General features: G+C 46.5%; 35 protein-coding genes and 2 pseudogenes (2 of these 37 cut by a window edge). 16 read left to right on the forward strand and 21 right to left on the reverse strand.

All coding sequences use genetic code 11. The features are described from left to right. A protein-coding gene (locus K4039_RS01430) for an abortive infection protein (RefSeq protein WP_265233334.1) crosses the window boundary here: on the forward strand, positions 1-970 show its 3' end. The gene continues 1,109 nt to the left of window position 1, outside the view; 970 of the gene's 2,079 nt are visible here — the last part of the coding sequence; the start codon falls outside the window, past its left edge; its stop codon occupies positions 968-970. A 182-nt stretch (positions 971-1,152) separates the two neighbouring features. Here the strand turns inward: K4039_RS01430 and K4039_RS01435 are convergent, their stop codons facing one another. From K4039_RS01435 to K4039_RS01455, 5 genes are all read right to left on the reverse strand, one after another. Then, on the reverse strand, positions 1,153-2,358 hold the full coding sequence (locus tag K4039_RS01435; protein ID WP_265233335.1) for a DUF4335 domain-containing protein: 1,206 nt from the start codon (positions 2,356-2,358) through the stop codon (positions 1,153-1,155). Between the two features lie 2 nt (positions 2,359-2,360). Continuing rightward, positions 2,361-2,987 carry a DUF3038 domain-containing protein gene (locus tag K4039_RS01440; RefSeq protein WP_265233336.1) on the reverse strand — a complete coding sequence of 209 codons (627 nt, stop codon included), beginning with the start codon at positions 2,985-2,987 and terminating at the stop codon, positions 2,361-2,363. A gap of 105 nt (positions 2,988-3,092) precedes the next feature. Continuing rightward, positions 3,093-3,248 (reverse strand): hypothetical protein, encoded by a 156-nt coding sequence (locus K4039_RS01445; RefSeq protein WP_265233337.1) that lies wholly within the window; start codon positions 3,246-3,248, stop codon positions 3,093-3,095. Positions 3,249-3,278: 30 nt separating this feature from the next. Next, on the reverse strand, positions 3,279-3,860 hold the full coding sequence (locus K4039_RS01450) for a hypothetical protein (protein ID WP_265233338.1): 582 nt from the start codon (positions 3,858-3,860) through the stop codon (positions 3,279-3,281). Between the two features lie 131 nt (positions 3,861-3,991). Beyond that, positions 3,992-6,196 (reverse strand): cation:proton antiporter, encoded by a 2,205-nt coding sequence (locus tag K4039_RS01455; protein ID WP_265233339.1) that lies wholly within the window; start codon positions 6,194-6,196, stop codon positions 3,992-3,994. Between the two features lie 607 nt (positions 6,197-6,803). Between K4039_RS01455 and rpsB the strand changes: the two genes are divergently transcribed. From rpsB to K4039_RS01490, 7 genes are all read left to right on the forward strand, one after another. Further along, positions 6,804-7,634: a 30S ribosomal protein S2 gene (gene rpsB / locus K4039_RS01460; protein ID WP_265233340.1), complete on the forward strand. Its 831-nt coding sequence runs from the start codon at positions 6,804-6,806 to the stop codon at positions 7,632-7,634. A gap of 327 nt (positions 7,635-7,961) precedes the next feature. Beyond that, positions 7,962-8,624, forward strand: a complete 663-nt coding sequence (tsf, locus tag K4039_RS01465) for a translation elongation factor Ts (RefSeq protein ID WP_265233341.1) — start codon at positions 7,962-7,964, stop codon at positions 8,622-8,624. Positions 8,625-8,844: 220 nt separating this feature from the next. Beyond that, positions 8,845-9,828: a hypothetical protein gene (locus K4039_RS01470; protein ID WP_265233342.1), complete on the forward strand. Its 984-nt coding sequence runs from the start codon at positions 8,845-8,847 to the stop codon at positions 9,826-9,828. Positions 9,829-10,179: 351 nt separating this feature from the next. Then, positions 10,180-12,666 (forward strand): ATP-dependent DNA helicase RecG, encoded by a 2,487-nt coding sequence (recG, locus tag K4039_RS01475; protein ID WP_265233343.1) that lies wholly within the window; start codon positions 10,180-10,182, stop codon positions 12,664-12,666. Positions 12,667-13,078: 412 nt separating this feature from the next. Then, positions 13,079-15,163: an elongation factor G gene (fusA, locus tag K4039_RS01480; RefSeq protein ID WP_265233344.1), complete on the forward strand. Its 2,085-nt coding sequence runs from the start codon at positions 13,079-13,081 to the stop codon at positions 15,161-15,163. A 505-nt stretch (positions 15,164-15,668) separates the two neighbouring features. Then, a complete protein-coding gene (locus K4039_RS01485) occupies positions 15,669-16,313 on the forward strand; it encodes a Uma2 family endonuclease (protein WP_265233345.1) in 645 nt (214 codons plus the stop codon). A 259-nt stretch (positions 16,314-16,572) separates the two neighbouring features. Beyond that, positions 16,573-17,007: a hypothetical protein gene (locus tag K4039_RS01490; protein ID WP_265233346.1), complete on the forward strand. Its 435-nt coding sequence runs from the start codon at positions 16,573-16,575 to the stop codon at positions 17,005-17,007. 29 nt (positions 17,008-17,036) lie between these two features. On the opposite strand, the gene K4039_RS01495 is transcribed toward K4039_RS01490, so the two are convergent. The 3 genes from K4039_RS01495 to murF all read right to left on the reverse strand — a co-directional run bounded on the left by K4039_RS01495 (position 17,037) and on the right by murF (position 19,856). Continuing rightward, positions 17,037-17,666, reverse strand: coding sequence for a Uma2 family endonuclease (locus tag K4039_RS01495; protein WP_265233347.1), 630 nt, complete (start codon positions 17,664-17,666; stop codon positions 17,037-17,039). Between the two features lie 91 nt (positions 17,667-17,757). After that, positions 17,758-18,117, reverse strand: a complete 360-nt coding sequence (locus tag K4039_RS01500) for a hypothetical protein (RefSeq protein ID WP_265233348.1) — start codon at positions 18,115-18,117, stop codon at positions 17,758-17,760. A 356-nt stretch (positions 18,118-18,473) separates the two neighbouring features. Further along, complete coding sequence (gene murF, locus K4039_RS01505; protein ID WP_265233349.1) at positions 18,474-19,856, reverse strand: UDP-N-acetylmuramoyl-tripeptide--D-alanyl-D-alanine ligase; 1,383 nt, start codon at positions 19,854-19,856, stop codon at positions 18,474-18,476. Positions 19,857-20,352: 496 nt separating this feature from the next. On the opposite strand from murF, the gene K4039_RS01510 reads away from it, so the two are divergent. Both K4039_RS01510 and K4039_RS01515 read left to right on the forward strand, forming a co-directional pair. Further along, entirely contained in the window at positions 20,353-21,630 is a 1,278-nt protein-coding gene (locus tag K4039_RS01510; protein ID WP_265233350.1) for a hypothetical protein, read from the forward strand. A gap of 286 nt (positions 21,631-21,916) precedes the next feature. Continuing rightward, complete coding sequence (locus K4039_RS01515; protein ID WP_265233351.1) at positions 21,917-22,258, forward strand: RNA-binding protein; 342 nt, start codon at positions 21,917-21,919, stop codon at positions 22,256-22,258. A 252-nt stretch (positions 22,259-22,510) separates the two neighbouring features. On the opposite strand, the gene clpS is transcribed toward K4039_RS01515, so the two are convergent. Then, positions 22,511-22,792 (reverse strand): ATP-dependent Clp protease adapter ClpS, encoded by a 282-nt coding sequence (clpS, locus tag K4039_RS01520; protein WP_265233352.1) that lies wholly within the window; start codon positions 22,790-22,792, stop codon positions 22,511-22,513. Positions 22,793-23,642: 850 nt separating this feature from the next. Here clpS and K4039_RS01525 point away from each other — a divergent pair. After that, positions 23,643-24,242: a DUF3172 domain-containing protein gene (locus tag K4039_RS01525; protein WP_265233353.1), complete on the forward strand. Its 600-nt coding sequence runs from the start codon at positions 23,643-23,645 to the stop codon at positions 24,240-24,242. A 34-nt stretch (positions 24,243-24,276) separates the two neighbouring features. Here K4039_RS01525 and K4039_RS01530 read toward each other — a convergent pair whose 3' ends face one another. From K4039_RS01530 to ppsA, 4 genes are all read right to left on the reverse strand, one after another. Next, positions 24,277-25,086 (reverse strand): AMIN domain-containing protein, encoded by an 810-nt coding sequence (locus tag K4039_RS01530; RefSeq protein ID WP_265233354.1) that lies wholly within the window; start codon positions 25,084-25,086, stop codon positions 24,277-24,279. A gap of 374 nt (positions 25,087-25,460) precedes the next feature. After that, on the reverse strand, positions 25,461-32,048 hold the full coding sequence (locus K4039_RS01535) for a DUF4347 domain-containing protein (protein WP_265233355.1): 6,588 nt from the start codon (positions 32,046-32,048) through the stop codon (positions 25,461-25,463). 1,285 nt (positions 32,049-33,333) lie between these two features. Beyond that, a complete protein-coding gene (locus K4039_RS01540) occupies positions 33,334-33,654 on the reverse strand; it encodes a DUF6464 family protein (RefSeq protein ID WP_265233356.1) in 321 nt (106 codons plus the stop codon). A 384-nt stretch (positions 33,655-34,038) separates the two neighbouring features. Next, on the reverse strand, positions 34,039-36,516 hold the full coding sequence (ppsA, locus tag K4039_RS01545) for a phosphoenolpyruvate synthase (RefSeq protein WP_265233357.1): 2,478 nt from the start codon (positions 36,514-36,516) through the stop codon (positions 34,039-34,041). 668 nt (positions 36,517-37,184) lie between these two features. Between ppsA and K4039_RS01550 the strand changes: the two genes are divergently transcribed. The 3 genes and pseudogenes from K4039_RS01550 to K4039_RS01560 all read left to right on the forward strand — a co-directional run. Then, on the forward strand, positions 37,185-43,670 hold the full coding sequence (locus K4039_RS01550) for a PAS domain S-box protein (RefSeq protein WP_265233358.1): 6,486 nt from the start codon (positions 37,185-37,187) through the stop codon (positions 43,668-43,670). A gap of 107 nt (positions 43,671-43,777) precedes the next feature. Continuing rightward, on the forward strand, positions 43,778-45,016 hold the full coding sequence (locus tag K4039_RS01555) for a hybrid sensor histidine kinase/response regulator (protein WP_265233359.1): 1,239 nt from the start codon (positions 43,778-43,780) through the stop codon (positions 45,014-45,016). 273 nt (positions 45,017-45,289) lie between these two features. Then, a pseudogene (locus K4039_RS01560) lies at positions 45,290-45,520 on the forward strand (sensor histidine kinase); the annotation flags it as partial. A gap of 280 nt (positions 45,521-45,800) precedes the next feature. Here K4039_RS01560 and K4039_RS01565 read toward each other — a convergent pair. Further along, positions 45,801-47,462 carry a diguanylate cyclase domain-containing protein gene (locus K4039_RS01565; protein WP_265233360.1) on the reverse strand — a complete coding sequence of 554 codons (1,662 nt, stop codon included), beginning with the start codon at positions 47,460-47,462 and terminating at the stop codon, positions 45,801-45,803. Positions 47,463-48,081: 619 nt separating this feature from the next. Here K4039_RS01565 and K4039_RS01570 point away from each other — a divergent pair. Then, positions 48,082-48,243 carry a hypothetical protein gene (locus K4039_RS01570; RefSeq protein WP_265233361.1) on the forward strand — a complete coding sequence of 54 codons (162 nt, stop codon included), beginning with the start codon at positions 48,082-48,084 and terminating at the stop codon, positions 48,241-48,243. A gap of 3 nt (positions 48,244-48,246) precedes the next feature. Here K4039_RS01570 and K4039_RS01575 read toward each other — a convergent pair whose 3' ends face one another. The 4 genes and pseudogenes from K4039_RS01575 to K4039_RS01590 form a co-directional block, all read right to left on the reverse strand. Further along, positions 48,247-48,714 (reverse strand): response regulator, encoded by a 468-nt coding sequence (locus K4039_RS01575; protein ID WP_265233362.1) that lies wholly within the window; start codon positions 48,712-48,714, stop codon positions 48,247-48,249. After that, positions 48,698-48,988 carry a hypothetical protein gene (locus K4039_RS01580; RefSeq protein WP_265233363.1) on the reverse strand — a complete coding sequence of 97 codons (291 nt, stop codon included), beginning with the start codon at positions 48,986-48,988 and terminating at the stop codon, positions 48,698-48,700. Before K4039_RS01580 ends, K4039_RS01575 begins: the two co-directional genes overlap by 17 nt. Positions 48,989-49,495: 507 nt before the next feature. Beyond that, positions 49,496-50,104: pseudogene (locus tag K4039_RS01585) on the reverse strand (zinc ribbon domain-containing protein); the annotation flags it as partial. A gap of 123 nt (positions 50,105-50,227) precedes the next feature. Then, positions 50,228-52,177, reverse strand: a complete 1,950-nt coding sequence (locus K4039_RS01590) for a response regulator (RefSeq protein WP_265233364.1) — start codon at positions 52,175-52,177, stop codon at positions 50,228-50,230. 154 nt (positions 52,178-52,331) lie between these two features. Between K4039_RS01590 and K4039_RS01595 the strand changes: the two genes are divergently transcribed. Continuing rightward, the gene (locus K4039_RS01595; protein ID WP_265233365.1) at positions 52,332-52,475 is read left to right on the forward strand and encodes a hypothetical protein; all 144 of its coding nucleotides are present in this window, start codon (positions 52,332-52,334) and stop codon (positions 52,473-52,475) included. 55 nt (positions 52,476-52,530) lie between these two features. Here the strand turns inward: K4039_RS01595 and K4039_RS01600 are convergent, their stop codons facing one another. The 3 genes in view from K4039_RS01600 to K4039_RS01610 are tightly spaced (at most 49 nt apart) and all read right to left on the reverse strand, a layout consistent with a single transcriptional unit that may run on beyond the window. After that, positions 52,531-55,689 carry a PAS domain S-box protein gene (locus tag K4039_RS01600; protein WP_265233366.1) on the reverse strand — a complete coding sequence of 1,053 codons (3,159 nt, stop codon included), beginning with the start codon at positions 55,687-55,689 and terminating at the stop codon, positions 52,531-52,533. Continuing rightward, a complete protein-coding gene (locus tag K4039_RS01605; protein ID WP_265233367.1) occupies positions 55,686-56,084 on the reverse strand; it encodes a response regulator in 399 nt (132 codons plus the stop codon). Before K4039_RS01605 ends, K4039_RS01600 begins: the two co-directional genes overlap by 4 nt. Before the next feature lie 49 nt (positions 56,085-56,133). Continuing rightward, a protein-coding gene (locus K4039_RS01610; RefSeq protein WP_265233368.1) for an ATP-binding protein crosses the window boundary here: on the reverse strand, positions 56,134-57,671 show its 3' portion. It continues 688 nt past the right edge of the window; only the last 1,538 of its 2,226 coding nucleotides appear in the window; its start codon lies beyond the right edge, outside the window; its stop codon occupies positions 56,134-56,136.

The following is a 57,671-nucleotide window of genomic DNA, read 5'->3' on the forward strand; positions in this document are numbered from 1 at the left end:
TTATTTAAGTAGCGAAAACTGGCAAAATACCACCGCTGAAAAAGGACAAGCAAAAAGAGTATTGTTATCGCCAAATGACGCTACAGAAAACACTGCAATCTCGCCTTGGGAAGAAGGAGACATCGGCATCGTGATTCACAGTTTCGGCGGTATCGGTGGCAAAAAAGGCGAATCGGCACCGCTGGGAATTGTTACCGGACATTTTGCTTTTGGAGTAGCAAAAGTTGTGCGCGATCGCTTTACCAGCGAACTACGTTTTGACATAGAATACAAACAAGTTTATGCCCACAACCCCGATGGAATTGTGGCTGGTTCGAGCAAATGGCAAAGTTACATGGGAGACTTGCAGCGCGGCTGGTTGGGCGATCGCCCGGTGTGCGATATTATTTGTAAATTAGACTGCGTGTGTTACGACTACGATTTTGACGGCATCATTTTGTCGCCTTTAACCGAATTAAACCAGCAACTAGATATCATGATGGCGCGCTACCGCAGCGGAGACGGCACCGGTGCAACTTTAGTCACGCCAGCAACTTCTTGCGTCCAAGATTCCAGTCAGGCAATTTACGCGACAATTAAAAAAATTACTTCCGAAGTTGAGTCAAATTCTCAAATTCAAGACTGGCTAAAAACAAATCCTACCCACGCACAAACCGAAAGATTTCATCAGTTAGTAGCTTTGGGAGAGAGTTTAGAAAAAGTATTAATTCCCCTTGGTATTGTCCGTCCAGATTGGCGCAAAAATACGAGATTGGCGGGGATTGATTCGGAACTGAAAAAAACCTTTTTTGCTGGTATCATGAACTTGATCAAAGCTGCGATTAGTTACCGAACAATGCTACCCAAGCGAACTCAAGATGAAATTGCCAAAGTTTTATTGAAACAAGGAGCATTTTTGTGGATCATTCGCACCAATCAAGTCGGGGGATTTGATCCAGATATTGAGCCGATCGCACCGACAGGAATTTGAATCAGCAATCGGTTTGTAGATGATTCGGCGATTGAAATCGCTACTAGAAAAACCAAGTCTGCCTCCGCAGACTAAGAGATTGAGGGAGCATTTAAGCGGGATTTGGTATCAGTCAACAGTCAACCGTTAACAGTCAACCGTTAACAGTCAACAGTCAACAATCAACAGTCAACAATCAACCATTACCAAGGAGTGACTGCCACAGTGCCACCCGGTGCAAAAACTACTCGGAAATCAGCCAGCGGTTCCGCAGGTGGCCTGGTGCCAACCGGTTTGTAAAGCAACTCCGACAACGGCGCATCCGCGGATCTCGCGACTGCTGCGGAATTCTCCGACTTATAACCGACAATCGCGCCGTCTTTACCCACACTCACCCGATAAACCAACTCCGCATCAACAGCACGCTGATTCTTCAAAACTCCGTCAATTTGTTGGGAAAGTTTACCCTTCAACACCTCAATTTCTGCCGCATCTGTAATCGGCACGGCTGCTGCCCCAGGGCTGGGCGAACCTTCGGAAACAGGACTGGGCGTGCTTTCCGGTGAAATGCTCGACTGCGGTGTGGACAAGGGTGAAATGCTCGACTGCGGTGTGGCCAAGGGTGAAGTGTCCGACTGCGGCGAAGTGCTCGGAGTTGGTGAACTCGATTCAGCTTTCGGAGTTTTATCCCCAGGTAGCAAACCGTCAGCCGCAGGTGTGGGATTGGGATTCGGCGAACCTGAACCACCCGGATTGGGCGTTCCCAGATTCTGGCCGGCAGCATTGGGCTGTGGTACCGGATCTCTGGGGCGCTGGACTTCGGGGACTGGTACCAAGAAAAACGCCATTGCCGCTAAAGCCAAACTCGACACCCCCACCACCGCGGGCAAACTCCGCTGCGCCAAAGGTTCGGCAGACTTGATATAACGCTTGGAAATGGGGGTTAATTGCAGCGACAATTCCGGTAGCGTCTGAGTGTCGGCAAAAAATTGGTCGATCGCCTCTACCAAGTCAAATAGCTGTACCGTCGTCAAATCTACGACCGCCGACAGTTCTGTTTTTTGATCTATTTGGGTGGTGCTGCCTGTGGAGGCGGGTAGAACGGTCAAACGGTGCGAATTCCCATCAATTCTGTGGAACTGTACCATGCTCAAATTCGGGCCGTAGCGATCGGGATAATGGACTCCGCTCATAAATTCTTGAGCGTAGCTACTGACGGCCCTCACTAAGCTTTCAAAAAATTCTCGTCCCCCCGTCAGGGGCTCTCCGATCCCTGTCACATAGCATTCAGCACTCATTAGTATGGAAAGCACTGGCCGTGTCTCTAACTGGCTGGCTGCCGATCCATCGCTCAACCCTTCTAGAACTAGGGTGCAATTTGGCAGACTGTACTGACGCCTAATAGTCATTTTTACTCCACTTCTCCATCAAACAGGCTAACCCAGAAGCGCTGCATTCCGGCTGTTCCTGTACAAAATAGCAGTTTGCTCAACAAGTTTAAAGCTAGTTCGTCCAGCTTTTCGTCGGAATCATAAGCTACAACTACTGATCGCTTGGGGTTCATGCGCGATCGAAAGTGAGCTCGAAAACGTTCTAAATACTCGAAAAGCACCAAGTTCTGATTTAGGGGTATATTTCTCGATCGCAACTGCTGCGAATCTAGCAGCAACTGCCGAATTGTCGCAGTTAACTTGCGCGCCATATTACAGGCGATCGCCACCAGCGCCTTTGCCTCCACAACAGTCAGGGAGCGGCGCTGGGTATAGCGTCTCAGCGGGTTAGTATTGCGCATCAGCCAAAAGGCAACCCGATTTTTGATAATTGACTCCAATTCCAACTCCTTCGACACTGCCAGCATTTCTTCAGCACCTCCGAGATACAAGGCCTCGATCGCCAGCAACATCAAATCAATTTGCAATCTAGCCCGGCGGGGACACCCGCCATCGTTCGGCGACAAGTCTGGCAAACTGTCTAAAATCAACGGGTTTGACTCGGTAAGCGAAGTTTCTGACGGCATTAAGATCACGGCAACATCCATTCCAAACAAACTATACGGTTATGCGGGGTCTTTGGCATGACAAATTCTGAACCAAGGACTTCTCAGAGATACTTTATTTTTATCATTCACTTTTAAGTATATTTATCAATCTACCAGCAACCGACCGTCGCAGGCGAGTTCCGGTGGCGGGAGTTCGATCGTCCACTCCCCCGCCCCCGCCGCCGGAGCTTTTTGATTCCTTGCTTCGCCACGCCAGAAGCGGAGAGTCGGAGAGAGACAAAGAATTTGACAATTACCCATTCCCGATTCTCGATTCCCGATGGCGATCGATCAATGTTCCTGCTTCTGGGGTTTCGCCGCCACTTCTCTTTGAGCCGTAAAATCACTAGCCGCCGCCCGATCCGTCAGACTAATTTTTCCCTTGAGGCTTTCTCCGTCCACAATCCCTCGCAGTTTAACAGAACTGTTTTGACCGATCGCTGTGGAGTCGCTGCAACCCTCTAAATTAGGAACCGCACCCGACAAACTCAACCCTTGATTTTCCCATTTCCCAACTAGAGAAGGTTTCTCCTCGGCTATTTTTTCCCGATCGGCCTCGCTGTTACCCGATCGCAAATGACCGCTCAAATAAACACCCGATTGCTCAATTGTCAATACCAAAGCATCAGATTTCAGGCAATCGGGCAAATTTTTAGCATCAAAGCGATAACTTCCAGCAATTGCCGGAGGAGCCTTTAAATTTGTTTCTCCGTAAGCAGTTACTACCTTAAACAGCACGGCAACCAAGGCGATCGAAATACCATAAAATGATAACAACTTGACATTTAAATTAATCATAATTTGGGGAATGGGGAATTGGGAATTGGGAATTGGGCATTGGGCATTGGGAATTGGGAATTGGGCATTGGGCATTGGGCATTGGGGATTTGTAGCACCTCACAAATAACCAATAACAAATAACCAATAACAAATAACCAATAACCCTTCGACGCTTTGACTACGCACAGTCAACAGTCAACAGTCAACAGTCAACAGTCAACAAACTACCCTTGAGTGAGTACCGACGCTAAGTGCGATCGCACTTTAACGTAACACCGTGCAATCAGCAGCGAAGAATGACACTGCACCGCCAACTCATCAGTATACTGTCCCAAAGTTTGGCGTTCAATTCCCCACTCCCGACTCGTACCCGCAATCGTCAAATCAGCATTAGCAGAAGCAGCAATCACCGCTTGAATTGGCTCAGCAGCCTCCACAATCGGAGTTTCAATGCGCGATCGCACCTCAGCCGGCAACTGCTCCATCACTCGCTGAAACTCGTAACTCAGCTCATTTCCCTCTTCCCCCTCAACCGCCACCCGCAGCACCGTCAAACGGCGTTCTTCGCTATTAACTAACAGTCTCAGCGCCAATTCCAACCCCAAATCATCATGAATATTTGCCGCATAAGGCACTAACAAATTATTCAACTGTTCCCGGCCTCTGTCCACAAAAATTGCTACATCCACCTTAGCGCTGCTGAGAATTTGGCCGACACGTCCTCCCAAACGGTTGCTGCTAAAAGTAGGCCTGTGCCATCCTACCAAAATCAAATCCGCGCGATCGATTTCCGCGATTTGCGCCGTTTCCCGCGCCACATCCTTAGTAACCCGAATAATGGGATGCACGAATTTTCTCGCATCCGGCAATTCCAAACTCTCAATCAATTCTGATAATTTCGAGCGGCGTTCCTGGATAATGCGATCGGCTTCTGCGGGCGTACTTTGAAAGGCATAATCCTCATTTAATTCAATCAAACTCAGAGGATGAACCGCCGCCGACTGCAAATCACTACCACCCGTACCTGCCGCAGGCTGCGCCAGGGCGATCGCCAGTTGCAGCAAACCTTTCTGCGTACTAGGATTAGCAACAGGCACTAAAATTCGATAAGTTGGCAGCAATTTATTGTTGATTTCTGCGCTTTCTCCAGCCATTGGCGAATCTTTTAATTCTGAATCCTCCGAACTCACTTCTGAGATATCTAACCGAATTAATCGTTTTGGATAAGTCCACTCCAACAGTGGCGAAGTCATGAAAGTTGTGACTAAAGCCATAATCACCAACATCGTAAACAATAGCGGCGAAATTACACCCAGAGACAGACCGATATTCAGCACAATTAGTTCAGTCAAACCGCGAGTATTCATCATCCAACCAAGCGCCGAAGCTTCGCGATTGCTAATGCCACAAACTCTAGCAGCAACGTAAGTGCCGACATATTTTCCAATAATTGCTACTCCTAAAACTGCGGCGCACAGCAGCCACAATTCGGGACTGTTGAGCAGGCCGATTTGAGTACGCAAACCGCTGTAAGCAAAAAAGATTGGCAGCAGAAATATCAGGACAAAATCTTCGGTTTTTTCAGCTAATTCTCTGGTGAGTCCGGCATTTTTTGGCATAGCCACACCAAGCAAAAATGCACCGAAGATTAAATGAATGCCGATCAATTCAGTAATTAAGGCAGAAGCTACAACTCCCATGTAAATTCCCGCCAGCACTAACTGCGTTAATCTGCCCGTGCGGTTGTAGTGCTTGGAAAGCCGCTGCAAGAACCAGCGCACTACAGTCAACATAAAACCGATGTAAATTATAGATTCAATAATGGTCGGCAAAGCGCCGATCATCGAGTTAGTGCGCGTAACTGCGATCGCCACCGCTAACAAACACCACGCCGTCACATCGTCTACAGCAGCGCAAGTTAGGGCTAGCGTCCCTAATTTTGTATTTTGCAAGTTGTGTTCTGTAATAATTCTGGCCAGCACTGGAAAGGCAGTAATTGACATCGCAGCGCCTAAAAATAGGGCAAAGGCTGTAAATGAAACGCTATTATTTGAAACGATCGGATACAGCAGCAGTGCTAGGATGCTGCCCAGGGAAAACGGCACTAAAATGCTGACGTGGGAAGTTAATATCGCTATATCTAAATTGTTTTTGAGATACTTGGGATTCAGTTCTAAACCAATCAAGAACATGAAAAATATCAGCCCCACCTCAGACAGCACGTTGAGGAAGGGAACGGCTTCGGCTGGAAAAAGTGCTGTTGCTAAATCTGGTGCGACCAAACCGAAAAGAGAAGGCCCTAGCATAATTCCTGCTACAATTTCTCCAATGACTTGAGGTTGTTTGATCGCTCGAAATCCTAAGCCGACAAGTCGGGAAAGTGCGATCACAATTAGAACTTCCAGCAGGACGAGAATGGGGATGGGCATGGCGTTTTTAGCTTTAGGGTTTTTGCGGATCGAGAAGGGACGGCATTCAGTTGACAGTTGACAGTTGACAGTTGACAGTTGACAGCTTGCCCGCTCGCAAGGGATAAGGGTTGACAGCACTTGACAAAATAAGGAAGAGGATTGGGGTAATAAATAGTCTGCTTTTAATTTCTCCTTAGAAGGGTTCCGGCTTTAAACCAATTCTTTCTGGTAAAGCTGGCAGAATTACCGATCGAACAAAATGAATACAAGCTCGATCGAACTATAAGGCACAAGACACGCACCAACGCCATTGTCTCACAGGCTAACAAAGGCTTTGACAACCTCAAACCTGAATTTTGGGTTTATTAAGATGCGCTTGCTAGTCACTCTAACCGTAGCGTGCGCCCCCGCACCCAATCTACGCACCCGCATCTCACTCAAGCGGGCGCGCACCGGCAGCCCAACCCTACGGATCTAAGATAGTCAGAAAAAGTGGTAAGCCCTGTGATAGACTAGAAAAGTTGTTTAAATTCGCACATCCGGGTTTTCGGGTGTTTCAAGGGCGCAAACCCTCAGAAATACTACCGGGTGGAGGATTAACCCGAATACAGGAGTTAAAAATACAATGCCAGTAGTTAGTTTGGCTCAAATGTTAGAGTCAGGGGTTCACTTCGGACACCAAACCCGTCGGTGGAATCCGAAAATGGCTCCCTACATTTTTACAGAGCGCAACGGGGTTCACATCATCGACCTCGTGCAAACCGCTCAGCTTATGGAAGAAGCCTACGAGTACATGAGAGTGGCCTCGGAAAAAGGTAAAAAGTTTTTGTTCGTGGGTACAAAGCGCCAAGCTGCGGGGATTGTAGCCCAAGAAGCTCAACGCTGCGGTGCTTACTACGTCAACCAGCGCTGGCTGGGGGGAATGCTCACCAACTGGACGACGATTAAGTCCCGCGTGGAACGCCTCAAGGATTTGGAACGCCGCGAGGAAATCGGCGCTCTAGATTTGCTGCCGAAAAAAGAAGCTTCAGTGTTGCGCCGAGAAATGGCAAAACTCCAGAAGTATTTGGGCGGAATCAAAACTATGCGTAAGATTCCTGACGGAGTGGTGCTGGTAGACCAACGCCGCGAGTATAATGCTGTGTTGGAATGCCAAAAGCTGGGAATTCCGATCGTCTCTCTGTTGGATACCAACTGTGACCCAGATTTGGTTGACATTGCGATTCCAGCAAATGATGATGCTATTCGATCGATCAAACTGATTGTCGGCAAGTTGGCTGATGCCATCTACGAAGGTCGTCACGGTCAACAAGTCGGCGAAGGTGACGAAGACTACGACTATGAAGGTGGTTACGAAGGCGCTGAATACGATGTCGAAATCGAAGAATTGGATGACCCCAATTATGTAGATCCCGACGAAGCAGCCGACGCTGAAGGCGCAGAAACCGAAAGCTAGTATTGCGATCGGCATCTGACACCAGGCAATTAAAAATTAAAGATTGAAAATTAAAAATAATAATTTTTAATTGGACATTTTTAATTTTTAATTGTAAATGGCATTAGTCTCGGTCATTAGTAGATTTCTGACAAAAGCATTCCGCAGTGTTAGCGCCAAAATTAATTCAGGTGCTACAGGTACCAAATCCGCCAGAAGGCTGACTTGCTATTTCTTAACTCTTGTCTAATCATTAACATTAAGACTAATGACTAATGACTAATGACTAACGACTAATGACTAATGACTAATGACTAATAACTAATTTTGATTGGGAACTTAAAGAAGATGGCGGACATATCTGCAAAACTTGTTAAAGAACTGCGCGACAAAACTGGCGCGGGCATGATGGACTGCAAAAAAGCCCTCGTTGAAAACGATGGCGATGTCGAAATATCAATTGAGTGGCTGCGGAAAAAAGGTCTGGCTTCGGCAGGCAAAAAAGGTGGAAGAGTTGCCTCTGAAGGTATTGTAGGCAGCTACATTCACACTGGCGGCCGCGTCGGTGTCTTAGTGGAAGTTAACTGCGAAACCGATTTTGTCGCCCGCCGCGAAGATTTCCAAGCTTTGGTGCGGAATATTGCGATGCAAATTGCAGCTTGCCCAAATGTGGAATACGTGAAAGTTGAAGATATCCCCGCCGAAATTGTCGATCGCGAAAAGGCAATTGAAATGGGCAAGGATGACTTGGGCAACAAGCCAGAAAACATCAAAGAAAAGATTGTTCAAGGGCGGATTGATAAGCGTTTGAAAGAGTTATCTTTGATGGATCAGCCTTTTATTAGAGATCAGAATATCTCGGTGGAAGAGTTGGTGAAACAAACGATCGCCCAAATCGGCGAAAAGGTCGAAGTGCGCCGCTTCGTGCGTTTTGTGCTCGGCGAAGGCATTGAGAAAGTAGAAGCTAACTTTGCCGATGAAGTTGCAGCCCAAATCGGTGCTGTTAGCTAATCGGAAATTAAAATTTAGAACTAAAAATTAAAAATGTGAAAAGCTAATTTTTTGCATTTTTAATTTTTAATTTTTGCAGAACTCATACACTGCGTACTAAAAACCCGGTTTCTAACCAGAATTCACTCTTTGAGTCAGACAATTTGTGGCAGAAACCGGGTTTTTTGCCGATCGTTCTATTTTAATTTTATACGTCCTATTTTAATTTTATACGGGAGATATGGTGGGAGCAAGAGAGCGCATAGAGCAAGATTTGGCAGGACTCGAAGAGGCCTTAGCAGTCTTAAATTTAGAGTTTCGCAGTACCTACGAGGGTTATTTAACTGCGTTGGGACAAGCGGTGCGGCAGCAGTTAATTTTGGCTTGTTATCACCTTTGCACTCAAGCGGTGCCTGAGTCGTTTCTCAAGTTGTCCTTCGACGGGCGGCAGAAAATGCAGCAGTCTGTAAGGCTTTTGGCTGCGGCGTCGGAGGAAAAATTGCGATCGCTGGTGACTGCATCAGAAGCAGAGGAAGAGGAAGAGGACTTAGACAAACACGAAGAGGAAGAAGAGGAAGAAGAGGAAAAAGAGGAAAAAGAGGAAGAAGAAGAGGAAGAAGAGGAAGAAGAGGAAGAAGAGGAAGAAGAGGAAGAAGAGGAAGAAGAGGAAGAAGAGGAAGAAGAGGAAGAAGAGGAAAACAAACAACTTTCCGCCATTAAATATTTATTTTCAGTGGCAAATTACCAGGTGCCAACTGCCAATTCTCCCGAAAGTTTGGCGCGCTGGCAAAATAGTATTGAAAAGTCGATCGCCCAGATGATCAAACTGCTTTCTCGCGATACCAACCGCTTGCTGCAAAAGTCGGGAATCTTGCCCAGTCAATTGCCAGAACAGGTTCTAGAAGCTGCTTCTGGTGCTGAATTGTCCGGCGACAGCGTGGCGGGCCCACCTAACTTATTAAACTTAATCATTGAAACAGATAGCTCACCAGCACCGCCAAACTTGAAAAAAAGACCGGGTACTAATGCTTTGCACATTACAGCGATTAAACTGCGGTTGTCGGAAATAGAGTTTGCTGATGCGGGAACCTCGGCTTGGCGCCAGCAAATTCGCAACCTCTCTGTAAAATTGAACTCCCTCGGCCGCGATTACCAGAAAAAGCAGCGGGAAATGGCGGTGGTGGAGGCTGAGTCGGCTTGGCGATCGAGTTGGTTTGAAGATTAGTCAGTTGTCAGTTGACAGTTGACAGTTGTCAGTTGTCAGTTGTCAGTTGACATAAGGAAGAGCTTCGAGGGAAGAAGGAAGTTCGGCAACCAGCAATGTACGGGATTTAACGGATGCAGGTTCGAGGTTTGAGGGGAAAAACCTAAAGCTTTTAGGGTGTTGAGAAACCAGGTTTATTAGATAAACTGGGTTTCTCAGTTCTCGGTGCTATACTTTTTTTGGTAGGAGCTCTTTTAAACAAAAGTTATGACAACCGCCAAGACTGTAACAACCTTGTTAAATTCCTGAAACATAAGCTTTTATTCCTTCTTCCTTCTTTCTTCTTCCTTCTTCCTTCTTTTATAAATTGATATGACTATCGATCGACCAGAATGGCAGCGATTGCAAAAAGCTCTTTCAGTAGAAGCCGATCGCGGATTTAACGACCTTCAGGGCAGTCAATACCGCTTCAGCGAGTTTCTGGGCCTCAGCTTGAGACAGCTTGCAGGCGCTGTGGCGGGTTCTTCGCGCGATCGAGCTAGACAACTAGCTGCTGAATTTGACATCTACCCTCAGAAGGATCTCGAACAGCGCCAGCATTTGCTCTTGATTACGGTCAGTTTTCTCAGACAAATGGAGCAAGTTTGGGAAGAAAAAACCCAGCACCCGATCGAACAAAACGCTCTTCATACAAGCATCCCAGCCGTTTCTGTTCCCCGAACCGCACCCCTGAATACAGCACCCCCAGCAGCCAGCCTGACCCTTGACCAACCGTTAACGCGCGTGACCGGCATCGGCCCCGCCAACGGCAACCGCTTGCTAAAACTCGGTTTAGACACCGTATACGACTTGCTTTACTACTATCCCCGCAACCACATCGACTATGCAAAGCAAGTACGAATTCGCGAGTTAGTAGCTGGGGAAACAGTCACTTTAATCGCCGAAGTAAAGCGCTGCAATTGCTTTTCTAGCCCGAAAAATAAGAAATTAACGATATTAGAAGTAATTTTAAAAGACAGTACCGGAGAAATTAAAATTAGTCGCTTTTTTGCCGGACCTCGTTACAGTAATCGCGGCTGGCAAGAATTCAAAAAACGCGAATATTGTACTGGTGCGGTAGTCGCTGCTTCGGGGTTGGTGAAACAGGGTAAATATGGGATTACTTTAGAAAATCCTGAGTTAGAAGTATTAGACGATTCCGGCGGTGCGATCGAATCTATGAAAGTCGGCCGCCTGATACCAGTTTATCCGCTGACGGAAGGGGTGGATGCGGGTTCCGTGAGACGATCGATCTTAGCTGCAATTCCCGCCGCGAAACTGTTGTCGGAATCACTACCTGAGGATTTGCGCGATCGTTACGGCTTAATGGGTTTAGCCGATGCGGTGGCAAATATTCACTTCCCGCTCGATCGCGATTGTCTATCCGCCGCCCGCCGCCGCTTAGTTTTTGACGAATTTTTCTACCTACAATTAGGACTTTTAAAGCGTCGCCAAACCCAAAGAAAAGCTCAAGCTAGTGCAGTCATCCTTCCTAGTGGTAAATTAATCGCAGATTTTTACCAAATATTGCCTTTTGCGTTGACAAATGCTCAAGAAAGAGTAATTAACGACATCCTCAACGATTTAGCTTCGCCGCAACCGATGAACAGATTAGTACAAGGCGATGTCGGCGCGGGCAAAACCGTAGTCGCCGTAGTCGCAATGCTAGCAGCAATTCAATCCGGTTATCAAGCCGCTTTAATGGCACCAACAGAAGTTTTAGCAGAACAGCATTACCGCAAATTGGTAGGTTGGTTTAATTTGATGCACTTGTCTGTCGAACTGTTAACTGGTTCAACAAAGGTAGCAAAGCGCCGGGAAATTCACAGCCAGTTAGAAACCGGAGAATTACCTGTTTTAGTGGGAACTCACGCGCTGATTCAAGATACGGTAAATTTCCATAAATTGGGTTTGGCAGTAATTGATGAACAGCACAGATTCGGTGTGCAGCAGCGCGCTAAATTGCAGCAAAAAGGTGAATCTCCCCACGTTTTGACGATGACCGCAACTCCCATTCCCCGGACGCTGGCGCTGACGCTCCACGGCGATTTAGACGTGAGTCAAATTGATGAACTTCCCCCCGGCAGGCAGCCGATTCAAACGACTGTTCTATCTGCCAAAGAACGCATCCAAGCTTACGATCTGATTCGCCGGGAAGTGGCGAGCGGCCGTCAGGTTTATGTGGTGCTGCCTCTGGTGGAGGAGTCGGAAAAGTTGGATGTGCGATCGGCAATTGAGGAAAAAGAGAAACTCGAAAAAAGTATATTTCCTGAATTTAAGGTGGGTTTGCTCCACGGTAGGATGAGCAGTGCTGACAAAGATGAGGCAATTACTAAGTTTCGGGACAAAGAAACTGATATTTTAGTATCTACGACTGTGGTTGAAGTGGGAGTGGACGTGCCGAATGCAACGGTAATGATGATTGAAAATTCGGAGCGTTTTGGACTGTCGCAATTGCACCAGTTGCGGGGTCGAGTTGGTCGGGGCAAAAGCCGTTCTTATTGTTTGTTAATGCCCGGTTCCAAGACTGCGGAAGCTATGCAGAGAATGAAGGTTTTAGAACAATCTCAAGATGGCTTTTTCATTGCAGAAATGGATATGAGATTGCGCGGGCCTGGTCAGGTTTTGGGAATGCGGCAGTCGGGTTTACCGGATTTTGCTTTGGCGAGTTTGGTTGAGGATCAGGAGGTTTTGGAGTTGGCGAGGGCGGCGGCTCAAATGGTAATTGAGAGTGATGAAAGTTTGAATCAGTGGCCGGTGGTTCGGGATGAATTGGATCGGAGATATCGCCGGATGATGAGTGGCTCGATTTTGACTTAGACCTATGGTTTCAACCGCCCGGTCTTCTCTTCTATTAGACGGCGGTTGAAACCGCTTCTACAAAAACGAAGTCCGCCTCCGCGGACTGAATAAAATAACGCAATTTTAACTGCCCATTCTTCAACCTGCGGAGGCAGGTTTTGTTTGTGTAGACGCGGTTTCAACCGCCCGGTCTTCAACCTGCGGAGGCAGGTTTTGTTTGTGTAGACGCGGTTTCAACCGCCCGGTCTTCTTATTCACCCAAGAATCCTTCGCAGGAATGACGGAGAAGTGTCAAAATTAAGATAGTCCTGCCAAAAACAGGGAAAAGGAAATCCAGCCCGTACTCGCTGGTAAGGCAGAATTAATTCCTCGCTTGTCAAGCTTGCAGTTGGTCGCCGACGGTTCGTCGCATTTAATCTCAACGCTAATTATGAAAGATCTCACTCGTTATCGAAATATCGGCATCTTCGCCCACGTAGATGCTGGCAAGACCACCACAACTGAAAGAATCCTGAAACTGACAGGCAAAATCCACAAAATCGGTGAAGTTCACGAAGGCGCGGCGACGACTGACTTCATGGAACAGGAGCAAGAGCGCGGGATTACGATTCAATCCGCTGCTACTACCTGCTTCTGGAATGAGCATCAGCTCAACATCATTGATACTCCCGGACACGTCGATTTTACGATCGAGGTTTACCGTTCGCTGAAGGTTCTCGATGGTGGTATCGGTGTATTCTGCGGTTCCGGTGGAGTTGAACCGCAATCTGAAACTAACTGGCGCTACGCTAACGATTCTAAAGTTGCTCGTATTGTCTACATCAATAAGCTCGATCGCACGGGTGCAGATTTTTACCGAGTTGTCAAGCAAGTCGATAAAGTCCTCGCAGCTAAACCAATGGTAATGGTTTTGCCGATCGGCATTGAAGAAAAGTTTTGCGGCGCGGTAGATTTGCTGACCCGCAAAGCCTGGATCTGGGATGATTCTGGCGATCCGCTGAACTACGAAATTACCGATGTTCCAGCCGATATGGTGGATGATGTCGAGAAATACCGCGAACAGTTGATCGAACTTGCCGTCGAGCAGGACGATCACCTGATGGAACAGTACCTCGAAGGAAACGAGCCGAGTATCGAAGACCTCAAGCGGTGCATCCGCAAGGGTACTCGCGACATGGCATTTTTCCCGACTTACTGCGGCTCGTCGTTTAAGAACAAGTGCGTGCAGTTGGTGCTCAATGCAGTCGTTGACTACCTGCCGAATCCGATGGAAGTCTCGCCACAGCCAGAAGTTGATCTGGATGGCGAGGAAACAGGCAATTTCGCGATCGTCGATCCAGAAGGCCCATTGCGCGCCCTGGCATTTAAAATTATGGACGATCGCTTCGGAGCTTTAACCTTTACCCGCTTGTACTCCGGTAAGATATCCAAAGGCGACACCGTACTCAACACCGCCACAGGCAAGACCGAGCGCATCAGCCGTTTGGTAGAAATGCACGCCAACTCTCGCGAAGAAATTGACTCGGCTCAAGCAGGCGACATTATAGCGATTGTGGGCATGAAGAACGTCCGCACCGGACACACCATCTGCGACCCCAAAAATCCCGCAACCCTAGAGCCAATGGTTTTCCCAGAACCAGTCATCTCCATTTCGGTCAAACCGAAACTCAAAGGAGGCGAAGAAAAGATGGGAGCAGCGCTCACGAAAATGGTGCAAGAAGATCCATCCTTCCACATGGTGACAGACGAAGAAAGCGGCGAAACCATTCTCAAGGGCATGGGCGAACTGCACCTCGACATCAAAGTGGACATTCTCAGACGCACCCACGGTGTCGAGGTAGAAGTTGGCGAACCACAAGTAGCCTACCGCGAGTCGATCACCAAACGCCTCGAAGACAACTACGTCCACAAGAAACAATCTGGTGGTTCAGGTCAATTTGCGAAAATCGGCTATATCGTCGAACCCGGTGAAGTCGGTAGCGGCTTCGTGTTCGAGTCAAAAGTAACTGGCGGTAGCGTACCGAGAGAGTATTGGCCAGCGGTGCAAAAAGGCTTCCAAAGCTGCATCGATGTGGGCGTCTTGGCTGGTTTCCCTTGCTTAGACTTGAAATTCACCCTAGTTGATGGAGGTTTCCACCCGGTTGACTCTTCAGCAATGGCTTTTGAAATTGCAGCCAAAGCCGCCTACCGCCAATCGGTGCCGAAAGCTGGGCCTCAGTTGCTCGAACCGATCATGAATGTCGATGTCTTCACCCCAGACGATCACATGGGTGATGTCATCGGCGACCTCAACCGCCGCCGGGGGATGATGAAATCTCAGGAAACCGGACAAACAGGAGCGCGGATTAAGGCCGACGTGCCGTTGAGCGAAATGTTTGGCTACATTGGCGATTTGCGTACCATGACATCCGGGCGCGGTCAGTTTTCGATGTCTTTCTCGCACTATTCTCCTTGTCCGAGCAATATCGCTGAGGAAGTGATCAAGGAAGCGAAAGAGCGTCAAGCTGCTAAGTAGTGTGTTAAGTGCGATGGCTTCGCCCCGGCTTGCGCCTACGAATAGTGCGATGGCTTCGCCCCGGCTTGCGCCTACGTACTGCCTGAAAAGGTAGCCAGAAACCGGGTTTTTTCACGAAATCCTTCGCCGCAGCGATGAGATTAGGGAAAAAACCCGGTTTCTTTGATTTTGGTGCGTCCACGACTGTTAAAACCCACATTCCGCACCCTCAACTGTCACAATCGGTTTTTACTTATTTTTATCGATCAATTCAGCTACAAATTATACTCTCGTACCGTATGTTGACGGATAAAGATTTTGTGAAAGGCATAATTTATTACTTGAAAAATCGATTTCAATGAGTAATTATACTGTGTGACACCCTAGGGTGCGGAATGTGGGTTAAAATTATCTGCGTTGATTTGCATTTATTTGCGGTTTCGCGATCGATCGCAGATTTATGAAATAACTCAAATATCATATTTGCTAAAATACGATCAATAATCTACAACCCAGGTAGGTAGCCATGACAGCCACCCTAATCCAGAATCAAACTAGCGGAATTCTCCTAAAAAACATTAGCTGGAAAACCTACGAATCCCTAGTAAACGAGTTAGCACAACAGAGAGGAATTCGCCTGACTTACGATCGAGGTAAATTAGAAATTATGAGTCCATCAGCACCACATGAAAAGTCTGGAGAACTATTAGGGAATTTTGTGGAAGTTCTAACTGATGAATTAAATGTGGACATTTGCAGCATGGGTTCACTAACCTGCAAGCGCCAAGATTTGGAACGAGGGTTAGAACCTGATAAATGTTACTATATTCAGAATGAAGATGCTGTCTGGAATAAAGAACAAATCGATCTCAATGAAGATCCACCACCAGATTTAGCTATTGAAATTGACATTACCAGCAGTTCGATCGATCGTCTCGAACTTTACGCAAGTTTGGGTGTACCAGAAATTTGGCGCTACGATGGCAAGCGTTTAATCATTTATCAGTTAGAAGGCAATGAATACGCAGAGTGCGAGGTTTCTCCAACCTTTCCTTTTCTGTTAAAGTCTGAAATGCTGCGGTTTTTGGAATTGAGGAAGACTACAAAAGAAAAGGCTTTGCTGCGGTTATTCCGCGAGTGGGTGAGGAGTCAAATTCTGCAAGGGGAATAGATGGGCGATCGATTTGCGCGTTAGCGAAGCCCTCGTAGAGGATCGCTCTAATTTTTGCTAAGATTCGATTAATAATCGATCGCCCTTACTTCACAATTACTCCCCTAACTTTAGTATAATATAGAGGCAACAATCGAAAAATTATCCGAATCGAGCGTCAATAATCACCGCACTTTTAGGCTCGTGAGTATGTCAACGCCTTGATGTCATGTTCGCGCTCGCGTCGCAATCGCAAAGTCTATTTTCTAGGGAGGTTGAGATGACTGAAATCAAGCCCGATCGCACTGAGGGAACAATTTCCATCGCCGTTTTTCCTCAAGAAAACGAGCAGTATATTTGCCAAATTTCATCATCTTTGAGCGATCGTCCCGACGAGCAATCTAATTTTTACGGACAAACAAAAGAACACGCGCTCGCGATCGCCCTGGAACATTTAGCCGACGAGTATCGCGAGAAAGCCGAAGAATCTCAGAATATAGATTCGCTTGCCGTGGAAATTTCAGATTTTGGAGAACCAATTAATAAATATTATCATGTGATTGTACACTACGAAGAAATTTCGGAAGCCGAATCTAAGTTTGAGGCAGTACACAATACAATGATAGGAAATACGATAGTTGAGAATGCCAGAATTGCAGCCATTGAGATTGCTCCAGATATCGAAATCGAGCCGTTAGAGCGCTCTGGGGAGTAACTTTATTCATAGTTAAGATTATTTAGGTTTTAACTAATTTGTCCCTTTACCCAATTCCGAAATGCTTTAACTAATTCCAAATAATCCATTGTTTCCGCTTGTTCCAGAAAACTGACAATCTCTAAAATAGCCACACTCGGAAATGCTAAACTGCGATCGCACTCCACATACCCTTGACTCTCCAATCTGTTAATTCTGAGCCGCGAACCATTGTAAATCCACACTTCCGGCACTCCCAGCTCGGCATAAATTTGCAACGTACTGTCGGATCTGCTGGTAATATCAATTTCCACCACTAAATCCGGCGGCGGATCTTGACTCATATCGAGTCTTTTTTTGCCTTTAATTGCACTAACATTCTGGATATAAAAACATTTGTCTGGTTCTACACCAAGAAGTTCAGGACGTTTGAATGTAGTAGAACCAAGAGGCTCAATTCTCACATCTAATTCTTCTGCTAAGGTTTCAACAAATCGACCCAATACTTCTTTTAAATGTTCATGTTCAGGAGAAGGTGTCATAATTTCCAAATTTCCACGATTATATATTAGCCGGAGTCGCCTATGACTGAGTTCGGCAAGCAAAGTTTCGTAAGTTTGCCAACTGATATTCGATAGCTCAACTATTTGTTCGGGGGCACTGAGAGTTTTAGCAGTCATGGCACTACTTGGGTGAAGAGAGCGATCGCACTTTTAAAGTATATCATCAATCAAAGTGCGATGGCTACGCCCCAGCTTGCGCCTACGATCTCTAATTGACTTTGAGAGCAATACGTTCGCTACCTGCCCTTTTGATATAGTTATCGAAATCTTCTCCAACCTCGCCAACGTCAGGATCTGCATGATCCAATGCTTGTTTAGCAAGTCTTCCCGCCAGTTCTAAGTCAATTTTAATATATAGCTCTAACAGTCGTCTGTACTCTTCATCCGTTCCATTTTCCATAATTTTAGCGGTACTTGTTTCAATATTTTCTATAAGCCATGATTTAGGTAAAGCAAGAATAACTTGGCGGCAAAGTTCAATATCTGAGTGCGAAACGCTAGCTAAGTCAATTAAATCGTCGAACAAAAGCTGGCGTTCTTCTATTTTGAGATACTCTATAAGTCGCAATGCTGTACCTCTGTCGGCAGGGGTATGGGGTATGTAGAGCTTTATGAAAAATTGCTACCTTATTTGGACAATCTATGATAAAGTTTTGACGGCTTTCGATGTAAACAATCTCGCTCTCAACAAGTCGATGCCAAATTGCTGTATTATTTGCAGTGTTTTCTTGAAGCATTTATTTTACCTATTTTTCTTGTTAAACCTCTTGCACAAGTCACCAATCCTCTTGAAATTCTCTGCGTTTATCTGTGTTTATCTATCTTGAATCTGCGGTTAATTTATCAATCAAACATTTATGCAAGAGGTATATTTTAGATAAAAGGGCGGTTGAATGTGATTTCAAGCGCCGATTTTCCTTAATATTACTCACCGCCAAAATCAGCGCGAAACTTCTCCACAACTCGATTCAATTCCACCGAATGAGAAGCTTTAAATAAAATACGATCGCCCGCAGCGACAAAATCCATCAAATGCCTACCTAAATCTGCGTGAGAATCCTCCCCCGTAATATCTTCCACCTGCACAAAAGGCAAACCCGCCGCACCCGCAGCCATCGCCGCCGCTTCCTCAAAATCCGCAAAAATAAACAAAGCATCAAGGTTTAAATCTCGCGCCGCATTTCCCACTTGTCGATGAAATTCGATCGCCCTTTCGCCCAACTCCTTCATCGTGCCCAACACCGCAATCCGGCGCTTTCCCGGAGTATCCGCTAACAATCTCAGCGCCGCCAACATCGACTCCAAACCAGCATTATAAGTCTCATCCAGAACCACAACATCCTGCGGTAAATCGTAGCGGCGCGCCCGTCCATCCGGTAACTGCACAGACAAACCTTGCTGTAAAACTTCCCAATCAATACCTAAAACTTTGGCTACCGCCAAAGCCGCCAAATAATTTACAGCATTATGTCGTCCAGCCAAGGGCAGCGGCAATTCTATACCTTCTACAGACATGGTATCATTATTAATTAATTCTCCGCACAAATCCCCGCCTTCTAATCCGTAACTTAACGTTTTCCCCTGCCAAACTTTCGCCGCAGTTGTGATTAATCTGTCAGAATCGTAATTGATAATAGCAATGCTATTAGCAGGCATTTCAGATAACAATTCACACTTAGCTTGGGCGATCGCATCTTCCGAACCCAATCGCCCGATATGCGCCGTTCCTACGTTAGTAATTACCGCCACAGTAGGACGCGCAATTTGCGACAGCAGCGCAATTTCGCCTAGTCCGCGCATTCCCATTTCAATTACAGCATAATTGTGTGTCGGCGAAAGCTCTAACAGAGTTTTGGGGACTCCAATTTCATTGTTGTAGTTAAATTGAGTTTTAAGAACATTTCCACTGGTTGACAAAACCGCCGCAATTAATTCTTTGGCAGTAGTTTTACCGACAGAACCAGTAACCGCAATTATCGGTATACTGAATTGGTCGCGCCACCAACGGGCGATCGCCTGGTAAGCTTTTAAAGTATCCTCAACCCGCAACAGCGGAAAATCAGGCAATTCAAGCGGCCAATCGCGATCGACTATCGCCGCAATCGCCCCCAAATCACGGGCTTTAGCCACAAATTGATGCCCGTCAAAATTGTCTCCCCGCAGCGCTAAAAATACTTCGCCCCCCTGAATGGTGCGCGTATCTGTGGCAATACCTGTCCCTAAAGCTGTCAGAACGTCCTCAGACAAAGCAGGCAAAAGTACAGTTAAAATTTCAGCAAGTTGAGCGACACTTACGCGACAGACCATATTACCAGCACTCACATTTCAAATCATTATTTTCACAGCTAATCCTACCTCGCCCGACCTCCAATTTAACTGACACCAGTTCCAAAAAGAATGCAACTGCTTTCCCCGCGATCTAAACTCTGGGAGTCATCAGTCATTCCCATCCCCAATGGTATAAGTGCGCGCTACTGACTAGGATTGACCTTGATACTGGTAATAATAAATCCTCTGACCCCCCAGAAATTATTTAGAACACACCCACAATCTTTATCAAGAATTTACAAAGTTTGTGGTGATTTTAGGCCTTGCTAATTGCAAACAATTCATGTCATGCTGGTGTTGACAAATAGTTTAACTAAGTAAAAAAGATCGATCGGCTTAAGATGCTGACCGCTTCCACCCCTAAGCCTGGGGAGGCGAGAAGCTCGGTTGAGTCAATTCAGGCGCTTCATCTGCCAATTCCCATCTGCCAATGGCGCTTAAAGCTCCTGCCTAATCCTTGGAGGGTTAATCTAAAGTGAACGACTATAACAGACAAATCCAGGAAGAAGAACAGCTACTTTACAACCACTGGCTGGAGTTGGTACAAGTAGAACAGCCGATCGAACTCATCGACCGTTTTCGCACTTTGTTTATCCACGGTAACGGATATGGCGATCGCACCATCGCTGAAGCACTAGAAAAAATAGCAGCCTCACCATACGCCCAACAAGAATTCAAGTACATCCTCAACCGTTGCTGCCACATCCTGATCAACCGCTGGCAAACATACCCAAGCAAGCAAGCAGCCATCCCAGAATTGATCGCTCTGTTTGAAGAAGCCCCCAAAATATTGGGATACAGTCGATCGCGGGTGGCTCACTCCATCCCCAAATTAGTAAATCAATTTACCGAAAGCGAACAGTACCTCACCCTCCAACGCTTAGCCAAAGTCATCACTCACAGCAATGAAGATAGCAGCAACAGCAAAACCCCCGCCACCCTAGCCCTCGGAACCTTAATTCCCCGTTATCCTTACCTCTACAAACACTGCCTCCTCAGCGACGACAGCACCTACGAACAGCAAAAAATCATTAAAAAAATCCAAACTCAAAAGCAACAGCAATTTGAAATAGACCTCTCACAATACGTCGCTCACCAAGTGAGAAAAGCCCAAACAGCCCGCCGAGAAACCTCAATGTCCTTCGTTAGGAATATACAAACTATAAAAAACCCCACACTGTTGAGCGACCCGGAACTGTTCTTTGCCCTCAAGCAATTTGTCGGAAAAGTAGAAGGAGCCGATACCTACAGACAGCTAGCGGGCCGCTTCATGGCGAACACCAGCACAACTGTGTCCTACAGCTCCTTTAAAGACGACTTGTACGAATACCTAATTTCTTCCGTCACTGACGATCGCTACGGCAAACGTCAATTTAACGAAAAACTGTATAAAAAACTACAAAATACCTTTCCCCACAACGATGCTCAGAACTTCAACGAATTTTTAATGATCAGAACTTGCAGCCAGTTATTGAACTTTTTAGTAGTAGAGAGTCCTGCGCGGCCCAACCACTTCGTCTTCATCGACCTAATCTCAAACATCGGGCCCACCCAGACCACAGGTTTGCTGCTGAAAATCGTGCTAATTTGCAGCAAAGTCAAGGCCTACCTAGAAAAGCGGTTGGCAATTTTGTTCGGTCACTACGAATTTTCTACCAGAGAAGGCGTGGTGTGGTTAGTCAAAGCCCTGGAAAACCTGAATCTAGCTTTGAGTACCAATTTCGGCAATCTAGACGTATCTTTCCTGCGGTAGTCGGCCGGCGCCACAACTCTCTCAGATGCCACCTTGCCCCAAACATCACAGGTCAAAATCGGGTTTCTGAATACCCTAAAAAATGGAAATTGAATTAAAACGACTTAATTAACTGCTAAAAGCTACTCAAAAGACGCTATTCTGTGTTAAAATCCCAAGTGTATCAGATTCGGTTGCAGGCTTTGTTCATTGCTACAGAATTGTTTAAAAACTTGCCCTTCTGTATCGGCAGGGGACTCTCCGAAACTGAAATCTTTGCACTGTCTAATTTTTGGAGTTATTCCTCATGTCGATATACGTCGGTAACTTATCCTATCAAGTTACCCAAGAAGACATCACCGCCGTCTTCGCCGAATACGGAACCGTTAAGCGAGTACATCTACCTACCGACAGAGAAACCAGTCGCCCCCGCGGCTTTGGTTTTGTAGAAATGTCAACAGATGCCGAAGAAGATGCAGCAATTGCTGCTCTCGACGGAGCAGAGTGGATGGGTCGCGATCTCAAAGTTAACAAAGCCAAGCCCCGCGAAGATGAAGGCGGCCGGGGCGGCGGCAACCGGGGCGGCGGCGGCCCAGGCAAATTTGGTCGCAGCGGCGGTGGCGGCGGCGGCGGCGGCGGACGTTATTAATTTCCTAATTAATTCCCGAGGATCGAGATTTGAGATTGGAGAGCTGAAATTGGGGATCGAGGCCACCTAGCTTTGAACCACCGTCCGAAAGATTTCCGGCCCGGTTGCTCCCAACCTTTACTCTTTAAGTCTCGCGATCGACCGCATTAAATATACCAAAAAGCCAGGGGTTAGTCCCCTGGCTTTTTGGTATGAAGATGAGGTTTGAGTCAGAAACAATCTGGGCGAAGCCCTGGGAGTGCCTCTACTGTTTTAATCGTCAGGTTCGATGCTGCTGATCAATCCGTGATTGTTGAGCGTTTCAGCATAAAACTCAGCGTGTTCCAGAGCACAAACAATCACCAATCCCAGTCCATTAGTGTGGGCTTCCATCATCACATTCACAGCCTGTGGCTGAGTCAGACTCGGTACCGTCGCCATCAAAGTCTGCACCACGTACTCCATCGGATTGAAATCATCATTGTGCAGCAGCACGCGGTAGCGTGGTGCAAGCTTGCGGACTGTAGAAGGCTTTTGAATAATTTCGACAGACACTAATCTATACCTCCTGACTTGTAGGATGTTAAAATTTTTGACACTCCCCTACCGTTCGTGGGAGGGGATTCTTCGTTCATAGAGAGAACTTTCTCAGATAGGCTCGCACCTAAAACACTAGAAGTCGAACTGTCAGGAACCCAACTCTAAAGAGATTGGGCTTGCAAGAGAAATCAAGTAAGCCATTCTGACCAGCCGTATACCTTCGAGGTCTACGTTATTTGGGTCACGACACCCTGTGGATGCGACGCTAGTCCCCTGCCCTGTCGCTAGTGGTTAAACAGTTTCAAGGTCACGCTTTGCAGTGCTGCTAGCCTAACAAGCCCTGATAACATTGACCGACAAGCGAACATCACCCCGCTTTCGTAGGCTCTAATCGAGCAAACATTATGCGTACAGGGTTACAAGGTTTGAGACGATAACTGTCCCGTCGAAAGTGCATTACAAAAGTACACCAAACCAAGTAACTCCAAGGCGGTAATGGCAAGAAAGATTCAAGGCGGTTGAAACCGCCGAGTCGTTTTCTTCTCAGGTCTAAAGACTCTGAGTTTCCCACTTACCGAGTATTTTTTATGATAGGGCTTGTATCTCATTAATTTCGGTCAATAATCTTGAGCCGGGATTGCTCCGCTGTGCAAGAGTATCTCACTTTCAGTTATTTTATTGAAATCTTCAAATTCAAGCAAGGTTGTAGCCTGGTCGATCGCTCGCCGTGAACCACACCAAACGCAGATCGGCCGTCCTGGGCTCGTAGCCGCGACCTATCTAGCGCCATAATAATAGAAAGGCAAGATCGGTTAAAAATAAAAAACTACTACCTGTTAACTCCCCAGAACGGACTGAACATTATATGAAACGTAAACCTAACTCCTACAACGACAGAGACAAATTCGGTGGCGACCCATTCCGAGGAGACGAAGACTCCGGCTCATTTGGCGGACAATCGCGACGACAACCTCAGTCTAACAAACCCTCTTTCCTCAATTCCGCCACCCTAGGGATTTTAACAGCCGTGTTTATTCTGGGAATTGGGATTGGGATTGCCTTCAGTTCCACAGCGACAATTAGCCCAGAAAACGTAGCATCCAGGGAATTTATCGATCGCAGCGCCCCGAACCCGGAACTGTGCGTGCAGTTTGGAGCCAGTGCGATGGTGACTGATATGCGCCTCTTCGTCACCCTCAACCCCTTCAACGTCTACATCTCCCAGCCGAGTATGCGTCCCGGATGCGTCCTGCGAACCAATAACTGGGCAATTCTCGAACAAAGAAAACTGATCAACCAAAACCAAGTGCGCGAGTGCAAAAATCGCATGAACACCTTTGGCTTCACCGGCCCTCTGGAAGGTCAACCGGAAATTAACTGTATTTACCAAAACGACGGCGCTAAAAACTTGTTCCTCAACCAACCGGGTTCGACAGCTCCAGCGACAGAAGGTCAAAATTTCTAACGGCGAGGATCGGATTATCGACTGAAAGCAAGTTTTAGCGCAGCGGTTCACCAAAGTCGATAATCCGCTGTTCAGGCGCAGCAGGACGGCGTACAGGGGCAGAACCTACCCCCTTGGGTCGGTTAACCGGAACCCTGACTAAAGGCACATTTATCGGTCGGATTTGGTCGTTTGGAGTTGACTGCCGCAAAGAGTTTTGCTCGTAAGTTATCACCTCAGCCGAGGCAGGTTGGACAGGCGCGATCGCAGCAGTTGAGTTAGAATCTGTCAGAGGTTGATTAGGCGGTACTTGTATTGCAGGCTGTGCTGGCGTTTCGAGAGTTGCCTGATAGGAAGCAGGCTCGATCGATGGACGCAACACCCAGCGATTTTCTCCGACTCTTTGGAATTTAATTTGCTCACCGTTGAAAGCCACTCCTGGAGCCAAATTTACCAAAATTCTGGCGCTTCCTGATGGCAGTTGAGTCACCCCCACGGAATGCACATTGCCTTGCGGGTATAGTTGAGTGACATCAACGCCGATCGTAGTATTGGGCAAATCCACAGCAATTTGAGACGGGTTGAGTAGAGAATAGGTGGGAGTTGTTCCCTCTGGGAGAGTAATTTCTAGCTGATTTGTGGCGGGATCGAACTGCCAACTGGTGATTGTAGAAGCATTGGCTGGTTGCTGTGTGATTTGCACAGTCGCAACTGTGGTGGCTGCTGCTATGCTCAGGGCGATCGACACAGAGCCGAACCATGAGCGTAAAATACACTTAGCAGTCAATTTTTGTAAGTCTGCCCAAAATTTCGGCGGTAATTTTTGGTATTGCATGGGTGCTGGGTGAAAGTTGAGATTTAACATTAATTGTTCAGTTGACAGTTGACAGTTGACAGCACTTTACCTGGTAGGAAGAGGATTGAAGCAATGAATAGTCTTATTTTAATTTCTCCCTCAAAGGGAGAGGCTTTAAACCAATTCTTTCTGGTAATTTCGGAATTGTCAGTTAAAAAATTTTACCTAATGCCAACAGATACGCATTCATAATTATTTTTTTTCCTTCCCCTTAAACTAGCATAATTTCGCCACAAACACCCGAATTTAAACTGGTAGTAGTTGCCCGAAGCAGGAGTAATTAACATGAAAAAATCAACTAAATGGAAATTACTGGAATCGCGCAGTTAGTTGCGTAGTCAGAACTTTAGCCCGCATTCAGTAGAGGGCTAAAGTCCTTAATACTAACCTTTCTGAGATTTGTATTGCCGAGAAACAGTCACAAAATCCAGAGCAGTAATCGCATTGTTAGCCCCAAAAACATTAGCTAAAACCTCACCAGTAGAGGCTAATTGCAGGACGGTGCCGTTCGCCGTGGAGTTAATTTGCAACTGAGCAAAACTCAAGCCACCAGCTAAAGCAAACTTGTCGATTCCTACTTCAAAATTGAGGACAGTATCGATACCACTGTTGCTATCTAACACAAAACGATCGCTCCCACTAGCTCCAATTAAAGTATCCTCTCCGCCGTCGCCAAATAGCCAGTCATCCCCTGCACCCCCGTTGAGAATGTCGCTATCTTTCCCTCCGTAGAGAGTGTCGTTACCGTCATCACCGTTGAGAGTATCTTGGCCTTCATTGCCGTATAAAAGGTCGTCGCCGCTGCCACCGTTGATGCAGTCTTGCTGGCCGTTTGCGCCCACGGGGCCTCGCTCGTTTTCCCCGCGATCGCCAAAAATGGTATCATTGCCATCATCGCCGCACAAAATATCGCTGCCACCATCGCCGTACATCAAGTCATCGCCGGCATCTCCGTGCACCAAATCGTCATCCTTGCCGCCGTGAACAGTATCGTTACCAAAACCGCCGCCGAGAGAGTCGGAACTCTCACCGCCGTTGAGATAGTCGTTACCGTCGCCCCCAAACAGCAAGTCGCGGCCGTTGGCATCGCTGACTAACTCGTTTTGCAAGCCGCCGTAAAGCGAATCGTCTCCCTCGTCGCCGACAAGGGTGTCGGAACCGAGTTCGCCCCAAATCAAGTCATTGTCTTTGCCACCGTAAGCTAAATCATCGCCTTTGCCGGCAAAAATGCTGTCGTTACCGCTACCACCGCCGATGATGTCGCCACTATCATTGCCGAAAATTAAGTCGCCTTCAGATGTGGCAATTGTGGTCGCAACAGCAGTACCGTAGTCGCCGATGATGGTATCAAAACCTTGATTGCCGTAGAGAGTGTCGGAACCAGTTTCGCCAAAAATGCGATCGCCCCCTTTGCCTCCATAGGCCAAATCCCGGCCGTTACCACCGAGCAAAGTATCGTCGCCTTCTTGGCCGAATAGTAAGTCATTGCCATTGCCTCCAAACAGCAAATCTTGCCCGTCTGGGTCGCTATCTAGGGAGTTGAGGACGCCGCCGAACAGCGAATCGTCCCCGTTGTCGCCGTAGAGGCTGTCACGGCCCTTATCGCCGAAAATTACGTCTCCCTCTTTGCCCCCGTAGGCGATGTCTGGGCCTTTGCCGGCGAAAACAATGTCGTTGCCTTGATTACCAGCGATCGCATCCCCTGCTTCGCCACCGAAAATTACGTCGCCGTCATTGCCCGTGAGGTTGATGTCGTTGCCGTTGTCGCCGACGATCGTATCCTCACCGCGATCGCCCGACAATAAGTCCGCACCGCGATCGCCAAAAATGCGATCGTTTTGTTTCCCGCCGAACACCACATCATTTTCTTTGCCCGCGTAAACGATATCGTTGTCCTGATCGGCAGCGATGAAATCTGCCCCTTGGTCTCCGAAGACGATATCGGCGCCGCCTTCACCTAAAACAATGTCATCCCCAGCTTCGGCAAGAAACAGTTCGTTAGCGTCGTTCCCGCTTAAATAGTCATTTCCGGGAGTGCCGAGGATCGTGTTTTGGATGTCGGTGAGTTCTACGGCGTTGGAGTCGAAGTTGAGTATTTGCCCTGCCTGGGGTTGGATAAATGCGATCGGGGCCAGCAAGGGCAGTGGTTGGCAACCGCAGCCAGTATCCGGTTCGGGAACTCTGCCGAAAATAGGCGTCGTAGTCGGCGTCGTAGTCGGCGTCGTAGTCGGCGTCGTAGTCGGCGTCGTAGTCGGCGTTTCTGTTTGCTCGGGTGTCGGCAGAATACCGGACACAGTGGCAACCCCCAGACTTGTAATGCCGAGGTTGTCCGTAGCGCTATAGGTGAACTTGGCTCCTGTGAAACTGCTACTAGACTGAAAAAACAACTGGGTAATTTGATCCGGCGTCAAAACTTGACCGGGTGTAACCGGGACTCCGCCCTGGGTTGGGTCGCCCAAGAACAATGTACCTTCATTGGGTGGCAACAGGGTGTTGATGGTGAAGGAAACAACCGTGCCGTCGGGGTCTGTTCCTCCCAATCCGGTTATTTTGGCGTTGCTTTCCGGCAACAAAGTAACGCTGGAGTTGTTGGCTACTGGCGGTTGGTCAACTTTAGGCGGAAACAGGTTTACTGTCGCAGGGGCGGGACTGATGCCACCGCTGTTGTCCGTGGCGCTGTAGGTAAAGTTTGCCCCTGTGAAAGTGCCCGCCGACTGGAAGAACAACTGGCTGATTTGATCTGGCGTCAAGGCTTGACCGGACGTGACCGGCACTCCTCCTTGAGCCGGGTCGCCCAAGAACAGGACGCCTTGATTTGTTGGTGGCAGGGTGTTGATGGTGAAGGAAACCACAGTGCCGTCTGGGTCTGTTCCTTTGATTCCCTTGATGGGTATGGTGCTGTTGGGCGGTAATGTCGTGTTGCTGTTGTCCGCTACCGGAGGTAGGTTGGCGGGTTCAGTGGTCGAGCTGACGGTGGTGATGACAGTGGCATCGGGTTGGGAACCGTTGTTGTTGTTGGGGTTGGGGTCGGAAGTGGTCGATCGGCTCTGGGATATACTTGTGATGCCGATCGCTGGAACAATTAAAGTTACCTGGCGGTTTGTGTTGCTGCCGCTAGCCAAACTGGGAATAGTTGGGAAGGTGACAACCCCTGAAACTGGATCGTAGGTGCCGTTATCGGACACCTTGACTCCCGTTAAACCCGGAATGATGCTTTCAGTAATCACTACGTTTTCAGCAGCATTCGGTCCATTGTTGGTGGTAGTTATAGTATAAGTAACTGAACTACCAGCGGTCGTAGATGTGAGGCCAGTCTTGGTAGTCACCAAGTCTGCACTACCAGCGACAGTAACCAGAGCAACGGCGGTAGTGACTTTGGCGGCGGCAGAGGAGCCGTCGTTATTGCTGAGGTTGAGGTCGGGAGTAGTTGATTTGCTGCTGGAAACATTGGTGATGCTGCCACTGTTGGGGACTGCTAAAGTAACGGTACGGGTAACGCTTTGACCAACGGTCACGCTGGCGATCGCCGGAAAATTAACTACTCCTGAGATTGGGTCGTAAGTGCCCCCCTCGGAAGCCAAAACTCCCGTTAAACCTGGAACAATGCTGTCGGTGATGGTGACGTTGGCCGCGTCGCTGGGCCCGATGTTTGCCGTAGTAATTGTATAAGTGACAGATTGCCCAGGCTCTGCCGATGTGAGTCCGCTTTTAGTGGTAACGATGTCGGCACTAGCAAGACTGGGGACTGTGCCGATCGTAGTGTTAACACTGGAATTAGGGTTTGTACCGTCGTTGTTGCTTGGGGTGGGGTCGGGAGTAGCTGAGCTGCTTCTTGCCGTGTTGCCGACGGCACTGATGCTGGCTGGGGCGATAAAGCCGATCGTCCGATTGACTGTAGTGCCATTGGCGATCGCCACAGCCGGGAAAGTCACAATCCCGGTAACTGAGTCATAGGTTCCACCCTCGGATGCTGTGACTCCTGTTAACCCCGGAATGATGCTGTCAGTGATGGTGACGGCTTCTGCGGAACTAGGGCCATTGTTGACTGTGGCGATCGTGTAGCTGACTGTGGCACCAGCAGTAGTAGCTGTGGGCCCACTTTTGGTGGTAACAATGTCAGCAAGAGCACCGATCGTAGTGTTAACACTGGAATTAGGGTTTGTACCGTCGTTGTTTCCCGGCGTGGGGTCGGGAGTGACTGAGGTGCTTCTTGCCGTGTTGCGGACGGCAGTGAGCGTGGGTGGGGCGATAAAGCCGATCGTCCGAGTGACTGTCTGGGCGTTGGCGATCGCCACGGGGCCGAAGCTAATAATCCCTGTCGTTGGGTCGTAGATGCCCCCGTCGGATGCCGTGACTCCCGTTAACCCCGGAATGATGCTGTCAGTGATGGTGACGCCTGCTGCGAGACTAGGGCCATTGTTGACTGTGGCGATCGTGTAGCTGACTGTGGCACCAGCATTAGTAGCTGTGGGCCCACTTTTGGTGGTAACAATGTCAGCGCTGGGAGTGAGTGTGGTGGTAACAGACGAGCCGGTTGGAGTATCGTCTTTGTTCGTTGCGGAGCCGTTGTTGTTGGTGAGTATCGGGTCGGGAGTCGCTGAGCTACTCTTAGCCGTGTTGCTGATGGTGGTAAGGGTGACTGGCGGGACAAAGCTGACGGTTCGCCTGAGAGTACCTGCATTTTCCAGCGTCGTCACTGCTGGGAAGGTGACAATGCCCGAAACAGGGTCGTAAGTACCGCCCTCCGATATACTCACTCCTGTTAACCCCGGAATGATGCTGTCACTGATGGTGACGTTAGTGGCTGGGTCAGGCCCGTTGTTGGTGGTGGTCAGGGAGTAGGTGACGGTTGACCCCATCGCACTGGTGAGAGGGCCACTTTTGATAGTAACGAGGTCGGCAACTCTATCGGCGACAGTAGTCAGAACTCTACTGATGGGCGTTGAACCGTCGTTGTTGCTGAGATCGGGGTCGAAAGTCGCAGCAGTGCTGGATGCAACGTTGGTTAATGTGCCGCCGCTAACTAAATTAGGTGGCAAACCAACTGTCAGCGTATAAGTGACGGTTTGACCGACATTGAGAACGGGAATTTTCGGCCAGGTGACATTCCGCGTGACGTTTGAGTAAGTGCCGCTGTTCGAGGCAATGACAGTAGGAACTGTTGATGATGACGGAATTAATTCCTCTGGTATTTGGTCTAGAACCAAGACTTGTTCAGCGGGCGCTGTCCCCCTGTTGGTGGTTGTGATGGTGTAGGTAATGCTACCCCCAGGCTTGACGGATTGCGGCCCATTCTTGATCGTAACAACGTCAGCCGAGATACTAGGAGGATTGACAGTTTCAACTACCAGGTTTTGAAGTTCGTGAAGGTTGTTGGCGCTTCCTGTGGAACTGCCAAAACCAAATTTGAAAGTAGGCGGTATTGGGATTCCGTTGGTGATTGCCAAGTTGCGAATGTCGATCAGAGTAGTTTCGTAGCTGCCGTTAAGATCCGTATCAAAGGCAACGGTGAGGCGATTGGGATTGTCCCGATCGTTAGAGGGATTCAGTGTAACTTGAACGGATCTTTTCGCTGCCGTGCGATCGGTCGTGATCGTATTGCTAAAGTTAAAATTGGGTTCGGTGAAGTCAATACTGGTAGGAATGTTATCGATGCCCAAGGGAGCAAATGCTTGGGTTAAAAACGGGTAATTATTCTCTTGCCTGCCTCTAATTGTTACTGAATCCGGTCTCACCAAACGCGGATTGGAGGAGCCGGGAACCGGATCGGGAGACGGGCCAGCTCGCCCTTCCGTCGGTGCTGAATAATTGCCAAACTCGTCAAAGCCAACGCCTAAATAACCTCCCTCAATACCGGGTGTGGCCACGGTTCCATCTAGTCGTTGAGCGTAGCCCAGAGAACCGCCATAACCCCCTGGCTTGTCTGGCGATGCAGTACCGTTAATGAAGAAGAAACCAATGCCGTCCCCAGGCTGATTGCCAGTAAAATAACCCACGGGTTCATTAATTTGCCGATTGGAACCGTAGGAATAGAAATCAAACCTGACAATCAGACCGTCGCTTGAAGGAATGGGGTTGTTGTAGAGGACGAAAGCCTCCCGCCTGTCTTGTGATGCTGGAGTTAATTGCAGAACGCCATTGCCAGGAATATCCCCACCTAAAGCCGGAAGTAAGCCTGATACTGTTCCTCCAGTGATGCCTGGTATAGATTGCAAGTTAGCTGGAATCCCGCTAGTCGGATCGTACAGCACCCCGTTAGTGCCTCGGTAGAGCCAAGGCCCCTTCACTGTCGAGTTCTTGAAAGTTTCGTTAACTAATGTGCCGAGCACGTAAGTGTATGCTTCGAGCACTTCTTTTTCAATGGCAATGCTCGCTTTTATTTCCCCGATCGCAAATTTTAATTCCCAATCGCCGCCTAGTGCCGCACTCCCCGTCAAGCCGTCGTTCGCTGCAATATCTGCACCAGTAATTTCGTTCAGCCGCCGCACGAAGGCTTTGCCGCTTTCTCCCGCTGCGACGCTGCACCCGAATAACAAGATATCTCCTCTCTCGCTGAGGGCCTTTCCCCACTGCTGCAACAAATGGCTGTAGGTTTCTAAGTTGTCTCCGCTGAGTTCGATCGACCCTAGTTGCACTCGGGCTTCTCGACCGTGAGACACTATCTGAAGGCTTTCTAAATCTCTGCAATTAGCCAGAATTCTAGTAATTTGCTCGACTCCATCCCGTGTCGAATCTAGTACAAATACCTCTGTATCGGCTGTTGCTCCTCTTGCCAAGCTGTCGCAGTTCTCTACTCTCGAATCGATGAACAGTAAATTTTTTACAGTCCCGGCTCCCACCGACTCGGTGAAAAGCAAAAATTCTCTGTGGGGCTGCCCAATTCCCGCACTGCTACCGGGTTTTTTGGACAGGAAACACTCCTCTACTTTTACTTGTTTTATTTGTTTTTCATGAGGATCAGTTGCTGTCATTGGAGATTTTTTGGTAGCAATGCTTGCGGTGGTGTCACCTGCTTTGTGGGTTGAGAAAATTGGTTGGTTACAGATGGTTCGCATGGTAGAATGACCTGACTGATTGTATATAATATGCCCAGTTTAAGATAATAAAAGCCGCCTCTTTACAACGTTTAATTGCAGAGCTTGAGGCTCTGGTGCTTGACTGCCAGAAAGAGGAATAGGCAAATTTTATCCATCACAAAGCTGTGCTATCTTGCTATTTGATAACATTGCAAAGATCGCCGATGCAAGCGTTAAGGATTGAGAGTTTAAACCCCCACAATCTATCTATCGAGTGATATTTTGCCTTCGGCTTTGGGCTAAGGAGTGTATCTGTTACACGCAGATGTTTTACATCCCGCCGTAGATAATCACAGAAATGCTCAAAAATTTACTTGATGAGGTTTTCTGTAGATCGTCTAATGCACTTTAATTGCAGAGAAATTTCACCATTTCTGGATGCAGAAACAGGGTTTTATGGACGAAAAAAATTCGTTCCAGCCCTCGCTACCAGTAAAAAGCCTACTGGTTGAGCGAAGTCGAAACCCCGTTTCTTTGGTTCTGGTGCGCCAGCCCTGTTCACAAGAGCAACCAGACCTTTATTAGGGAGGAAATTACTAGGGAGTGCTGGCCGTAACATAATTTGGCCGGCAGTGACCGAGGTGTTATTTAATTGAAATATACATACCCTGTATCGACGAGGCGTCTTAAAAATTTATGAATTGTAGTCTGGAGACAACAATCAAGGTTTGAGACTGCTTTGCTGCGATCGCAAAAACAGAATATTGTCGCCCACCAGCAACTTCTCAAATTGTCACACTTAGAGTCTAGCGGGTTTCTGTTTGAGGTAAATCAAGAAGGACAATTGTTCGTGCAGAATTTTTCATGATGTTTTGGAGAAATCGACTTGCAAATTTGCCTGTCAGCTATTTGCGATTTTTATTCGCTAATTTTTTTAAGGGCAGGAGTTACGCTCAGGAGACGATAAGCCTGATTTATTCCTAGATTTCTGGCCCCCCAACCAAGGTTTATCGTCTAAACCTGGTTTCGGATCGTAAGTCCTCAACTAGAAAAACACTGACTGTAATCCCCCAGTTACGGCAACTGTAACCCAGCAATACTGCTCGATTAGGTTTTTATTGCTGAGTTTGGGCGCGGCTCGTTTTGAACAAGCTCCAGCAACAATCCTTACACGTAAGTATATATTAACTTATTGATGACTACATCCGCAAATATGCGTATATACAAGCCCCAATACAACCTATATCTTTTCACCGCGAACGTCAAGAGTTCTGGCTTGGTAGTACCGACAATCTTGACAGGGCCCAGCAGGATTGACAGCGCAGCGAATGTAATTAGAGCGGGCGTTATACTCGCAAGTGATATCGCCGATCGGATAACCGAGACCTTCTACGTAAGTGCGATCGCCCATTGCTAGTTCATTTCGCAGCGGTCTATTTGCTACCGCAAGTTGTGCCGCCGCAATTCTGGCGCTGGCTTGACTTTGGGCAGAGCGCATCACCCACAAAGACACCAGCGACGGAGCTAAACCTATGAAAATAATCAGGAGAACTGTAAACACATTTTCAGAGCTTTTGTGGAGAATATTTTTTTTAATTTAGATGATCGGCAACAGAAAATTATCCCCGAAGAGACGGTTTTAAATCAGAAAAGTTCCCGGAAAAGTCTCAAACTATGCCTGTGCGTTAACCGTTTGCTGGCGATCTATGGCGATCCATGAGGAGGTCGATCGCTGTTGGCGCCGATGAGGGGTGTTCTGGATAAGTTTGTAGTCAGGAGTTTAGGCATCATAAAAATCGGATAACTTTAGTCCTCACTACAAACGGAAGATCGGTTATTTTAGAGATTTAGATATGAGAAACCGGGTCTAAATCAAAAACAACCAAGCCCGAAAATGGCGCAGCTATTGTTTGAAAAACCCGGTTTCTATCAACAACAAAAACGGTTAAACCTTAGCAACCTCCCCCGCTAAATCCATCAACGAACCCGCACCTTCCACCTTGGCAACATCCAACAAAGTCTTCAAAACCGAATCGGGATTCAAACTAATCGAATCAATTCCCAACTCAACTAAGAACCGAGCAAACTCAGGATAATCGCTGGGGGCTTGGCCACAAATCCCTATTTTGCGATCGTACTTCTTGGCGGCTTTAATCGCAATTTCTATCATCCGCTTGACAGCTTCATTGCGTTCGTCAAAGATATGCGCGACTAAAGCAGAATCGCGGTCTAATCCTAATGTTAGCTGAGTTAAGTCGTTGGAGCCGATCGAGAATCCGTCAAAAACCTGGGCAAATTCGTCAGCAAATATGACATTGCTGGGCAATTCGCACATCACATACACCTGCAAGCCATTTTCGCCCTTAACTAAACCGTGTTTCGCCATCTCTGCCAACACTTTTCGCCCTTCCTCCGGCGTGCGACAAAACGGAATCATCGGAATCACATTTGTCAAGCCCATTTCGTCGCGAACTCGCTTCAACGCAACGCATTCCAAAGCATAAGCTTCGCGGTAATTCGGGTCATAATAACGAGAAGCGCCGCGCCACCCGATCATCGGGTTTTCTTCCTTGGGTTCAAACTGCCGCCCTCCCAAAAGATTAGCATATTCGTTGCTCTTGAAATCGCTCATCCGCACAATGACTGGATTTGGATAAAATGCGGCGGCAATTGTGGCAATTCCGTGGGCTAGTTTATCGGTGAAGAAATCGGGTTTGTGTTGGTAAAGCGCTGTCAGTTCTGCAATTTCTTCCTTGACTGATTCATCGGTTAATTCGTCAAAGTGAATCAGTGCCAGCGGGTGTGCTTTAATGTGATTGGCAATGATGAATTCCAGCCGCGCCAAGCCTACGCCGTCGCAAGGAATTGCTGACAAACCAAAAGCTTCTTCTGGATTTCCCACATTCATTAAAATTTGAGTGCGGGTGCGGGGCAAATTCTCGATCGCAGTTTCTTGAATTTCAAAAGGAAGCAAACCGGCATAAACTTTGCCTTCGTCTCCTTCCGAACAAGAAACAGTGATTTCTTGATGGTTTTTCAAGATTTGGGTGGCGTCGCCGGTGCCGACAATGGCGGGAATTCCCATTTCTCTGGCGATGATCGCGGCGTGACAAGTGCGGCCGCCGGAATTGGTGACGATCGCACTTGCTTTTTTCATAATCGGTTCCCAATCCGGGTCTGTTTTGTTGGTGACAAGAACTTCTCCTGATTGAAATTCAGCGATTCTGTGAACATCTAAAATCACGCGGGCTTTTCCTTGTCCGATGGCTTCGCCAACGGCGCGTCCTTTTGCTAAAACTGCACTGATACCTTGCAATTTGTAGTTGCGTAAAACTGTAGCCGACTTTTGAGATTGTACTGTTTCGGGTCGCGCTTGGACGATAAACAATTCGCCTGTATTGCCGTCTTTTGCCCACTCAATGTCCATCGGGGTATAAGTCCCGCGCACTTTGGAGTAGTGTTCTTCTATGACTACTGCCCACTCTGCTAGTTGCAGAATTTCATCATCTTGTATGGCAAATTTATTTTTTTCGGCTGCGATCACCGATACGTTTTTGGTGTATTTAGAACCGCCGATATCGTACACCATTTTGAGTGTTTTGCTGCCGAGGCGTTTGTCTAAAATCGGGCGAAAACCTTGTTTTAATGTTGGTTTAAAGACGAAGTATTCGTCGGGGTTGACTGCGCCTTGGACGACGTTTTCGCCTAATCCGTAGGCGGCGGTGACTAATACGGCGTTTTTGAATCCGGTTTCGGTGTCGATGCTGAACATGACGCCGGAGGATGCTAAGTCCGATCGCACCATTTTCTGCACGCCGACAGATAAGGCGACTTCAAAGTGGTCGAATCCCCGCTGTTGGCGGTATGAAATCGCGCGATCGGTGAATATGGAGGCGAAGCATTTGTGACAGCATTCGAGGACGCCAGCGCAAGCTTGGACGTTGAGGTAGGTTTCTTGCTGTCCGGCGAAACTGGCGTCTGGCAAGTCTTCGGCGGTGGCGGAGGAACGCACTGCTACGTCTGTATTCTCGCCGTAGCGATCGCACAGTTGATCGTAAGCATGGGCGATCGCCGTTTGCAAGTCTTGCGGAAACTGTGTATCCAGAATCAATGCCCGCGCTTGCTTGCCTTTTTGTCGCAGGTTTTGGAGATTTTCTACGTCTAAATCGGCAAAAATTGCGCGCAATTTAGCTTCTAAACCCGCTGATTCGATGAAGTCGCGGTAAGCGTGTGCTGTAGTTGCAAATCCGTTGGGGACGCTGACTCCTTTGGGGGTTAACTGTTGAATCATTTCCCCCAATGAAGCATTTTTTCCGCCTACTAATGGGATGTCGGCGATGCCGACTTCATCAAACCACAATACCAAGGCTTTGTCTTTGGGAATTAAAACTTGTTTTTGTTGATTTGCTAAATTTTCCAGCATTGCTTTTTTCCTCTCAACTTCAGCTCAGTTCGGTCAAAGGACAGCAAACAAATGACAGCAAACAAATGACAGTAAACAAAGGCCTGTCAATGTCTTAACGTAGTTTTGTTGCAAAAATTATCGAGTTTTTTTCTGAGGCTGTATCCAGCAGAGTTTTTGATTGCCTCTATTTCAAGAATATCACTTTTTTGCTAAATAGCAAGACCTGTGGAGAAAATTTATTTGATTGCAAAAAGTAAAGAAATGGTAGCGGGGAGTTTCTGTAAGCTATTATAAAAAAACAAGTAGTAAAAATGTGCAGGTTGAACATAGTTCCTACCGATTTTTTGCGCTGCGCAGTGGTGCGGGGATATTGCTCGGATTGCGTTGATAGCGCAATCTACGGGCAACAAAGGGTCGGTTCGAGGAGGGCGATCGGTTGTCCGGGGCGATCGCCCAAAAAACACAACCGAGCAGCTTGGGTTCCCAGAAAAAGCCGAGATTCTAAAAACCGTAAAAGTTTTACCTGTGAGTGGGTTTACCTACTGAAAACACAAACCCAGTCGATGTAGAACATTGTAATTGTTTAACCAAATAATTTTTCTGTGTTTGCTTTCGTTTTTTAGGGCTTAAATTCTTTGTATGCTATAATGGTTATCTCAACTGCCTTATGACAAATAAGAAGGTATATGATATCAGTTTTGAGCCCAGCCGCAAAGCGAAACGGCTTTAAAATTCTTCTCGTAGAAGACAATCAAGCCGAAGCCGATCTGATCGAAGAATTATTATTAGAAACAAATGTCGGCAGAGCTAAATCCCAAAGGCTGTCAGTAAGCTGTACAGACCGTCTCAGCAAAGCGCAGCAACTTTTGCTCGGCGAACATTTTGATGTCATTTTACTAGACCTTTCGCTGCCCGATAGCCAAGACTTAAGTACAATTGTCAAAATACAAGAATACAGCCTAAATACTCCGATCGTCGTACTGACGGCCCGCAACGATGAAAAACTCGCCGTGCAGTCAATCCAAGCCGGAGCTCAGGATTACCTAATCAAGCGAAAAATCGACAGCGAAGTGTTAATGCGATCGCTCCGCTACGCAGTCGAGCGGCAGCACAACCAAGAAGCTTTGCAAAAAAGCGAAGAAAAATATCGCTCGGTAGTCGAGAATTCCCTCGTCGGAATTGCGATTATTGCTCCTCCAATTTCCCCCTCCGAACCCGAAAAATGCCAGTGGTTGGAAGTTAATGATGCTTTGTGCGATTTGCTCGGATACGAGCGCCAAGAAATTCTGCACCCAAATTGGGATCAGTCGGGTTTTTCTGAAGACAAAACCGCCAGTTTAGAGCAGTTAAATAAAATTTTGGCAGGACAGAGCGAAGGCTATGTTTTAGACAAAAGATGGCGCAAAAAAGACGGAAAAATAGTTTATACGAGAGTTTCCCTGCGCTGTATTCGCGGCCGAGACGGCTCGATCGACCGGATGATTAAAGTAATTTTAGACGTGAGCGATCGCTATCGCTACGAAGCAGAACTAAAAGCATCAGAAGAGTTTTTGAATCACACGATCAATGCTACTCCCGACCCAATTTTTGTCAAAGACGAGCAGCACAGGTTTGTCCTATTAAACGACGCTTTTTGCGAGTTAATGGGAACAGGGCGCTCGGAACTAATAGGCAATTCAGGCTATGACTTTTTGCCCCCAGCAGAAGCCGATTTTTTTGAGCAACAAGACGAGCAAGTATTGCAAAGAAGCATTCCTGAGCAAACGGAAGAGACTTTTACAGATAGCGCAGGGCAAGAACGCATTATCTCTACTAAAAAAACAGTCTTCAATAAAGCTGATGGCACTAAAATGTTGGTCGGAATCATGCGAGACGTGACTGAGTACAAGCGCCAGCAAATAGCTTTGCAGGAAAGCGAAGCTCGATTTCAAATCATGACCGATAATGTGCCGGGAATGATTTATCAATATCGGTTTTATGTAGATGGTAAAACATCTTTTACTTACGTTTCTTCGGGGAGTTGGCAGCTTTACAATTTACACCCTGAAGAAATAGAAGAAAATGCTGGCTTGGCTTTTGCAACTGTTCACCCCGACGACATCTTGGACTTGCAGCGATCGATCGCAACTTCAGCGGCAACCCAGCAAGCTTGGCAACACCAGTGGCGGCAAGTTGTGGGAGAGCGAGTGAAATGGCTGCAATGCGCGGCGAAACCGGAAAAACAAGCCAACGGCGATATAATTTGGGACGGTTTGGTGATGGATATCACTGAATTAAAACAAACCCAGCAAGAGCGCGATCGCTTCTTTAATATTTCCCTAGATTTACTTTGCATTGCAGGTTTTGATGGCTATTTCAAACGCTTAAACCCCGCTTGGTCAAATCTCTTAGGTTACAGCATAGCCGAACTTGTAGCCAAACCTTTTCTAGAATTCTTGCATCCCGAAGACCGAGTAATAACTACAGCAGCAGTAGAAACACTAAAAAACGGCAACCCTGTTCTTAACTTAGAAAACCGCTATATTTGCCGTGATGGTAGTTATAAATGGCTGTCGTGGACGGCATCGCCCTTTGCCGAAGAAGGTTTAATTTATGCAGGGGGCCGCGATGTGACATTGAACAAACAAGCTGAAGCTGAATTACGCAAGAGCGAAGCCACCAACCGCGCTCTTTTAAACGCGATACCCGACATGATTTTTCGCTGTCGCGCCGACGGTACTTTGGTAGACTTTAAACCCGCAAAAGACCTCCAGACTCTCGTATCGGCAAACATATTTATTGGCAAAAAAGCACAAGACATATTGCCTGCTGCTTTTGCTAACAAGATTTTGTCCGGCAATCAACAAGCGATCGACACCGGCGAGATTCAAGTTGTAGAATATCAACTGCCAATTAAGGATGCACTGTGCGATTTTGAAGCGAGAATAGTATTCTGCACTGATGACGAAATTATCGCGATCGTCCGCGACATCACCAGCCGGAAACGTTTCGAGTCAAAACTCCACCGACAAGCCGCAGCAATGGAAGCGGCTTCGGAAGGTATCGGCATTATCAATGCCAGCGGAGAGGTGATTTATGCCAACGCAGCTAAACTCAAAATCTATGGTTACAATTCCCTCGAAGAAATGTTGGGGAAAAGTTGGAAAATGTTTTATGAAGGTGCAGAATTCCAAAGGTTCGAGCGGGAAATTATGCCGGCTTTAGCCCGCCAAGGTTATTGCAACACTGAAGCAGTAGGCTGCCGCCGCGACGGCTCTCAATTCCCTCAAGAAATGTCGTTGACTGTTCTGCCTAATGGCGAAATAATTTGTATTGTTCGTGATATTACTGCGAGAAAAAAAGCAGAAGCCGATTTGGAAAATAGCAAGCGGTTCGGCGATCGCATTGCTGAGGCCAGTCCTAATATGTTGTATGTTTACGACTTAATAGAACAAAAAAATATTTATGCAAACGCTTCTATATACCACATTCTCGGCTATACAGTTGAGGAAATTCAGGCAATCGGGCCGTGGATGATGTCAACTTTAATCCACCCGGAAGATTCAATCAAAATACCTGATTATTTACAGCAAGTCGAAACGGGTACGGAAGGGGATATCTTTGAAATTGAATATCGAATCAGGCACAAGGATGGTTCTTGGCGCTGGATTGTGAGCCGAGATACTGTATTTGCGAAAACAGCAGAGGGCAAGTTAAAACAAATTCTCGGCACGGGAACTGATATTACAGAAAGCAAGCAAGCAGAAGATGAAATCAAGCTGTTGCTGGCAGCAACTCAAGCAATTAGTCAGTCGGTAGATTTTCACAGCGCCCTCCCAGATATCCTGCGGTTGCTGTGCACTGCGATCGGCTGGAATTTTGCGGAAGCTTGGATACCGGCTGCTAACGGTACTGTTTTGGAATACAGCGAAACTTGGTACGCTAGCGATCGCGATTTAGATAGGTTCGGCTGTGAAACTAAAAAAATTAGATTCGCTTCTGGAGTGGGAGTGCCGGGACGGATTTGGTCAACCCGAAATGTAGAATGGATTGAAGATATTTCTAGAGCCAAAAATCATCTTTTTGCCCGGACGCAAATGGCGGAAGCAGTGGGATTGAAAGCTTGTTTCGGAGTGCCAATTCACGCTAGCGGACAAGTGCTGGCAGTTTTGGTATTCTGCAAGCGCGCTCGATCAATTATGGAGCCGCGGATAGTAGAGTTGGTTAAGGCGGTAGCGACTCAGTTAGCTGCTCATATTCAGCGCAAACAAGCCGAAGAAGAATTGCGTAAAAGCGAAGAACGTTGGCAGTTGGTTCTCAAAGCCAATCAAGACGGAATTTGGGATCTGAATCTTCAAACAAATCAAGCTTTTCGATCGGCTCGCTGGCAAGAAATTATCGGTTACGCAGACGGCGAAATCGACAGTTGCAACAGCGAATGGATCGATCGCATTCATCCAGACGATCGCTCACGAGTGCAAGCAGCGATCCAAGATTATCTCGATCGCCAAACCCCCCATTACGCCGCTGAATACCGCTTGCAGTGCAAAGACGGCAGCTACAAGTGGGTGTTCGCCCGCGCTCAAGCAGTCTGGGACGAAGCCGGAAACCCCCTGCGGATGGTGGGTTCGATGACTGATATCAGCGATCGCAAAGCAGCAGAATTAGCTTTGCTGCGGGTCACTCAAGCCGTGGAAAGTACCAGCGATGCGATCGCGATCGCCGACTTGAAAGAGCGGTCTATTTACCACAATCAAGCCTTCATTCAGCGTTACGGCTATACGGTGGAAGAACTCAACGATCTAGGCGATCGCGCCGCCCTTTACGTCCGGCCTAAAAGTTACAAGAAAATCTATAAAAACCTTCGCCAAGGTCGCTCTTGGTGCGGCGAAGTTGCCCTCCGAACTAAGAGCGGCGAAGCTGTTACCGCTCTGGTGCGAGCCGATAGCATTAAAGATGTAAATGGCAATTCGATCGGCTTAATTGCAGTGATTACTGACATCACAGAACGCAAAGAATCTGAAGCAATCTTGCGCCAGCAATTAAAGCGTGAACAGTTGGCCGTAGCTATGCTGGAACGCATTCGCTCTTCTCTGAATTTAGCAGAAATTCTCACCAAAGCTGTCGAAGAAGTGCGGCATTTTTTACAAGTAGACCGCACTGTTATTTACCAATTCAATCCTGATTGGAGCGGCTTTATCGCTGTTGAGTCGGTTGCCGAAAATTCCCTACCAATTGTGGGAATGGAAATTTACGACCCTTGTTTTGGAGAAACCTACGTTACTCTTTACCAAGAGGGCAGAATTAGAGCCACAGATGATGTTTACAATGCTGGCCTCGCCGACTGCCACTTGAGTTTGTTGGCTCGGTTCGATGTGAGAGCCAATCTGGTAGTACCGATTTTGCAAGGCGAAAAATTGTGGGGGCTGTTAATTGCCCACCACTGTACGGGCCCGCGTCCCTGGCAGCAATTTGAGGCAGAGTGCCTGAAACAATTGGGGGTGCAGTTGGCGATCGCCATTCAGCAATCGACCCTATTTGAACAAGCACAAACCGAAATTGCCGATCGCAAACAAGCAGAAGCCGCCCTGCAATTAGCTAAAGAATCCGCAGAATCCGCCAACAGTGCCAAAAGCGACTTTCTCGCCAACATGAGCCACGAATTGCGGACGCCTTTGAACGGTATTATGGGATACATTCAACTGCTGAAATCCGATCGCAATTTAACAGCCGAACAACAGGAAAGCTTGCATAGCGCTCACCAGTGCTGCAACCACTTACTGACGCTGATTAACGATGTTTTAGACCTAGCAAAAATCGAAGCTAGTAAAATGGAACTGTCTGCCACAGAGGTGGATTTACCGAGTTTAGTAAAAAGTATTGTTGACTTGTTCCAAATGCGATCGCATCAAAAAGGAATTGCCTTTAATTACGAGCAGGTGTCGCCGCTACCCGACTGCGTTTTAGCTGACGAAATAAGGTTGCGCCAAGTTTTGATTAATTTGCTCAGCAATGCGGTTAAGTTTACTAACAGCGGCGGCGTGACATTCAAAGTCGGTTATGCAGAAGATTCAGCCGCGAATTCGACTTTGATAGCGGGAGTTGCCACTCAAACAATCAATTTAACTGCGAATTTAGACGACGCACAGCAAGTGTCTCTCGCGCCGTTCTTCACACCATTCGCGCCGGAAGCTCAAACAGCAGCAAATATCGGCGATCGCGCCCCAAACCCTAAAATTTGCTTTCAAATCGAAGATACTGGCATTGGTATCGAGCAGGATAAATTAGAAGAAATATTTTTGCCTTTTCATCAAGTGGGCGATCGTCACAATTTCGTCGAAGGTACCGGACTGGGACTTTCCATTAGCCAAAAAATAGTCAACATGATGAGCAGCAAAATTCGCGTCCAAAGTACCCCCGGCAAAGGCAGCATATTTTCGTTGGATCTAGACTTGCCCGCAGTCGCCCAGTCTTCTCAACTCCCCTCCGCGCCAGAAAAACGCCGGCTTGTCGGTTTTAGCGGCCACCACCGCAAAGTGCTGATCGTGGACGATAACGAAGTAAATCGCGCCATGCTGCACAGGCTGCTTTCTCGTTTGGGTTTTGAAATTGCCCAAGCCACAGACGGCGAAGACTGCTTGCACAAAGCACAGGAATTTTTACCGGATATCATTTTAATGGACTTACTGATGCCCATCATGGACGGTTGGGAAGCTACCAGGCGGCTGCGACAGTTGCCGGAATTAAAAGATGCGGTTATCCTTGCTTTGTCCGCTAGCGTTTACGAGACTACGAGGCAAAAGAGCATACTTGCAGGTTGCGATAATTTTCTCACCAAGCCGATTCAAACTAACGAGCTTTTAGAACTGTTGCGCCTGCATTTGAGACTAGAATGGATTTACGAAGACGGATCGGAAACCAAAAAGCGGAAACCTCAAACTCGCAAAACATCACCTGAGATGGCTGCTACTGACTCGCAGCAATCTCAAACGATGATCTCTCCTGCCTCAGAGTCAGTCTTAAGTTTGTTAAGATTGGTTGCAATGGGCGATATTGAAGCTATTCTGGAGGAAACTACTAACCTCGAACATTCTGACCCGACATTGGTGCCTTTCGTTCATCATCTGCGCCAACTTGCTAAAGGATTTCAGCTCAAGCAAATTCGAGATTTTTTGAAACAACATTTGTCCTGAAATTGACGGTAGCTACGGGTTTCTAGAGCTACAAAAAATTCTTTGAATCGGATTTCAAGTCACAGCCGACAACTCACAACTCAATAATTTGAATATTTCCCTTGAATATGAACAATAAAAATTCCGAAAGAAGCATCATACTAATTGTCGATGACAACCAAACAAATCTTGACGTACTTTTCGAGCTGTTGAGGAACTACGGGTTTAAAGTATTAGTGGCTCTAGATGGCGAAAGTGCGATCGAGCAAATTGAATATATTCATCCAGATTTGATTCTTTTGGACATCATGATGCCAGGAATTGACGGTTTTGAAACTTGCCTGCGTTTGAAAGCAGACCCGTCAACGCGAGACATTCCCATCATCTTCATGAGCGCCCTTTCCGAGACGCTTGATAAAGTAAAAGGCTTTCAGACAGGAGCCGTTGACTACATCACTAAGCCTTTCCAGCACGAAGAAGTGTTGAGCCGCATTGAAACTCACTTGACAATCCGCAACTTGCAACAAAGACTCGAAGAAAAAAACCTCGAACTAGCCCACCTCAACCAAAACCTAGAAAGACTTGTCGAACAAAAAACCAAGCAATTAATCGACCAGGAAAAAACAGCCATCATCGGACGTTTGACTCAGGGCATGGTGCACAACCTCAAAAGCCCGCTACAAGTAATCCAGACTAGCGTCGATTTGATTGAAACAAAAGCCACAAAAATTCAAGAAGACTCTCTTTTCAATTATACCAAGTATATTTTTCAAGCTGTCACAAAAATCAATCAGATTATGGATAATCTGATGATGAAAAGCAGAAAAGAACAAAACCAAGATTTGCATCCTGTAAATATCAACGATTTAGTCCAGCGAGAAATTCAGCTATTAGAAGGCAATCTGTATTTTAAAAATAAGATTAGAAAAAAATACTTTTATGACGAACAAATTTCCAACCTTCCCTTAATTTATTCCTATATATCTCAAATTTTTTATAACTTAATAAATAATGCAATGGATGCTATGTGGGCAAAGAAAATGCGGGAACTAACTATCGTGACTCGGCAAGACGACTCGAACATATACATGGATATTGCCGATACCGGATGCGGCATAGCACCTGAAGATTTGTCAAAACTTTTTGACCCTTTTTACACATCAAAGCCGCCTAAAGGTGAGGAAAAAATCGAAGGCGAACCGACTGGAACTGGTCTCGGACTTTACACTTGTATTGAACTTTTAAAACCTTTTAACGGCGAGATTGCTATTAGCAGTAATGTCGGTCAAGGCAGCGTGTTTACAGTTGTTCTGCCGAAACAGCAGAAAACTTTATCGACTCAACAGAGTAAAATTCTGTCCGATTAAACAACTATAATTAAGTTCATAATTGGGTTCGTAGTGAGGACTTTAGTCCTTCTTTATTCACAACAACCGCTTGAGTTTTGCTAGCATGATCCATACATAAGGCAGACAGGGAAATGCTCGATCGCACAATCAGAGCAGCGGTAGACTCCAAACAGCCGTATCATCTAGAATACCGGATTGTGCGCGGGTGCCGTAGGTGTCGGAAAGAAGCAGGGCGTACCATCCAGAAGGGTTAGTTTTGTGGCTCGATGGAGCGATTTTTGATATTACCGAGGCGGGGGGATACCGGAGTCGGTGCGATCGAGGCTGTTTGACCAGTTTTTCACGACTAAGCCTGTGGGCAAGGGCACTGGCTTGGGATTGTCGATTTCTCACTCGATTGTAGTCGATCGCCACGGCGGCCGATTGAGCTGTATTTCGACACTGGGAGAGGGAGCGGAGTTTTTGATTGAAATTCCAGTGCGATCGAATTTAACTGGTACGAGTTCAAATGTAGGCGAATAAATTAGGAATTGGCAAGTTGACAGTTGACAGTTGACAGTTGACAGTTGACAGTTAACCTGGAAGGAAGAGGATTCGAGTAATTAATAGTCCCATACGGTTCAGTTAAGACAGTGCACGGAGAAAAACGATGTGACAAACAGACGCTGCGATTGCTTTCCCGAAGCGCAATGACAAACAGAGCTTAAGTGAACCTGATTAATAGTCTTCTTTTAATTTGTCCCTAAAAGGGAGAGGCTTTAAATCAATTCTTAGTGGTAAACAATCAATTACCAATTACCAATTACATCAAAATCGGGGAAGATTCCGACTTGCTGCTAGCGTGACAAATGCGATTTCTGCCTTCAGTTTTAGCTTGAAAAAGGGCGCTGTCAGCGCTGCGAATTAGGCTGTCTGGAGATTCCTGGGGAGAAGGAATCACAGTCGCAATGCCGCAACTCAGGGTAACGTAGAAGCCGATCGGCGATCGCGCGTGAGGCAATTTCAAACTGGCGATATCGTCGCAAATTTTCCGGGCGACAAGGTTTGCCCCTTCGGCGGTGGTATTCGGCAGCACTACTGCAAATTCTTCGCCGCCGTAGCGGGCGGCAAAATCCCCAGCCCGCTTGGTAGAAGAGGCGATCGCCCTAGCAACTTGGCGCAAACAATCGTCGCCGCCGACGTGGCCGTAAAACTCGTTGTAAAGTTTAAAAAAGTCGATGTCCAACATAATTAAAGACAGCGGCAGTTCCTCTCTTGCAAATCTGCGCCACTCCAACATCAAAACGCGATCGAACTGGCGGCGGTTGGCAATGCCCGTCAGTCCGTCAGTAGTTGCCAGTTCCTGCAATTTTTGATTCGCTATTGCGAGCTGGCGGTAAAGTTGAGATTGTTCGATCGCGATCGCCACTTGATTCGCTAAGTGCTGTAAAAAATCAATTTCCCACTGCTGCCATTCCCTGACACCGCTGCAATTGTATGCTGTCAGCATTCCCCACAAACTATTGCGATTTTCACTCCTAAAATCCGGCACACTTTTTCCCTGCGCCTGCGGTTTGCCAACAGTCAGCAGCGATATATAATCTTCTGCTGTATCTTGATTTTTTCCGGCATCCCAAACACTGCTTTTTAGTCTTTTATTTGCCGTTCCCCAGTCGCCAGATTGCCAAATTGGCACGCTTAAAACTGCTGCAATTTCACAATCTGCCAGCAACTCTTTGCAACTGCCAGACAATGCGGCAGTGCTGACATCTGCTATTGCTTGTACCGACTGGGATTCGACCAAAAAAAGGCATGACACCGCCAAAGCAGCACTAATATTTTGGTTTTCAATATAACCGTCTGGTAAACCGTCACCTGCGACGATCGCACCTTTTTGCTCTTCCCGGTCAAATTGCTCCGCCCAATCCTGACAGCGATAAATTAAAACGCGGTCTGTTTTGAGAAATTGGCGCACTTCTGCTACGGTATTTTGGAGAATGCTGGCGGTGTCTATTGACGATCGAATATGTTCGATCATTTGTCCCAACAGCCGCTGTCGGATCGCCTGCTGTCGCAATTGTTCTTCGACTTGCTGGCGTTCGATCGCGTAATGAATCGCCCGCACCAGCAGAGTTCTCTGAAATCTTCCCTTTACCAAACAATCTTGAGCGCCCGCTCGCAATACCGACAGCGCCGTATTTTCATCATTGCTATCTGTCAGCACCAGAACCGGAACTGTGGGCGATCGAGCTTTCAAAATTGCGATCGCCTCGCTTCCCCCCAAGCTGTCTGACACGGACAAGTCTAATAGTACGGCGTCAAACTTTTCAGCTTCCAGAAACGTGAGTCCCCTCTCCAGGGATGTAACAGTTTGGAGGCGAAACAGAGCCTCGCTGAATGACCCTAAAAGATCTTCGATCAGCGTCGCATCTGCGAGGTCATCCTCAACCAACAAAATTTTCAGAGATTGGTTACGTGTTAACACAACTATAGCGTTCGGAGCAGGTTGAAGGAAACTTTTTTGTTTTGAGAGCGATACTGGCGATCGGCACGAAACAACAATAATATCTTGTAAAGGCGGGTTAAGACCGGATCTTTACTAGCAGCTAGTGGAGCGCTGCTCTCACCCACCATCCCCATCAGCCAGTTTATTTTTACCTATCTACTTACTTGCGATCGGGCTATTTATTCCCCGGATATCCCCCTCGCATCCCCCGAATGGTTGCGGGGACTTTGATCAGATTCTTGTCCCCCCTTGGCAAGCTACGGTGTGCACACAAGTCAAGTTGGAAATCAAATGACGGAAAAAACGGAAATTTATTTTTTTAATCCTTGATTTTCCGTTACTTATTATCAATAAGCTAAAATTATTGATAAATAAATCTATCGTCTAAAAACTTTGCCTACTCACGATTGTGTCAGACAGAGCCAAGTTTTTAGGAATTGTGTGTACACCGTGGCCTTGGCAAGGGGCGATCGGGCTTAATAGAATCGTATTGCAGCAATATGTCGGTCTATAAAATTCAGTTTATACTCAAACTATAGCCTTTTTCAGAAAGATGAGGTATGTCTGGTAATGGGTAATTAGTAATGGGTAATTGGTCATGGGTAATTGGTCATGGGTAATTGGTAGTTCCTATAAGCTGACTGAGGTTTCTGGAGGTAAAAATAATCGCCCGCAGTGCATCTTCTTCCTAGTGATTGTAGGAGAATTTGCCATACCTCATCTTTCTGAGAACTGCTGTATCGATCTAGCCCTAAATTAAAGCTTACAGAGCCTGGGGCGGGAGCGAAACGATTACAAACCAATACTGGCATAAAGTCTTCATTACTTCCACCAATCCTTCAAAAGTGACTGGTTTGGATATAAAAGAATTCGCACCCAAGCGGTAGCAAAGCAAGATATCTCCGCTGCGGTGCGATGTAGTTAGAATCACAACCGGAATTTGTTGCAAGTTGGGGTCAGACCTCATCAAAGTTAGTGTTTCTCGCCCGTCAAGCCTCGGCATATTCAGATCCAAAAGTATCAGATCTGGTCGATGCCAATTGCTGCCAGCAGCATATTCACCGCGACGGTACAAATAGTCTAGCACTTGTTCTCCATTTTCCACAAATTCGCTACTAATTGCTAATCGAACTTCTCGCAGTGCTTCCTTCACCAAAAAGCGCGTGTCCTCATCATCGTTTGCTATTAAAATAGTAAATTTTTTATTTTCATTTTTATTTTGATAATTCACGTCTTTGCCTCACTAACGAATTTTGTGGGCGGGACTTGGAGCCGTTTCCGATCGCCTGCAAAGCATCTGTTGGCATCATCAGGCAAATCTGACCGACGACACTGAATTTGTGTTGCAGCAATTGACGATTTTTGCATAATTTGCGAAGGTTTACCACTAATACTTGTTTCACTTGGCAGTCTGTCCGAGAACCCTCAAACACCAAAGACATCAGAAATGCTTGTCCGCGAATTACTACGGAAACTACTGCATCCCAAAACAAGATCCTCTGCATACAGTTGAAACAAACTGACAAGTCTGGCGCGCACGGCTGATTTTAAGTTGTATAGGGATCGAGGTAATAGATTTATACTGCCATACGCTTGGGTTAACAGTGTTTTTTTTCGGAGATCCCCCTCGCATCCCCCTTCAGAAGGGGAACGAAAGAGAATACTCTTGTCCCCCCTTGTTAAGGGGTGTTACGGGGATCAGTCTTACCTAAACCGTATTAATTTATACTGATGGATCTTTCGCTCAATGTCATCAGTGAATATGCTACACTTTTTGAGGATTTGTGTAAAGAAACGATAAAGATTTTTACAGTTGCAGTCAAACCAGTTTCAAAAAAGAATGCAACTGCTGTCCCGCGATCCAAATCCCGATCGCCATTAGTCATTTCAAATTTTCAAATCTAAAATTGAAAATCTAAAATTGAAAATCTAAAATCGTATAAATGGCTGTTGAATGCTGCCTGCGGGCTACTGACTTCACTTTGATACAGGAATAGAAAATTGACACTCTACCGACAGGTATAGGTTCGTGTTGATAGACTTTTCTTGACAATCGTTCCGCAACTAGAACATTTTTGCCTTGTTCCACTGGCTGTTACAGTAATCGTAATTCTTCCGAATACTTTGCCGAAATATTCCATCCAGACCCGGAACATATACCAAGAAGCATCGTTAATTGATTTGGCTAGACAGCGATTTTTTACAATTTTTTTAATCCTCAAGTAGACCTAGGCTACACAGTCGTTGGACTGGATGACACCGGAGAGCTAATTTCATAGCAAAATCTTTACCAGCCTAAATCGTTTGATTTGAGTAGGTTGATAGAAGTGCAAGTCGCGCGTTCCTTTCAGCTTCAGTTTTCCAATTCCTTTTTTGTCGGTGAATGTGATAAATTTCCGATCTGACGCTAATTTCCAAACGCTAGTTTTGTATACAACTGAGCGATTCTATTTTTGAAATTGTGGAAATCCTTTCTTACCAGGATTCTTCTTTCTGCAATTGTCGTAAAATAGGGAAATTACCGACCATGTTCTTTCTGCGCTTGCTTGCCGAACCATGCTATTTAGTTCGTCACAAAACGGGAACTCTTTTGCCAAGACAGCACTAAATTTGGGCGTTGCTTAATCAGGGTATGAAATAAATAATTTTAAAATCCAGAAGCTTTGTAGACGCTGGTTTTTATGAATTGCATATTTAGCCTTTCATACCGTAAATCAGTAACGCCTAATTTCACGATGATCCATTTATTTTAAAATCGATTGAGTTAAATCCATTATCCTGTCGAGTCGGTAATCTGCCAGCAAATCTTTTAAAGCCTCAGCTAAAGTTGGATGACTTTCCCAAATGCGATCGACAATTTGAATCGCCAACTCTTCATTAACATCATTAACTGCATCGTAGAGTTCCTGCACCCAATTTCGAGGCATCTGGGCCAGCAGCGGCCAGAAAAATGAATCCGGTTTTTCGCTCACAAAATAACGCCGTAAAGCCCCGACAGGAAGCCCGGACAACTCTTGATAAATATAGCGCACTCCCAAGTAGGCAGCCATCTTATCAAACAGGATTTGTTCTTGAAAAGGTTTCCGTATAAAATCGTCGCAACCTGCGGCGATAATTTCGCCTTTTCTTTCCTCAAAAGTGCTAGCAGTCAGAGCAATAATTATAGTTTGCCGCTGATGCTGATTTTGTTTCTCTTTCTCTTTAGCTCTAATTTGTCTGACAGCTTCAAAACCGTCCATTACTGGCATTCGCGTATCCAGCCAAATTAAATCAGGCTGCCAACTTTCCCAAAGTTCAACAGCTTGGAGGCCGTTTTCCGCTTCTCGGACTTCAAAACCAATTGGTTGCAGCATTTTAACCAGCAGCAGCCGATTTTCTTGATTGTCGTCAACCGCTAAAATCCGATAAACCGGTTGATCTGCTTCTAATTGCATTACCCGTTGCAACGTCGCCACTGTTATTTCAGACGAAACAGCGGGAAATACTCGGATATTAAATTTAAAAGTGGTTCGCTCACCTAAAACACTGTCTACCCCAATATCTCCCCCCATTATTTCTACGTATTTTTTGGTAATTGTCAAACCCAATCCCGTACCGTCAGCCGCTTTTTTACCAGCTTCTGTTTGCACAAAAGCCTCAAATAACTTGTGAATTTCTCCTTCTGCTATGCCAACTCCCGTGTCTTCAATTTCAAAGCAAATTACACATTCCTCTGCCAAAGTAGAGTTAGGATAAATCTCCCATTTTCCCGACTGCTGATTGCCTTGCACGGTCGCACGCAGCCAAATACTGCCGCAGTTTTCCGTAAACTTTATGGCATTTCCCAGCAGATTGATCAAGCAGACGCGCAGCTTTTTTTCGTCAGTTTTTATATATTGCGGAACATCCGCCTGCACGAAAAATCTCAGTTGCAAATTTTTAGTTTCAGCTTTGATTTGAAACATCTCTTCGAGAGTATCGAGGAGTTGATAAAGGTCAAAGCTACTTTCATCTAAGCCAATTATCCCTGCTTCTATTTTCGACAAGTCTAAAACATCGTTAATTAGTTCCAGCAAATGTTGACCGCTGCGGTTGATAATTCGGAGATTTTCGATATTCTCGTGGCTGAGCAAAGAGTCGCGGCTCATGACTTGGGTAAAACCTAGGATGGCGTTCAAGGGAGTCCGCAATTCGTGGCTCATGTTGGCAACGAATTGACTTTTTGCTAGGGATGCAGCGGCCGCGGCTTCTTCGGCTTTTTTGCGTTCTATGATTTCTTGTTGTAGTTCGATATTGCGATCGATCAATTGTCTTTTCAGTCTTTGGATAGTCAGTTGATGTTCGATTCTCGCTAAAACTTCTGCTACATGAAACGGTTTTGTGATAAAGTCTACGCATCCAACTTTAAAGGCGGTTACTTTGTCTAATACTTCATCTAAAGCGCTGATAAAAATAATTGGAATTTCTGATGTTTTCGGATCTGATCTGAGCTGCGTACAGACTTCGTAGCCGTCCATTTCTGGCATTTTTATGTCGAGCAAAATCAGGTCGGGAGAACTAGATCGCGCGGCTCTGATTGCCATTTTGCCATTAATTACACCCTGGACTTTGTAGCCCTGATCCGACAGCGTTGCCGATAAAACTTGCAAGTTTTCTGGAGTGTCGTCAACAATTAATATGTTACCTTTATTATCTTCTGTTTGATTGCTGGTCATCGCTAGGTATTTTTTTTGCCAACTTAGGAATTGCTGAAATTATGAAAAAAATCAGTTAAATCGTTATGATAGCACTTGATCGTAAATCAACTACTTTCATATTTATATCACTTACACACACCAATCCAAGAAACTGGTTTTTTTAAGACGATAGATGCCAGTAATACCAATTGGAAAAATTATTCCTACGAAACAAATGTTGGTTGTTTTTACACGAACGAGAGTTTGTCAGGTGCGTCGTTATAAAATTGTCGATATTTCTCTGGAAATTTTTCATGGCGACGCACTCTACGACTGAATATCCATTCGTTAAATCCGTTAAATCTGTTATATAATCCGTTGCCGAACTTCCCTCAAACATTTCTAAATTCCTCAATCAAATCAATAATCCGATCGCACCGGAAGTTATGCGCCAAATCGGCGATCGCACTGCCGAAACTAGCATGAATCGGAGGAATCAACAACAGCAGCGCAAAAATCCGCTCATTATCCACCGCATCCGCAGCAGCGTACAACTCATCAACCCATTCACAAGGCATAGCTTCAAAAAATGAAGCATTCAGCGTAAAAGGCAAAGGAGGCGTTCCAGTGTGCGCGGAAACATCACCGGAAGCCACAGCATCAGAACTCGGTGAAGCTTCTCGATCGTAAACATAGCGAACTCCCAGATACTTAGCCATCTTTTCCAGAATCACTTGCTCCCGAAAAGGTTTCGCGACAAAATCATCGCAACCAGCAGACAAAATAACCGATCGCTCCTCATCAAAAGCACTCGCCGTCAGAGCAATAATCACCGTTGCTTGACCCTTCAAATGCGCTTTAATCTGTTTAGTAGCTTCATAGCCATCCATCACCGGCATCCGCATATCCATCCAAATCAAATGAGGTTCCCAACTCGACCACATCGACAGAGCTTGAAGGCCATTTTCAGCCTGCCGCACAGAAAAACCGAGGGATGACAACATTCTGAACAACAGCAAACGGCTTTCCAGGCGATCGTCCACAGCTAAAATCCTGTATTCCGGCTGTCCCGGTTCCAGGCCCACAACGCGGCGAGCGGTTTGAGCCACCTGAATTTCCACTGCATTAGGGAGCGAAACCTTAACGTCAAATCTAAAAATGCTGCCGTTACCGACACTGCTTGTCACCGTCATTTTCCCTCCCATTAACTGCACGAACTGTTTGCTGATCGGCAAGCCTAAACCTGTTCCTTCTTGAGCTTTTCTCCCGCTTTCTGTTTGCGCAAAAGGTTTAAACAAATTATCCATTTCTGCCGCAGCAATCCCCGACCCCGTGTCTTCAACTTCAAATAGCAAGCAGCAATTGTCAATTGGCGGAATCTGTCCGTGATTTTTATTTTCCAATAGTTCATGCTTAATTCTCAAATTCACACCACCTTCCGCCGTAAATTTAATCGCATTTCCCACCACATTAATCAATACTTGGCGCAACTTGCTTTCGTCTGTTTCTACATATTGAGGCACGTCGGGCGGACAATCACAAATCAACTGCAACCCTTTTTTATCTGTTTGCAACTTCAGCATTTCTTCAGTATTTTTTAGCATTTTGTGCAAGTCAAAGGTGCTGTTATTAACTGTCACCAGCCCAACTTCAATTTTTGACATTTGCAGAATATTGTTGATCAGAACGAGCAAATGTTCCCCGCTGCGGCTAATAATTCCTAAGTATTGCTGTTGGTCGGCACCGAGGGCTGTATCGCGGGTCAGCAGTTGGCTGAAACCCAGAATTGCGTTGAGGGGAGTTCGCAATTCGTGGCTCATATTCGAGAGGAATTCACTTTTCGCCTTGTTGGCTCTGTCCGCTTCTTCTTTGGCTTTTTGCAGGGCTATTTCTGCTTGTTTGCGCTCAGTAATATCGCTGGCTGTTCCTGTTGTGCCAGTGATATTTCCTTCGGCGTCCAAGCGCGCGATCGCCTTCGTATTGACATCAATCTGCCTGCCGTCTTTTCCTAATACTATACTTTCGTACTGAAAGACATCATCTCCCGTCAGCAATCGCTGCTGAAGTTCCATATTTCGGTCTATTTGTGCTGGAGCTAAGAAATCGCCAAAAGAACAGCCGAGCATTTCTTCAGGATCATAACCGTAGATTTGTTTGACTGCTTGGTTCACAAAAGTAAGGTGTCCTTCAGCATCGCAAGACCAGATAATATCTTGGGAAGTTTCAACTAAATGACGGTATTTTTCTTCGCTCTCTGCTAGGGCTATTTCTGCTAGCTTGCGGGGGGTAATATCCATCAAAGTTGTGAAGAGTTTTGTCACTTGTCCTTGTTGGTTGACAATTGCTTCTCCTCTGGATTCGATGTAGCGGATGAAGCCGCCTTCACTTGTTTGTGACAGGCGATGATCCGCAGCGATTGTCGATTCCGGGCGCAGGATGCGATATTCTAAAGTGTAGGATTGCCCGCTAGCAATAGCAGCGTCGATGGTTGTTTGCCATTTTGGGCGATCGTCTGGATGCACGTATTGCGGAAACTCAGTTAGTGTGGGCGCAGCCTGGGTTGCATCGAGACCGAAAATATGAGATAATTCTTCCGACCAAGTAGTTGTATCGGCAGAGAAATCGCATTCCCAATTCCCCAGGCGGGCGATTCTTTGCGCTGCTGCTAAAGAGGCCGCTACAGCTCGGAGTTTTTGTTCGGCTAATTTGCGATCGCTAATATCTTGAATCACAGAAATCACGCAGGTTTCGCCATGAATATCAATGATTTCTGCTGACAGCAGCCCGGTTCTGAGTTCTCCAGTTTTAGTGCGCCAATCAAATTCGTAGTTGCGAACAATTTTTTGTTCGTCTAACATTGCAAACAACTTGGCGCGGGCTGGTTTGCTTTCCCAAAGATTGAAATCAAGCGCCGTGCGATCGATAATTTCTGCTGCCGAATAACCGATTGTCTGGCAAAAAGCCTCATTAACTTCTAAATAACGACCGTCTTTAAGTCTAGCAATAGTAATCGGGTTGGGAGAAGAACGAAAAGCTTTAGCAAACTTTTCCTCAGACAAGCGCAGTTGTGCAGTCCGCTCCTCAACTAAAGTTTCCAATTCTTGATTCAGCTTTTGGAGTTGAGTATTTTGTTCAGCTAATTGCTTCTCCATAAAATAGCTGTTGACCGCTTCTTTTAAGGTCAACTTCAAATCTTCTGACTGCCAAGGCTTCGATATGTAGCGGTACAATTTAGCATATTTAATAGTATTCGCCACTGCTTCGAGGTCTGCTTGCCCCGTCAGCATAATTTTGATAGTTTTGGGCAAAATTTTGTGAATCTGCTTCAGCAATTCGTCCCCTTTCATATTCGGCATCAGGTAGTCGGAAATCAGGGCCACGATTTCGCAGCCCTCTGCCAGTAATTCATCTATTAACTCTAAAGCCTCTTCGCCGCCTTCAGCGGTTTCTAATAAATGTTCTTCTCCCAGGGCTTTTTTTAACTCAATCTTCAAACTTTCAAGGATGATAGGTTCGTCATCCACGCAAATAATCACAGGTTTATTGTTCATATTTTTGCCAAACCAGATTTTATAGTTTCTACTAATTCTTGGCTATCCCACGGCTTGTACAAACAGCGGTGCAAGTTTGCCTGCTCTTTCACCCGTTTTATTGCTACTGCGTCGGCTTGCCCGGTCAGCATGACTTTCACGATTTTGGGATATTTTTGGTGAACCAGGATCAAAAATTCATCTCCTTTAATACCCGGCATCAACCAGTCAGATACTATGACCAAAATATCGCTTTCATCTTCTTCTTGAATTTCCTCGATAATTTCCAGAGCTTCATCGGCATTTTCTGCTACTTCATAGAGGTAAACATCGCCAAATTCCTTTTTAAGTTGGATTTTTAAACTGTTTAAGATTACAACTTCATCGTCAACACACAAAATTACTGGCTTGGGCATATTTTTTTTCACTTCTATTTAATTCTTCAGGGCATTTGACCCCAGGTTTTTAATTGCCATCAGTGATTTCAATAGGCAAATATACAGTAAATTTGGTTTGACCTGGCACGCTTTCTACTTGCAGTTTACCTTGATGTTTTTCAATAATTTTCAGGACAATATCCAATCCCAAACCAGTGCCTTCTCCTGGAGGTTTAGTCGTGAAAAACGGTTCAAAAATTCTCGGCATAATCTCTGGGGGAATGCCGGGGCCGTTGTCGGTTATACTGACTGATATCGCGTTATTTTGGTGTTTGACATCAATTTTCAACACTCCTTTGTTGCCCATCGCTTGTAAAGCATTGTGAAGCAAATTTGTCCAAACTTGATTTAGTTCATCAGGATAGCATAGCACAGAGGGCAAATCAGTACCATAGTTTCTGACGACTTCCACACCGTGTTTGATTTGATAGTGGTAAAGCGTTAAAACAGTATCAATGCCCTCGGTAATATTAGCGTTCGCCTTGGAACCAGACTGGTCGTAACGAGAGTAGCTTTTCAATGCAAAAACGATTTTGGCTGCCCGATCTGTCGCAGTAGCAATATTTTTAGTGCTTTTTTGTACCGTAGCAAATTCATAGGCGATTTGTAAAATATTTGGACTTTCGCGGTCTTTCAACAAAGGTAAAAAAGGTTCTACATTATTGCAGATACCAATATCTAATAAAGTACAGGCAAGGCTGTCGGCGTCGTCAATTTTTTCTGCTTCTAATTGCCGTTGTAAACTTTTTTTCAACTGACGTTTTTCTTTACTAGATAAGGTGTCTGTTTCTTGACTTGACTTGTGCAGCAGCGCAAAAAAATCCTGCTGCCGTTCCGGGGATAGTTGCTTGAAAAATATTGGCAACTGGTGCAATTGTTCGGCCCAGAAGTCGGCGATGTTCTGCACCGAGGAGCGAATCGCCCCTAAAGGAGAATTAATTTCGTGAGCAACTCCGGCAATTAACTGTCCGAGGGCAGCCATTTTTTCAGATTGAATCAGTTCTTGTTGAGTGCGCTTCAGTTCTTCCAGCGTATGAGCTAATTCTGTATTTTTTTGGGACAATGCTGACTCTGCTAGTTTGCGATCGCTGATGTTGCGGGCAACCCAAATTACTGCATCTGTTGAGAACATAGAAATGCAGGCGGAAAACCAAATTTCGCGACCGCCAACTGCTAAGCTGTAGTCGAAATTGAGTGTTTGTTGCGTTTCTAACACTTGTTGAACTAGCATCCACCAATCATCGGGGTTGTCATCGTCAAAAAAATGTTCTATTGTCAGGCTGACTAGATCGCAATCTGGCTCATAAACTGCCGTGGTATTTGTCGGCAACACTTCTATATTGCCCTGAATGTCTAGCACGAGAACGATGTCTGTCATCGCTTCAAAAACTGCGCGGACTTTGGTTTCAGAAAAGTGTAGTTTTTCTTCTAGCAATTTGCGATCGCAAATTTTTTGCTGTAATTCTTGGTTGCTGGCTGCTAGTTGAACCGTGCGCTCTCGAACTCGCTCTTCCAGTTCGGTGTTGAGGCGGCGGACTTCAGCTTCAGCGGTGGCGCGGTCTTGTA

It is taken from the genome of Lyngbya sp. CCAP 1446/10 (assembly GCF_026130175.1).
Classification (GTDB): domain Bacteria; phylum Cyanobacteriota; class Cyanobacteriia; order Cyanobacteriales; family Microcoleaceae; genus Microcoleus.

Excerpts from the sequence above, each read along its gene's own strand:
- rpsB (WP_265233340.1), top strand. The coding sequence starts at position 6,804 with ATGCCAGTAGTTAGTTTGGCTCAAATGTTAGAGTCAGGGGTTCACTTC.
- K4039_RS01525 (WP_265233353.1), top strand. The coding sequence starts at position 23,643 with ATGAAACGTAAACCTAACTCCTACAACGACAGAGACAAATTCGGTGGC.
- K4039_RS01600 (WP_265233366.1), bottom strand. The coding sequence starts at position 55,689 with ATGAACAATAAACCTGTGATTATTTGCGTGGATGACGAACCTATCATC.
- K4039_RS01530 (WP_265233354.1), bottom strand. The coding sequence starts at position 25,086 with ATGTTAAATCTCAACTTTCACCCAGCACCCATGCAATACCAAAAATTA.
- K4039_RS01535 (WP_265233355.1), bottom strand. The coding sequence starts at position 32,048 with ATGACAGCAACTGATCCTCATGAAAAACAAATAAAACAAGTAAAAGTA.
- K4039_RS01455 (WP_265233339.1), bottom strand. The coding sequence starts at position 6,196 with ATGCCCATCCCCATTCTCGTCCTGCTGGAAGTTCTAATTGTGATCGCA.
- tsf (WP_265233341.1), top strand. The coding sequence starts at position 7,962 with ATGGCGGACATATCTGCAAAACTTGTTAAAGAACTGCGCGACAAAACT.
- K4039_RS01435 (WP_265233335.1), bottom strand. The coding sequence starts at position 2,358 with ATGACTATTAGGCGTCAGTACAGTCTGCCAAATTGCACCCTAGTTCTA.
- K4039_RS01485 (WP_265233345.1), top strand. The coding sequence starts at position 15,669 with ATGACAGCCACCCTAATCCAGAATCAAACTAGCGGAATTCTCCTAAAA.
- K4039_RS01470 (WP_265233342.1), top strand. The coding sequence starts at position 8,845 with ATGGTGGGAGCAAGAGAGCGCATAGAGCAAGATTTGGCAGGACTCGAA.
- ppsA (WP_265233357.1), bottom strand. The coding sequence starts at position 36,516 with ATGCTGGAAAATTTAGCAAATCAACAAAAACAAGTTTTAATTCCCAAA.
- K4039_RS01605 (WP_265233367.1), bottom strand. The coding sequence starts at position 56,084 with ATGCCCAAGCCAGTAATTTTGTGTGTTGACGATGAAGTTGTAATCTTA.
- K4039_RS01490 (WP_265233346.1), top strand. The coding sequence starts at position 16,573 with ATGACTGAAATCAAGCCCGATCGCACTGAGGGAACAATTTCCATCGCC.
- K4039_RS01445 (WP_265233337.1), bottom strand. The coding sequence starts at position 3,248 with ATGGGTAATTGTCAAATTCTTTGTCTCTCTCCGACTCTCCGCTTCTGG.
- K4039_RS01570 (WP_265233361.1), top strand. The coding sequence starts at position 48,082 with ATGGGTAATTGGTCATGGGTAATTGGTAGTTCCTATAAGCTGACTGAG.
- K4039_RS01495 (WP_265233347.1), bottom strand. The coding sequence starts at position 17,666 with ATGACTGCTAAAACTCTCAGTGCCCCCGAACAAATAGTTGAGCTATCG.
- K4039_RS01580 (WP_265233363.1), bottom strand. The coding sequence starts at position 48,988 with ATGCAGAGGATCTTGTTTTGGGATGCAGTAGTTTCCGTAGTAATTCGC.
- K4039_RS01440 (WP_265233336.1), bottom strand. The coding sequence starts at position 2,987 with ATGGATGTTGCCGTGATCTTAATGCCGTCAGAAACTTCGCTTACCGAG.
- K4039_RS01555 (WP_265233359.1), top strand. The coding sequence starts at position 43,778 with ATGAACAATAAAAATTCCGAAAGAAGCATCATACTAATTGTCGATGAC.
- K4039_RS01515 (WP_265233351.1), top strand. The coding sequence starts at position 21,917 with ATGTCGATATACGTCGGTAACTTATCCTATCAAGTTACCCAAGAAGAC.
- K4039_RS01595 (WP_265233365.1), top strand. The coding sequence starts at position 52,332 with ATGCCAGTAATACCAATTGGAAAAATTATTCCTACGAAACAAATGTTG.
- fusA (WP_265233344.1), top strand. The coding sequence starts at position 13,079 with ATGAAAGATCTCACTCGTTATCGAAATATCGGCATCTTCGCCCACGTA.
- K4039_RS01550 (WP_265233358.1), top strand. The coding sequence starts at position 37,185 with ATGATATCAGTTTTGAGCCCAGCCGCAAAGCGAAACGGCTTTAAAATT.
- K4039_RS01590 (WP_265233364.1), bottom strand. The coding sequence starts at position 52,177 with ATGACCAGCAATCAAACAGAAGATAATAAAGGTAACATATTAATTGTT.
- recG (WP_265233343.1), top strand. The coding sequence starts at position 10,180 with ATGACTATCGATCGACCAGAATGGCAGCGATTGCAAAAAGCTCTTTCA.
- murF (WP_265233349.1), bottom strand. The coding sequence starts at position 19,856 with ATGGTCTGTCGCGTAAGTGTCGCTCAACTTGCTGAAATTTTAACTGTA.
- K4039_RS01450 (WP_265233338.1), bottom strand. The coding sequence starts at position 3,860 with ATGCCCAATGCCCAATTCCCAATTCCCAATGCCCAATGCCCAATTCCC.